Source organism: Modestobacter sp. SYSU DS0904, from assembly GCF_054051115.1.
The window spans coordinates 1-56011 of record NZ_JBJHAQ010000021.1 but is presented as its reverse complement, the minus strand read 5'-3'; the positions used below and the strand labels follow the sequence as shown (position 1 = coordinate 56011).

General features: G+C 73.8%; 58 protein-coding genes, 1 pseudogene and 1 riboswitch (1 of these 60 cut by a window edge). Of the genes and pseudogenes, 37 read left to right on the top strand and 22 right to left on the bottom strand.

What is annotated here, in order from left to right; translation table 11 throughout:
• The 5 genes from ACI79U_RS14245 to ACI79U_RS14225 all read left to right on the top strand — a co-directional run.
• Positions 1-668 carry the 3' portion of an isocitrate lyase/PEP mutase family protein gene (locus ACI79U_RS14245; RefSeq protein ID WP_457069849.1) on the top strand. It extends 277 nt beyond the left edge of the window, so only the last 668 of its 945 coding nucleotides appear in the window; the start codon falls outside the window, past its left edge; the stop codon is at positions 666-668.
• Positions 669-725: 57 nt separating this feature from the next.
• Complete coding sequence (locus ACI79U_RS14240) at positions 726-1415, top strand: GntR family transcriptional regulator (protein ID WP_457069851.1); 690 nt, start codon at positions 726-728, stop codon at positions 1413-1415.
• A gap of 138 nt (positions 1416-1553) precedes the next feature.
• On the top strand, positions 1554-2540 hold the full coding sequence (locus ACI79U_RS14235; protein ID WP_457069853.1) for an NAD(P)-dependent oxidoreductase: 987 nt from the start codon (positions 1554-1556) through the stop codon (positions 2538-2540).
• Between the two features lie 107 nt (positions 2541-2647).
• Positions 2648-4111, top strand: coding sequence for an aldehyde dehydrogenase family protein (locus tag ACI79U_RS14230; RefSeq protein ID WP_457069855.1), 1464 nt, complete (start codon positions 2648-2650; stop codon positions 4109-4111).
• 28 nt (positions 4112-4139) lie between these two features.
• On the top strand, positions 4140-5243 hold the full coding sequence (locus ACI79U_RS14225; RefSeq protein WP_457069857.1) for an NAD(P)-dependent alcohol dehydrogenase: 1104 nt from the start codon (positions 4140-4142) through the stop codon (positions 5241-5243).
• A 101-nt stretch (positions 5244-5344) separates the two neighbouring features.
• Here ACI79U_RS14225 and ACI79U_RS14220 read toward each other — a convergent pair whose 3' ends face one another.
• From ACI79U_RS14220 to ACI79U_RS14210, 3 genes are read right to left on the bottom strand one after another with little or no spacing between them, the layout of a single operon-like run.
• On the bottom strand, positions 5345-6445 hold the full coding sequence (locus tag ACI79U_RS14220; RefSeq protein WP_457069859.1) for a glycosyltransferase: 1101 nt from the start codon (positions 6443-6445) through the stop codon (positions 5345-5347).
• A 10-nt stretch (positions 6446-6455) separates the two neighbouring features.
• Entirely contained in the window at positions 6456-6953 is a 498-nt protein-coding gene (locus tag ACI79U_RS14215) for a phosphodiester glycosidase family protein (RefSeq protein ID WP_457069861.1), read from the bottom strand.
• Positions 6950-7927, bottom strand: coding sequence for a hypothetical protein (locus ACI79U_RS14210; RefSeq protein ID WP_457069863.1), 978 nt, complete (start codon positions 7925-7927; stop codon positions 6950-6952). Before ACI79U_RS14210 ends, ACI79U_RS14215 begins: the two co-directional genes overlap by 4 nt.
• Positions 7928-8110: 183 nt before the next feature.
• Here ACI79U_RS14210 and ACI79U_RS14205 point away from each other — a divergent pair, with 183 nt between their 5' ends.
• The 3 genes from ACI79U_RS14205 to ACI79U_RS14195 are packed head-to-tail and all read left to right on the top strand — an operon-like array spanning position 8111 to position 11309.
• Positions 8111-8749 (top strand): DUF4956 domain-containing protein, encoded by a 639-nt coding sequence (locus ACI79U_RS14205; protein ID WP_457069866.1) that lies wholly within the window; start codon positions 8111-8113, stop codon positions 8747-8749.
• A complete protein-coding gene (locus ACI79U_RS14200; protein WP_457069868.1) occupies positions 8746-9546 on the top strand; it encodes a polyphosphate polymerase domain-containing protein in 801 nt (266 codons plus the stop codon). Before ACI79U_RS14205 ends, ACI79U_RS14200 begins: the two co-directional genes overlap by 4 nt.
• Entirely contained in the window at positions 9543-11309 is a 1767-nt protein-coding gene (locus tag ACI79U_RS14195; protein ID WP_457069870.1) for a carbohydrate-binding domain-containing protein, read from the top strand. The genes ACI79U_RS14200 and ACI79U_RS14195 overlap by 4 nt, the downstream gene beginning before the upstream one ends.
• A gap of 297 nt (positions 11310-11606) precedes the next feature.
• Here ACI79U_RS14195 and ACI79U_RS14190 read toward each other — a convergent pair whose 3' ends face one another.
• Entirely contained in the window at positions 11607-12665 is a 1059-nt protein-coding gene (locus tag ACI79U_RS14190) for a flavin-containing monooxygenase (protein ID WP_457069872.1), read from the bottom strand.
• 68 nt (positions 12666-12733) lie between these two features.
• On the opposite strand from ACI79U_RS14190, the gene ACI79U_RS14185 reads away from it, so the two are divergent.
• Entirely contained in the window at positions 12734-13336 is a 603-nt protein-coding gene (locus ACI79U_RS14185; RefSeq protein ID WP_457069874.1) for a TetR/AcrR family transcriptional regulator, read from the top strand.
• A gap of 105 nt (positions 13337-13441) precedes the next feature.
• Here the strand turns inward: ACI79U_RS14185 and ACI79U_RS14180 are convergent, their stop codons facing one another.
• Together ACI79U_RS14180 and ACI79U_RS14175 are read right to left on the bottom strand one after the other, a co-directional pair.
• Positions 13442-13726 carry a DUF1905 domain-containing protein gene (locus ACI79U_RS14180; RefSeq protein ID WP_457069876.1) on the bottom strand — a complete coding sequence of 95 codons (285 nt, stop codon included), beginning with the start codon at positions 13724-13726 and terminating at the stop codon, positions 13442-13444.
• A gap of 41 nt (positions 13727-13767) precedes the next feature.
• On the bottom strand, positions 13768-14151 hold the full coding sequence (locus ACI79U_RS14175) for a VOC family protein (RefSeq protein ID WP_457069879.1): 384 nt from the start codon (positions 14149-14151) through the stop codon (positions 13768-13770).
• Positions 14152-14447: 296 nt separating this feature from the next.
• Between ACI79U_RS14175 and ACI79U_RS14170 the strand changes: the two genes are divergently transcribed.
• Together ACI79U_RS14170 and ACI79U_RS14165 are read left to right on the top strand one after the other, a co-directional pair.
• Positions 14448-14750: an ArsR/SmtB family transcription factor gene (locus ACI79U_RS14170; RefSeq protein ID WP_457069882.1), complete on the top strand. Its 303-nt coding sequence runs from the start codon at positions 14448-14450 to the stop codon at positions 14748-14750.
• Entirely contained in the window at positions 14747-15256 is a 510-nt protein-coding gene (locus tag ACI79U_RS14165) for an SRPBCC domain-containing protein (RefSeq protein WP_457069884.1), read from the top strand. The genes ACI79U_RS14170 and ACI79U_RS14165 overlap by 4 nt, the downstream gene beginning before the upstream one ends.
• Before the next feature lie 403 nt (positions 15257-15659).
• Here ACI79U_RS14165 and ACI79U_RS14160 read toward each other — a convergent pair whose 3' ends face one another.
• The 3 genes from ACI79U_RS14160 to ACI79U_RS14150 all read right to left on the bottom strand — a co-directional run bounded on the left by ACI79U_RS14160 (position 15660) and on the right by ACI79U_RS14150 (position 19811).
• Positions 15660-17264, bottom strand: coding sequence for an alpha-amylase family glycosyl hydrolase (locus tag ACI79U_RS14160; RefSeq protein ID WP_457069886.1), 1605 nt, complete (start codon positions 17262-17264; stop codon positions 15660-15662).
• The gene (locus tag ACI79U_RS14155; protein ID WP_457069888.1) at positions 17261-18925 is read right to left on the bottom strand and encodes an alpha-amylase family protein; all 1665 of its coding nucleotides are present in this window, start codon (positions 18923-18925) and stop codon (positions 17261-17263) included. The genes ACI79U_RS14160 and ACI79U_RS14155 overlap by 4 nt, the downstream gene beginning before the upstream one ends.
• Positions 18926-19049: 124 nt before the next feature.
• Complete coding sequence (locus ACI79U_RS14150) at positions 19050-19811, bottom strand: LysM peptidoglycan-binding domain-containing protein (protein ID WP_457069890.1); 762 nt, start codon at positions 19809-19811, stop codon at positions 19050-19052.
• A gap of 1 nt (position 19812) precedes the next feature.
• A riboswitch (cyclic di-AMP (ydaO/yuaA leader) is annotated at positions 19813-19986 on the bottom strand.
• A gap of 290 nt (positions 19987-20276) precedes the next feature.
• Between ACI79U_RS14150 and ACI79U_RS14145 the strand changes: the two genes are divergently transcribed.
• Positions 20277-21497: an acyl-CoA dehydrogenase family protein gene (locus ACI79U_RS14145; RefSeq protein ID WP_457069893.1), complete on the top strand. Its 1221-nt coding sequence runs from the start codon at positions 20277-20279 to the stop codon at positions 21495-21497.
• A 327-nt stretch (positions 21498-21824) separates the two neighbouring features.
• Here the strand turns inward: ACI79U_RS14145 and ACI79U_RS14140 are convergent, their stop codons facing one another.
• On the bottom strand, positions 21825-23510 hold the full coding sequence (locus ACI79U_RS14140) for a ribonuclease J (RefSeq protein WP_457069895.1): 1686 nt from the start codon (positions 23508-23510) through the stop codon (positions 21825-21827).
• Between the two features lie 169 nt (positions 23511-23679).
• Between ACI79U_RS14140 and ACI79U_RS14135 the strand changes: the two genes are divergently transcribed.
• From ACI79U_RS14135 to ACI79U_RS14100, 8 genes are all read left to right on the top strand, one after another.
• Positions 23680-24345 carry a CDP-alcohol phosphatidyltransferase family protein gene (locus ACI79U_RS14135; protein ID WP_457069897.1) on the top strand — a complete coding sequence of 222 codons (666 nt, stop codon included), beginning with the start codon at positions 23680-23682 and terminating at the stop codon, positions 24343-24345.
• The gene (locus ACI79U_RS14130) at positions 24342-25274 is read left to right on the top strand and encodes a DUF881 domain-containing protein (RefSeq protein WP_457069899.1); all 933 of its coding nucleotides are present in this window, start codon (positions 24342-24344) and stop codon (positions 25272-25274) included. Before ACI79U_RS14135 ends, ACI79U_RS14130 begins: the two co-directional genes overlap by 4 nt.
• A 3-nt stretch (positions 25275-25277) precedes the next feature.
• Positions 25278-25610 carry a small basic family protein gene (locus tag ACI79U_RS14125; RefSeq protein ID WP_457069902.1) on the top strand — a complete coding sequence of 111 codons (333 nt, stop codon included), beginning with the start codon at positions 25278-25280 and terminating at the stop codon, positions 25608-25610.
• A 197-nt stretch (positions 25611-25807) separates the two neighbouring features.
• Positions 25808-26458, top strand: coding sequence for a DUF881 domain-containing protein (locus tag ACI79U_RS14120; RefSeq protein ID WP_457069905.1), 651 nt, complete (start codon positions 25808-25810; stop codon positions 26456-26458).
• Positions 26459-26699: 241 nt separating this feature from the next.
• Positions 26700-27314, top strand: coding sequence for an oxoglutarate dehydrogenase inhibitor Odhl (gene odhI, locus ACI79U_RS14115; RefSeq protein WP_279526830.1), 615 nt, complete (start codon positions 26700-26702; stop codon positions 27312-27314).
• Positions 27315-27359: 45 nt separating this feature from the next.
• Positions 27360-28073 (top strand): transcriptional regulator FtsR, encoded by a 714-nt coding sequence (ftsR, locus tag ACI79U_RS14110; protein WP_457069907.1) that lies wholly within the window; start codon positions 27360-27362, stop codon positions 28071-28073.
• A 115-nt stretch (positions 28074-28188) separates the two neighbouring features.
• Positions 28189-28680 carry a bifunctional nuclease family protein gene (locus tag ACI79U_RS14105; protein WP_457069909.1) on the top strand — a complete coding sequence of 164 codons (492 nt, stop codon included), beginning with the start codon at positions 28189-28191 and terminating at the stop codon, positions 28678-28680.
• 221 nt (positions 28681-28901) lie between these two features.
• Positions 28902-29501 carry a MerR family transcriptional regulator gene (locus tag ACI79U_RS14100; protein ID WP_457069911.1) on the top strand — a complete coding sequence of 200 codons (600 nt, stop codon included), beginning with the start codon at positions 28902-28904 and terminating at the stop codon, positions 29499-29501.
• 60 nt (positions 29502-29561) lie between these two features.
• Here ACI79U_RS14100 and coaA read toward each other — a convergent pair whose 3' ends face one another.
• Complete coding sequence (gene coaA, locus ACI79U_RS14095) at positions 29562-30527, bottom strand: type I pantothenate kinase (RefSeq protein WP_457069913.1); 966 nt, start codon at positions 30525-30527, stop codon at positions 29562-29564.
• Positions 30528-30618: 91 nt separating this feature from the next.
• Between coaA and ACI79U_RS14090 the strand changes: the two genes are divergently transcribed.
• Positions 30619-31458: a GNAT family N-acetyltransferase gene (locus ACI79U_RS14090; RefSeq protein ID WP_457069915.1), complete on the top strand. Its 840-nt coding sequence runs from the start codon at positions 30619-30621 to the stop codon at positions 31456-31458.
• A gap of 31 nt (positions 31459-31489) precedes the next feature.
• On the opposite strand, the gene ACI79U_RS14085 is transcribed toward ACI79U_RS14090, so the two are convergent.
• A complete protein-coding gene (locus ACI79U_RS14085) occupies positions 31490-32035 on the bottom strand; it encodes a YbhB/YbcL family Raf kinase inhibitor-like protein (RefSeq protein ID WP_457069917.1) in 546 nt (181 codons plus the stop codon).
• A gap of 230 nt (positions 32036-32265) precedes the next feature.
• Here ACI79U_RS14085 and ACI79U_RS14080 point away from each other — a divergent pair, with 230 nt between their 5' ends.
• From ACI79U_RS14080 to ACI79U_RS14070, 3 genes are all read left to right on the top strand, one after another.
• Positions 32266-32463 (top strand): hypothetical protein, encoded by a 198-nt coding sequence (locus ACI79U_RS14080; RefSeq protein ID WP_457069920.1) that lies wholly within the window; start codon positions 32266-32268, stop codon positions 32461-32463.
• Positions 32464-32592: 129 nt separating this feature from the next.
• Positions 32593-33324: an HAD family hydrolase gene (locus ACI79U_RS14075; RefSeq protein ID WP_457069923.1), complete on the top strand. Its 732-nt coding sequence runs from the start codon at positions 32593-32595 to the stop codon at positions 33322-33324.
• Positions 33321-35693: a glycoside hydrolase family 65 protein gene (locus tag ACI79U_RS14070; protein WP_457069925.1), complete on the top strand. Its 2373-nt coding sequence runs from the start codon at positions 33321-33323 to the stop codon at positions 35691-35693. Before ACI79U_RS14075 ends, ACI79U_RS14070 begins: the two co-directional genes overlap by 4 nt.
• Before the next feature lie 72 nt (positions 35694-35765).
• Here the strand turns inward: ACI79U_RS14070 and ACI79U_RS14065 are convergent, their stop codons facing one another.
• Positions 35766-36482, bottom strand: coding sequence for a M50 family metallopeptidase (locus ACI79U_RS14065; RefSeq protein ID WP_457069927.1), 717 nt, complete (start codon positions 36480-36482; stop codon positions 35766-35768).
• Positions 36483-36576: 94 nt separating this feature from the next.
• On the opposite strand from ACI79U_RS14065, the gene ACI79U_RS14060 reads away from it, so the two are divergent.
• Positions 36577-37176, top strand: coding sequence for an antibiotic biosynthesis monooxygenase (locus tag ACI79U_RS14060; RefSeq protein ID WP_457069929.1), 600 nt, complete (start codon positions 36577-36579; stop codon positions 37174-37176).
• A 178-nt stretch (positions 37177-37354) separates the two neighbouring features.
• Here ACI79U_RS14060 and ACI79U_RS14055 read toward each other — a convergent pair whose 3' ends face one another.
• Both ACI79U_RS14055 and ACI79U_RS14050 read right to left on the bottom strand, forming a co-directional pair.
• Positions 37355-38023 carry a response regulator transcription factor gene (locus ACI79U_RS14055; RefSeq protein WP_457069931.1) on the bottom strand — a complete coding sequence of 223 codons (669 nt, stop codon included), beginning with the start codon at positions 38021-38023 and terminating at the stop codon, positions 37355-37357.
• Positions 38020-39348, bottom strand: a complete 1329-nt coding sequence (locus tag ACI79U_RS14050) for a sensor histidine kinase (RefSeq protein ID WP_457069934.1) — start codon at positions 39346-39348, stop codon at positions 38020-38022. Before ACI79U_RS14050 ends, ACI79U_RS14055 begins: the two co-directional genes overlap by 4 nt.
• A 138-nt stretch (positions 39349-39486) precedes the next feature.
• Between ACI79U_RS14050 and ACI79U_RS14045 the strand changes: the two genes are divergently transcribed.
• Both ACI79U_RS14045 and ACI79U_RS14040 read left to right on the top strand, forming a co-directional pair.
• Positions 39487-40398, top strand: a complete 912-nt coding sequence (locus ACI79U_RS14045) for an ABC transporter ATP-binding protein (protein WP_457069936.1) — start codon at positions 39487-39489, stop codon at positions 40396-40398.
• Positions 40395-41180 (top strand): hypothetical protein, encoded by a 786-nt coding sequence (locus ACI79U_RS14040; protein ID WP_457069937.1) that lies wholly within the window; start codon positions 40395-40397, stop codon positions 41178-41180. Before ACI79U_RS14045 ends, ACI79U_RS14040 begins: the two co-directional genes overlap by 4 nt.
• Positions 41181-41221: 41 nt before the next feature.
• On the opposite strand, the gene ACI79U_RS14035 is transcribed toward ACI79U_RS14040, so the two are convergent.
• The gene (locus ACI79U_RS14035; protein WP_457069939.1) at positions 41222-43012 is read right to left on the bottom strand and encodes a glycoside hydrolase family 15 protein; all 1791 of its coding nucleotides are present in this window, start codon (positions 43010-43012) and stop codon (positions 41222-41224) included.
• Between the two features lie 333 nt (positions 43013-43345).
• Between ACI79U_RS14035 and ACI79U_RS14030 the strand changes: the two are divergent.
• From ACI79U_RS14030 to ACI79U_RS14010, 5 genes and pseudogenes are all read left to right on the top strand, one after another.
• Positions 43346-43570 (top strand): annotated as a pseudogene (locus ACI79U_RS14030) (isochorismatase family protein); the annotation flags it as partial.
• A gap of 64 nt (positions 43571-43634) precedes the next feature.
• Entirely contained in the window at positions 43635-43901 is a 267-nt protein-coding gene (locus ACI79U_RS14025) for an isochorismatase family protein (protein WP_457069941.1), read from the top strand.
• 56 nt (positions 43902-43957) lie between these two features.
• A complete protein-coding gene (locus tag ACI79U_RS14020) occupies positions 43958-44809 on the top strand; it encodes an ArsR/SmtB family transcription factor (RefSeq protein ID WP_457072804.1) in 852 nt (283 codons plus the stop codon).
• A 9-nt stretch (positions 44810-44818) separates the two neighbouring features.
• Complete coding sequence (locus ACI79U_RS14015; RefSeq protein WP_457069945.1) at positions 44819-45421, top strand: TIGR03086 family metal-binding protein; 603 nt, start codon at positions 44819-44821, stop codon at positions 45419-45421.
• Between the two features lie 417 nt (positions 45422-45838).
• Positions 45839-46078, top strand: a complete 240-nt coding sequence (locus ACI79U_RS14010) for a hypothetical protein (protein WP_457069947.1) — start codon at positions 45839-45841, stop codon at positions 46076-46078.
• Positions 46079-46169: 91 nt separating this feature from the next.
• Here the strand turns inward: ACI79U_RS14010 and ACI79U_RS14005 are convergent, their stop codons facing one another.
• Positions 46170-46469, bottom strand: coding sequence for a hypothetical protein (locus ACI79U_RS14005; protein ID WP_457069949.1), 300 nt, complete (start codon positions 46467-46469; stop codon positions 46170-46172).
• A 212-nt stretch (positions 46470-46681) separates the two neighbouring features.
• Here ACI79U_RS14005 and ACI79U_RS14000 point away from each other — a divergent pair, with 212 nt between their 5' ends.
• The 5 genes from ACI79U_RS14000 (at position 46682) to ACI79U_RS13980 (ending at position 51057) form a co-directional block, all read left to right on the top strand.
• Positions 46682-47458: a glycerophosphodiester phosphodiesterase gene (locus ACI79U_RS14000; protein WP_457069951.1), complete on the top strand. Its 777-nt coding sequence runs from the start codon at positions 46682-46684 to the stop codon at positions 47456-47458.
• Positions 47455-48354 carry a lysophospholipid acyltransferase family protein gene (locus ACI79U_RS13995; RefSeq protein WP_457069953.1) on the top strand — a complete coding sequence of 300 codons (900 nt, stop codon included), beginning with the start codon at positions 47455-47457 and terminating at the stop codon, positions 48352-48354. The genes ACI79U_RS14000 and ACI79U_RS13995 overlap by 4 nt, the downstream gene beginning before the upstream one ends.
• Positions 48355-48406: 52 nt before the next feature.
• Entirely contained in the window at positions 48407-49783 is a 1377-nt protein-coding gene (locus tag ACI79U_RS13990) for an MFS transporter (protein ID WP_457069955.1), read from the top strand.
• Positions 49780-50517, top strand: coding sequence for a thymidine kinase (locus tag ACI79U_RS13985; RefSeq protein ID WP_457069957.1), 738 nt, complete (start codon positions 49780-49782; stop codon positions 50515-50517). Before ACI79U_RS13990 ends, ACI79U_RS13985 begins: the two co-directional genes overlap by 4 nt.
• Positions 50518-50712: 195 nt before the next feature.
• Positions 50713-51057: an RNA polymerase-binding protein RbpA gene (locus tag ACI79U_RS13980; protein ID WP_153361160.1), complete on the top strand. Its 345-nt coding sequence runs from the start codon at positions 50713-50715 to the stop codon at positions 51055-51057.
• A 129-nt stretch (positions 51058-51186) separates the two neighbouring features.
• Here ACI79U_RS13980 and ACI79U_RS13975 read toward each other — a convergent pair whose 3' ends face one another.
• From ACI79U_RS13975 to kamE, 5 genes are all read right to left on the bottom strand, one after another.
• Positions 51187-51783, bottom strand: a complete 597-nt coding sequence (locus ACI79U_RS13975) for an FxsA family protein (RefSeq protein WP_457069960.1) — start codon at positions 51781-51783, stop codon at positions 51187-51189.
• Positions 51784-51825: 42 nt separating this feature from the next.
• Positions 51826-52626 (bottom strand): polyprenol monophosphomannose synthase, encoded by an 801-nt coding sequence (locus ACI79U_RS13970; RefSeq protein WP_457069961.1) that lies wholly within the window; start codon positions 52624-52626, stop codon positions 51826-51828.
• On the bottom strand, positions 52623-54278 hold the full coding sequence (lnt, locus tag ACI79U_RS13965) for an apolipoprotein N-acyltransferase (protein ID WP_457072660.1): 1656 nt from the start codon (positions 54276-54278) through the stop codon (positions 52623-52625). The genes ACI79U_RS13970 and lnt overlap by 4 nt, the downstream gene beginning before the upstream one ends.
• Before the next feature lie 469 nt (positions 54279-54747).
• Entirely contained in the window at positions 54748-55143 is a 396-nt protein-coding gene (gene kal, locus ACI79U_RS13960) for a 3-aminobutyryl-CoA ammonia lyase (protein ID WP_457069964.1), read from the bottom strand.
• A complete protein-coding gene (kamE, locus tag ACI79U_RS13955; protein WP_457069966.1) occupies positions 55140-55898 on the bottom strand; it encodes a lysine 5,6-aminomutase subunit beta in 759 nt (252 codons plus the stop codon). Before kamE ends, kal begins: the two co-directional genes overlap by 4 nt.
• Between the last annotated feature and the right edge of the window lie 113 nt (positions 55899-56011).

Here is a 56011-nt window from a genome sequence, read left to right as displayed (position 1 = left end):
TCTACCGAAGCGTCCGCCGGATGGTCCAGGCCGGTGCCACCGCCCTCCAGCTCGAGGACGCGGGCAACATGGAGGAGTCGGTGGACCTGCTACCGCGCGAGGAGTACTACGCCAAGGTCCGCGCCGCGCTCGCTGCGATGGAGGGCTCCGACTGCATCCTCATCGCCCGTACGAACGCCGACCCCGCCACGCAGCTGGACGAGGGGGTCGAGCGCATGCGCATGGCGGTCGAGCTCGGTGCGCAGATGACCACCGTGGTCAAGCTGACCAACCTCAAGGACGCCGCGTACGTCGCCGAGCGGGTGCCCGGCTGGAAGATGTACCCCGACGTGGCCGGCGCCGACGGCGTCCCGGAGGTCACCGTCGACGAGATCTACCCGCTCGGGTTCAACTTCCTGACGATGCACTACACCCTCAAGGCAGCCATGGACGGCATGCTGGAGCACGGGCGCAAGAACTTCGAGCAGCAGGGCTCGCTCTACACCTGCGACAAGGACGACGCCACCGGCATCAAGGGGATGAGCGCCACCCCGCTGTTCGACCCGCAGAGCTACATGGAGCTGGAGAACCGGTTCTCCGGGGGCGACAAGGAGTACACGATCGTCGGCAAGTCCGTCGACGAGTTCCCGGAGGGGTTCGTTCGCACCTCGATCGAGGACCGTCTCTGACCCAGTGCGCCGCCTGGGCCGAACGGCTCCGGGTAAGCCGTTCCGGGAGGAGTCGCCATGAGCGCCCCTGACCTCCGCCAGCACGTCTACGCGGTGTTGCGCGACAAGTTGATCAACTGTGAGTACCGCCCCGGGGCGATGCTCAACGAGACCGACCTGTCCGTGGACCTGGGGGTCAGCCGGACCCCGGTTCGCGAGGCGCTGCACCGCGTCGAGCTGGAGGGACTCGTCCGGATCGTCCCGCGGCGGGGGGTCCAGGTCGCCCCGGTGCTGCTGGCCGACATCGAGCAGATCTTCCAGGTGCGGCTGGAGGTGGAGCCCATCGCGCTCCGTCTGGCGGCGGGGTCGCTCCCGGCGGAGGAGCTGCGCTGGTACCGCAGGCAGCTGGCGCGAACCGACCTGGACCCGAAGGCGGCCTTCGGCCTGGACATGTCGATGCACCTGTTCTTCATCGGCCACTGCGGCAACCGCCACATCATGGACATGATGCGGCGGGTGTTCGACGGCAACCGCCGGGCCGTGATCCACACCCGGCAGGACGAGCTGCGCATCCACGACGCGCGCGACGAGCACGTGCAGATCCTCGATCTGCTGCTGGCCCGGGACGTCGAGGGCGCCTGTCGGGCCCTGCGGCAGCACATCGTGTGCTGCCGCGACGCGGCCATGGAGTTCTACGTACGTCACTTGGACCGTGGCGAGACAGCAGCCGAATCCGCCCCGGCCGGATCCGCCGTCGGGCCGACCTGACGCCTCCCGTCCCGACCTGACGCCTCCCGTCCCGACCTGACGCCTCCCGTCCCGACCTCCGCCGTGGCGACGGTCGGGACGGGGGGCGCCCCGGTCGCCTCCGGACCACCCATCACCCCCACGGAAGTGGAGTCACCCGTGACACGCATCGTGTCCTTTTTCGGCGACCGGTCCCCGGTGTTCGCCGAGCTCAACGAACGGGCCCGGCAGTACGCCGCCGGCCTGGGCCTCGACTACGAGTGGGCCGTACAGGACCCGTACGACCGGGACCTGGTGGTCCAGGCGCTGCGCACCGCGGACGTGGGCATCATCGACGTCCAGCCGTTCGGCGAGGAGATGTTCTCCCAGGTCGGCGAACGCCTGCAGCTGCTGGTCCGCTTCGGCGTCGGCTACGACAACGTCGACCTGACGGCCGCCGGCCGGCACGGCGTCGCGGTGGCCCGCACCACCGGTGCCAACACCTGGGGCGTCGCCGAGATGGCGCTGACGCTGATCCTCGCCGGCCGCCGGCGCGTGCTCGAGCTCACCGCCGGTGTCGCGTCCGGCCAGTGGACCCGCCGGGTCGCGGGCGAGACCGTGCAGAGCACGGTCGGCATCGTGGGGTTCGGCTCCATCGGCCGGGCGCTCGCCACCCTGCTGACCGGCTTCGGTACGACCGTCCTCGTGCACGACCCCGTCGTCCCCGACGAGGCGGTCCGGGCCGCGGGAGCCGTGCCGGTGGCCCTCGACGACCTGCTCGCCAGCTCCGACGCGGTCAGCCTGCACGTCCCCTACGGGCCGGCGACCCACCACCTGATCGACGCGAAGCGCCTCGGGCTGATGAAGCCCGACGCCGTCCTGGTGAACACCTCCCGGGGCGGTGTGGTGGACGAGGACGCGCTCGCCGACGCCCTGGCCGGTGGCCGGCTCGGCGCCGCCGGGCTCGACGTCTTCGAGACCGAGCCCCTACCGCTGGACTCACCGCTGGTGGGCCTACCCAACGCGGTGCTCACCCCACATTCCTCCAGCCAGACCCTCCAGTCCCTGTGGCGGATCTACGCGATGGCGATCGAGATCGCCGCCGACGTGACCGGCGGCGCGGGTTCGCCGCACGTCCTCAACGCCGACGCGCTCGCGGGTCGCTGACCGGCCCCCACCCGCACCCGCACCCCCGCTCCAAGCACCACGTAGGCACCCCCGACCACGCCGTTCGAGCCCGGGCGCACCGCCGCCCCGGGAGATTGCGAGTCACCATGTCCGAGCCGATCACCCGACCCACCCCCGACCCCGGCCTGCTCTACATCGGAGGGGAGTGGGGCGAGGCCGCAGCTGGCGGCCGGCTGGACGTGGTCGACCCGTCCACGGGGCAGGTCGTGACGACCGTGGCCGACGCCACCGGGGCCGACGTCGACCGGGCCGTCGCGGCAGCCCGCACCGCGTTCGACACGGGGGAGTGGGCTCGCACCTCGCCCCGCGACCGCGCCCGCGTGCTCCACCGCGTCGCCGATCTCATCCGTGAGCACGCGGCAGAGCTGACCGCGCTGGAGAGCGTCGACGTCGGCAAGCCCGTGTCCCTCTGCGCCGCCGTCGACGTCAACACCGCGGCGGAGACCTACGAGTACTACTCGGCGCTGGCGCAAGGGCTGGACGGGGCGGTTCGCCCGCTGGGGCTCCCGTCGCACGCGTACACCCGGCGGGAAGCCGTCGGCGTGGTCGCCGTCGTCACCCCGTTCAACTTCCCGCTGATCCTGAGCAGCGCCAAGATCGCACCGGCGCTGGCCGCCGGCAACAGCGTGGTGCACAAGCCGGCGCCCGACACGCCGCTGTCGGCGCTGCTCATGGCGCGCATCCTCACCGAGGCGGGGGTGCCGGCGGGAACCGTGAACGTGCTCACCGGGGCGTCCCCCGAGATCGGGGAGGCGCTGGTCGCGCACCCGGGCGTGGACAAGGTCACCTTCACCGGGTCCACGGGCGTCGGGCGGTCGGTCGCCGAGGCCGCCGGCCGCTCGCTCACCCCCGTCACCCTGGAGCTCGGCGGCAACGCGGCCCAGATCGTCTTCGACGACGCCGACCTCGACAAGGCCGTCGGCGCGGTGATCAAGGGCTTCGTCTTCAACACCGGCCAGTTCTGCATGGGCGCCCCGCGCCTGCTCGTCGCCCGGCCGCTGCACGACACCCTGGTCGGCATCCTCACCGGCGCAGTGCCCGGCGTCCCCGTCGGGGACCCCTTCGACCCGGCGACGGTGATCGGGCCGATGGCCGCCGAGCGGCACCTGGAGAACGTCGAGCGGTACGTCGACATCGCGCAGCAGGACGGCGGGAAGATCGTCACCGGTGGCCGGCAACGGGAGGGGGCGGGCTGGTTCTACGAGCCGACGGTCATCACCGGCCTCCCGAACCACTCCCGGGCCGTGCAGGAGGAGATCTTCGGGCCGGTCGTCACCGTGCAGGCCTTCGACACCGAGGACGAGGCCGTCGAGCTCGCCAACAGCACCCCCTACGGCCTCGCCGCGGGGCTGCACACCACGGACCTCGCCCGGGCACACCGGGTCGCGGCCCGGCTCGAGGCCGGCATCGTCTGGGTCAACGAGTGGGCGCTGCTGGACCCGGCCATGCCGTTCGGCGGCGTGGGCGACTCCGGGTTCGGCCGCGAGAACGGCCCGGAGGGCCTCGAGCCCTACACCCGCACCAAGTCCGTGATCATCTCGCTGGCCTGACCGGCCGCGACCTCCAGAGGAGCACATCATGACCACCACCACTGCGGCCGTCATCGAAGCCGGTGGCGCCGAGTTCACCCTCTCCGACGTCGAGCTGTCCGACCCCCAGGCCGGTGAGGTCCGCGTCCGGGTCGTCGCCGCCGGGGTCTGCCACACCGACCTGACTGCCGCGTCGGGTGCCCTGCCCTTCCCGCTGCCCGGCGTCCTGGGGCACGAGGGGGCCGGCGTCGTGGAGGCCGTCGGCCCAGGCGTGGAGCGGGTCGCCGTGGGTGACCGGGTCCTGCTGTCCTTCACCTCCTGCGGACGGTGCGAGAACTGCCGGGACGGGCACCCCGCCTACTGCGTGGCCTGGCTGCCGATGAACCTGATCGGCGGCGCCCGGCTCGATGGCACCAGCCCGATCCGCCGGGACGGCGCCGACCTCGGCGGGCACTTCTTCGGCCAGTCCAGCTTCGCCCAGCAGGCGATCGTCGACGAGCGCAGCCTGGTCAAGGTCGCCGGGGACGCTCCGCTGGAGCTCCTCGCTCCGCTGGGCTGTGGCGTCCAGACCGGGGCCGGGGCGGTGTGGAACGTGCTGAACCCCCGCCCCGGTGCCCGGCTGCTCGTGACCGGGGCCGGAGCCGTCGGCCTGTCGGCCGTGATGGCCGCAGCCCTGACCCCTGCCCGGCAGATCATCGCCGTCGACCGGGTGTCCGGGCGGCTGGAGCTGGCCCTCGGCGTCGGTGCGACGCACACCATCGACACCTCGGGTGCCGATCTCGCGGAGGCGGTCGCCGAGCTCACCGGCGGGCACGGCGTGGACGGCGTCGTGGAGACGACCGGCAACGTGGAGGTGCTGGAGGCCGCAGTGCGCAGCCTGGCCGTCCGGGGGACGGCGGTCATGGTGGGAGCGCCGGCCTTCGGCAGCACCGCGGCCGTGGACGTCAACTTCATGCTCCCGGGTCGCAACGTCGTCGGCCTGACGCTCGGTGACAGCGAGACCGAGACCCTCATCCCCGTGCTCGCCGACCTCGTCGCCAGCGGACGGCTCCCGGTCGAGAAGCTGATCAAGCACTACGGGTTCGAGGACATCAACGCCGCCGTCGCGGACATGAAGTCCGGCGCGACCATCAAGCCCGTGCTGACCTTCTGACGGCCCGGGGTCGGCCCGGTGCCCGGGACGATTCGCGGGCACCGGGCCGGCCGACGGTGCGTGGGCCAGGTGCAGGTCCGGCAGCGGATCGGCGGCCGCGGTCACACCTCCGCCGGGAGGTCATGCACCGGGAGCGGCCCGGGCGTCCGGTCACGACCGGGCGGCGCCCCTTCGACGGGCCGCCCGGGACGGCGGAAGACGAGGAGGCGCTGGGCCAGGTAGCTCACGGCGAGCAGCAGCCCCTCGGTGAGCAGCTTCGCCGGCAGCAGGGCGAGCCCGCCCCCGGTGAGGGCGGAGAGCACGGCGTAGTTCGCGCCCAGCAGGAGCACGACGAGCGTGCCGTACCGGACGGCCGCCGCACCGGGAGCCCGCCGATCGGGTGCTGTACCGAAGACCAGGCGCCGGTTGACGAGGAAGTTGACGCCCGAGCTGACCGCTCGGGCGCCCACCACCGACAGCAGGAGCGTGCCGGTGAGCGCGTGCAGGGCCAGCAGCGCGATCGTGTCGACCAGGAAGGCGCTGAACGACGAGAGGAGGAACGTCAGCAGGGGCGCGTAGACCCGCAGCGAGTCGACGAGCGGGCGGAAGTGCGAGGAGGCGTTGCCCTCGAAGTAGATGGTGGCGATCTCGATCTCCTCGATCGGCAGCCCGCGGCGGGCCGCCTGCAGGAGGACGACGAGCTCGTACTCGAACCGGTCACCCGCCACCGACAGCAGCCACGGCAGCATCGTGGCCGGGTGTCCGCGGAGCCCGGTCTGGGTGTCCTGCAGCCGGCGGCCGGTGGCCAGCCGGAAGAGGACCCGGGGCGCTGCGTTGCCGACCCGGCTGCGCGCGGGGACGACGCCGGTGAACCGTCGGGCGCCGAGGACCACCGCGTCGCGGCTGCGCACCCGGTCGGCGACGCGGAGGACGTCGACGGCACGGTGCTGGCCGTCGGAGTCCGCGCACACCACGTCCTCACCCGGCCAGTTCCGGGCGACGAACGCGAAGCCGGTCCGCAGGGCAGCGCCCTTGCCCCGGTTGACCGCGTGCTCCAGCACCTGGCAGCCCATCGTGCGGACCACATCGAACTGGTGGGCGTGGCGGGGGCCGCTGCCGTCGTCCACGACGACGAGGCGGATCCCGGGGGCGGCGCTCAGCAGGGAGGCCACGACGTCCGGGAGCCGGCCATCGGATTGGTAGGCGGGGATGAGGACGATCACGGCGGGCGCCTCAGCCCGCGATGTAGAGGATGTCGGAGGTGCCGCGTTCCGTCCCCTTGCCGAGGGGGTCGTTGACCACCTCGCCGTCGAAGTACATCGTCGAGGAGCCGCCGCCGTCGATGTTGTAGGCGGTGGCGGCCCCCAGGTCCTGGAAGATCTCCGCCAGCTCGGTGAGCGTGACGCCCTCGCTGTAGCCGGGGCTGCGGCCGTCGACGACGACGAACACGAGGTGGTTGGCGTCGATGACGCCGACGGCGGTGCGGGGCTGGTTGCCCTGGATGGAGTGGTTGCCGATGTTGGTGTCGACCTCGACGTCCTCGATCCCGTCGACGACCTCGCCGTCCTCGAGGATGGCCGGGCCGAAGGACAGGGTGTTCCAGACGCCGTCGGCCACCAGCTCGTCGGCGGTGGTCTCCGTCTCGTCGTAGACCTGGACGGTGCCGTCGCGGAGGAAGGCCAGCCCCTGCCGGGCGCCCTCGTCGCGGTACACCACGCCGTTGCGGATCACGATGCCGGTGTCTCGGAAGCCGTAGTAGTCGCCGTTGACGGCGAAGACCGCGCCGTTGTCCTCGGCGATGTCCGAGGTCTCGTCGATGATGTTGGTCCCGAACTGGTTCTCCGCGAAGCGGACTGCAGCACCGTGGCGTCGGTGAGGGTCACCTCGGCCACGTAGTAGGTGACCGTGCTGTCGCCGCTGCCGGTGACCACGGTGGAGAGCTCGACCGTGGCGCCGTCGGAGGTGTAGGAGCTGCCGGTGACGGTGCCGCCGGTGGACAACGCGGAGGCGTCAGCCCCGCCGGACTGCGCTGCCTCGTAGGCGGCGACGTCGGAGATCTCGACGTGGTCGATGACGAACCGGTCCAGGGCCCAGGCCGAGCCACCGCCGGCGGCCACCGTCAGGGCGGTGGCGCCGGCGATGACGGCGCGGCGGATCCGGTGCTTGCGGGGTCGGGCGTTCTCCGGCATGCCGTCAGTTGTGACGGAGCTGGTGTGGCGGCCACGGGCCGGGGCTGTGCGGCCGCTGAGGACCGGACGGTGCCCCAAGACGGTGCCGCCGGAGTCCAGGAGTTGCCGCACCACCACGCCCGCCGCCACGGCACCGACGGCGTTGAGGACGGCGTCGAGCGGGGACACCACGCGGCCCAGCGGCAACGCCCACTGCAGCAGCTCGATCGCCGTACCTGCGCCGAGGGACATCCCGGCCAGGCGGTCCAGCCGCCGGGTCGCGGGCCGCCGCGCGACGACGAGCGCGGCCGGCACCACGAGCAGGCCGAGGTTGCCCGCCAGTTGGACGACCGTGGCCTCGGAGTCCAGGCCGGAGGCGTACCACCGCAGCTCCTGGAGCGGTGATCCCCAGGCCCACCCCGTCCCGGCCGGCGTCAGCGTCAGCACGGCCACGGAGACGAGGGCGACGCCGAGCAGGAGGTGGAGGACCGCGCGGGTCCCTCCGCGGGCGCACAGCCCGTGCCGGTCGTCGTGCATGCGCCCACCGTCGACGCCACGGCTGTGCACGAGCGGAGCGTCCGCTGAGGCGGAGCGGGGGAGCGGTGGTCGGCCCGGACCGCGGGCAGCGGTTCACAGGAACCGCTGAGTCGACGCCTGGGAACAGCGCAGTTCCGCGCCGCAATGTGGCGTTCGCTCCGTCGTCGAACTCTGGAAAGTCGGATGTCCTCTTCTGTTTACCTGTACGCGGCCGATCTGCTCGCCATCGGGCTGCTCACCTTCGGGGTGTACTTCCCCCGTCACCGGCGCCGTGACCTGGTCATCGCCTACATCGGCGTCAACGTCGGGGTGCTGGCGGTCTCGGTCGCCCTGGCCGGCAGCGGCGTGGGCGCCGGGCTGGGGCTGGGCCTCTTCGGGGTGCTCTCGATCATCCGGTTGCGCTCCACCGAGCTCGACCAGCACGAGGTGGCCTACTACTTCTCGGCCCTGGCGCTGGGGCTGCTGGGTGGGCTCGGCGCGGCGGACGTCCCGCTGACCCTCGCCCTGATGGCCATGGTCGTCGTCGCCATGTACGCCGCCGGGCACCCGCGGCTGCTGCGGCGGTACCGGCAGCAGGTGATGGTCCTCGACTCCGCCTTCACCGACGAACAGGGGTTGACCGCGCACCTGGAGGGCCTGCTCGGCGCCCGCGTGCACCAGGTGACCGTCCAGCGCGTGGACCTGGTCGACGACACCACGTGGGTCGACGTCCGGTTCGAGGTCGCGCGTGAGCCCCGGTCGGCGGTGCGCCCCGCCGCATCGGCCCCTGCCGCTCCCGTCGCGCAGCACGCCGGCCGCCCGTCCGCCCCGGTGCAGCGGTGAGCGGGGGCGTCCCGGCGCTGCGGTCGGTCGCGCGCCTGCCGACCGTGGGACTCGAGGAGCTCGTCGCCCGCGCGGCGCTGCAGACCCGGATCGACCGCAAGTACGTCCTCCCGCTGGCCGGGGCCGACCAGTTCCTGGCCGACCTGGCGCGCACCGAGGAGGTGCGGGTGCTGGAGATGGCAGGGCTGCGCGCGTTCGGCTACGAGTCCCTCTACCTCGACACCCCGGAGCTGACCGGTTACCACCTCGCCGCCCGGGGGCGGAGGCGGCGGTTCAAGGTGCGCCGGCGCACGTACCTGGACACCGGGACCGCGTTCCTGGAGGTCAAGACCCGCGGGCCGCGCGGTACGACGGTGAAGGAGCGCATCCCGGCCACCGGCGACCGGCAGAGCGCGTCCGCCTTCGTCGACGACGTCCTGCAGCGGGCCGGGCTGGGCACGGTGCGCAGCGACGAGCTCCGGCCCGTGCTCCGCACCGCGTACCGGCGCACCACGCTGCACCTCCCGGCCACCGACGGCCGGGTCACCGTCGACACCGACCTGATGTGGTCCCTGCCCGGCGGCCCGGTCGCCGAGCTCGTGGGCGTCGCGCTCGTCGAGACGAAGTCCGGCTCCGCCCCGTCGGCGGCCGACCGCCGCCTGTGGCGATCGGGGCAGCGACCGAGCCGGATCTCCAAGTACGGCACCGGCCTCGCCGCGCTGCGCGGCGACCTCCCCGACAACAAGTGGTGCCCGGTCCTGCGCCGGCACTTCTCCCTCCTGACCCCCTGCTCCTCCGACGATCGGAACCTCCCGTGATCCGACTCGAGAAGACGCGCGCCGCGATGGCCGGCGCGCTCGTCGCCGCCGTCCTCGCCGGCTGCACCGCCGAGGCCGCGACGACCAGCTCCTCCGACAGCACCGCCTCCACCGTCTCCGCCGAGGAGGTGACGGCCAGCGCGGGGATCTCCGTCGAGGACGCCGTCGCCGCCAACCTGAGCACTCACGACGACGACGCCGACCACGCCTACCAGGAGGCCGAGGTGGTCGAGATCGCGCTCACCGGCGACTCGGCCGAGGCCGACTCGGACGCGGTCACCGTGTCCGACGACACCGTGACCATCACGGCGGCCGGCACGTACCGGCTCAGCGGCAGCCTGGCCGGCCAGGTCGTCGTCGACACCGAGGACGACGGGGTCGTCCGCATCGTCCTGGACGACGCGGAGATCGCCTCGTCCACGACGTCGGCCCTCGCCTTCGTGGACGCCGACATCGCGATGGTGGTGCTGGCCGAGGGGTCCACGAACACCCTCGCCGACGGGTCCGACTACGTCGTCGACGGCGCGGAGCCCAACGCGGCGCTGTACAGCGCCGCGGACCTGACCCTCACCGGGGCCGGCGCGCTCACCGTCACCGGCAACGCCAACGACGGCATCGCCAGCCAGGACGGCCTGGTGCTGGACTCGGGCACGGTCACCGTGGAGGCGGTCGACGACGGCATCCGCGGCAAGGACCACCTCGTGGTCCAGGACGCCGACGTCACGGTCGTCTCCGGCGGGGACGGCCTGAAGTCCGACAACGCCGAGGACGCCGCGGCCGGCTACGTGTACGTCGCCGGCGGATCGGTCTCCGTGACGTCCGGCGGCGACGGGCTCACGGCGGAGACCGACGTCATCGTCGGCGCCGGCACGGTGCAGGTCCGCGCGGGCGGCGGCAGCGCGGAGGCCGTGGCCGAGGACACCTCCGCCAAGGGCCTCAAGGGCACGGTGAGCGTCGTCGTCGGTGGCGGCACCGTCGACGTCGACTCCGCCGACGACGCCGTCCACTCCGACGGTGTCGTCAGCATCCAGGACGGCACCCTCACGCTCGCCACGGCCGACGACGGCGTGCACGCGGACGGCGATGTCACGATCGCCGGTGGCTCCCTGAGCGTGACGGGGTCCTACGAGGCGGTGGAGAGCGCCGTCATCACGATCGTCGGCGGGCAGCTGGACCTGACCGCGAGCGATGACGGCATCAACGTGGGCGGCGGCGACGACGGTTCGGGCCAGCAGGGTCCCGGCGGTGGCGGCGACTCCTTCGCCAGCTCGAGCGAGTACCAGCTCACCATCGCCGGGGGCACCATCGTCGTGGATTCGGGAGGTGACGGCCTGGACTCCAACGGGAGCGGCACCATGACCGGCGGCACGGTCACGGTCAGCGGGCCCACCGAGGGGGGCAATGGTGCCCTCGACGTGCAGAACGGCCTGGTCGTGAGCGGCGGCGACCTGCTGGTGACCGGCAGTTCGGGGATGGCGCAGGCGCCGGTGACGTCGTCGGAGCAGGCGTGGGTGGCCGCCACCTTCGACTCGCAGGACGCCGGCTCGACGGTGCAGATCGTGTCCGCCGACGGCACCGTGCTCGGCAGCTGGGTGGCGGGCAAGGCCTTCGCCCTGGTGACGTTCTCCTCCGCCGACGTGGAGAGCGGCGCGGAGTACACCGTCGTGGTCGACGGCGCGGAGGTGGCGACCACGACGGCCGGTGAGTTCACGGGCACCGGCATGGGCGGCGGCGCGCCCCGGGGCGGGGGTCCGCGCGGCTGATCCGCCCTCGTCCGCCCGGAACGGCGCCGCCCCTGGTCGAGCGGTGCCGTTCCCGGCGTGCTTGCCTCGGGTCGTCCGGCCGTGGGGCTGCGTCTGGGTGCGCGGTGTGCAGATCGCCGATGTGAACCGCGCTGTCACGTCCACCAGCATCTTCCCGGCTGTCACACGGGCCGCTCGCCGCACATCCACGTCGAGGGTTACCCGGGCCACACGTCGAGGGTTACCCGGGCCAGGCCAGCATCATTGCGCGAGCACGCTGACTGGCTGGGGAGACGGCCTTGGTGGCGTCCAGCGCGACTAGATGCCTCGTGCAAGCAGGTGCTCGGTGACGTGGCGGGCATCGGCGCCGACACCCCCGAGCAGGTGGGAGGTGATGGAGCGCTGGTAGGGCAGCCCGACGGCGTAGAGGCAGGGACAGTCATCGACCACCCCGCCGCGGTGACGCAGCCGACCGTCCGTGTGGAGGACGTCGAGGTGCAGCCAGCTGTAGTCGGGGCGGAAGCCGGTGGCCCAGACGACGGCGGTGACGGCGAGGGTGCGCCCGTCGGCGAGCAGTGGCATCCCGTCACAGCTGCCGGTGACCCGAGGGTGGCGCTGCACGCCCGCGGTGGCCAGCTGCCCGGGCCGGATCCGACCGAGGGGGTCGCCGTGCCCACCCAGTCCGCGTCGGGCGAGGACGGCGCCGAGACGGCCGAGGCGTTGCAGGACCTGAAACGTCCACGGCCCCAGGTGAGGGATGTGCCCGACGTCGCGGCCGGCCAGGTGCACGGTCCGGTGCTCAGCCGGATCGGTCGCCACGTCGAGGGCGATCTCCGCCCCGGAGTTGCCCGCTCCGACCACGAGTACCGCTCCGGCAGGCAACTGAGCGGGGCGACGGTAGTGCGCCGCGTGCACCTGGACCAAGCCCGGGTCGAGGTGCGTGGCGAAGGCTGGCACGAACGGTCTGTGGTGTGCGCCGGTGGCGATGACGACGTTGTCGGCTCGCCAGCGCCCACGATCGGTGCAGACCACGAACTCCCCGCCTTCGCGGTGCACGGCCTGCACTCGGGTGCCGAGCCGCACCGGTAGCTCGAAGTGCTCGGCGTAGCGGGCCAGGTAGTCGGCCACGGCGCCCTTGGTCGGATGGTCTCTGCGTCGGCCGGGAAAGGACAGGCCTGGCAGCGAGTCGAAGCCGACCGGGGTGAACAGGCGCAGTGAGTCCCACCGCTCCCGCCAACTGTCGCCCAGCGCGTCGGCGGCGTCGAGGAGGGCGACGTCGTGGCCACGACGGGTCAGGTGGTACCCCACGGCCAGCCCGGCCTGACCCGCGCCGACGACCACCGTCTGCACGACACGGTCGTCCGCCGTCGTGCCCATGTCTGCTCACCCCCCTCAAGCCAGTTGTTGACACGAGGGTATACATGCTCACGTTTACAGTGGCGGGCGTGAACGTCGTGGCAGGTACGCCTCCGGGGCGACGACTCCCGCGCGCCGAGCGGCGGGAGCAGATCCTCGCGGCGGCCACGAGCGCGTTCAGTGCCGCCGGTTTCGAGGACACCGGCCTCGACGACGTGGCCGCCGCGGCAGGGATCAGCCGGGCCATCCTCTACCGGCACTTCGAGTCGAAGGCCGACCTCTACCGGGCGGTGCTCGAGCGCGCGCGGGCACGGCTGCAGGCGGCCGTGGGCGACCCGCCCTACACCGAGCGGATCATCGACGACCTGCTCACCGCCGCGGCCGGCGATCCCGACGGGTTCCGGCTGCTGTTCCACCACGCGGCGCGGGAGCCGGCCTTTCGCGCCGAGGTCGACGTGTTCACCGCCGAGATGACCGCCACGGCGCACGACCACCTCGCGCCCTTCATCCCCGATCCGGCGTGGGCCCGGTGGGCTGCACGGCTGGCCCCGGCGGTCACGGTCGCCGCCGTGCTGACCTGGCTCGAAGCCGGCCAACCCGAGCCGGCCGGGGCCGCCGCTCGACTGCGCCAGGCAGTCCAGGGCATCAGCCTCGCCGCGGGCGCCGAGCCAGTCCGCACTCCCCGTCGCTAGCGGGCGCCCCTCAGGAGCTTCGGAGGCCCGCGGGAGGATCTCCCGGCTTCCGCGCGGTGCTGAGCGGGCGGCCGATGACGCCGGGACATCCAGGACCTGCTGGGGTCAGTTGAGCCGCTCGGTCAGGTGGATCTCGACGTCGTCTCCGTCGCCCTTGCCGATGGCCGTGCGGATCGGAGCAGCCACCGGGAGCTTGTGGGTGCCGTCTCCCAGGGCCATGAACGCGCCGGTGAACGGGTGCCCGTCGACGGTCCCGGCGACCTTGACCAGGCCGCGAGTCCCGAAGATCTGGGCTGACTCCGGCAGCTGCACGCAGGTCCAGGTGTCTGCCGGTCGGACCTTGCCCAGCCGGGCGGTGAACGTGATGTCCAGAGGACGGGGATCGGCCACGATCGTGCTCCTTCGCGCTGCTGGGCGGGGGGCTGCCGGGCTCACCGGAGCTCGCTCGGGTCGGAGTCCTCCAGGTAGACCAGACCGTTGCCGTCGGGGTCGGTGAAGGAGAACATCGCCGGGACCCCTTCCATTCGGACCAGCTCCTCGTTGTGCACGGTCACGCCGGCCTCGCGGACCCTGTCGTGGGCCTGTTGAGCATCGGAGGTGCCCAATCGGATGGCGATCGGGATCTGGCTGTCCGGGGGGAGGAGCGCCAGGGCGACACTCGAGCCGGGCGGGACGACCTCGATCATCCGCGCGCCCGGCCACACCTCCACGTCGGTGCGGAGCTCGCAGCCCAGTACTTCCGTGTAGAACCTCAGCGCAGCGTCCTGGTCAGCCACCGGAACGGAGACACTCAACACTCTCGTCGTGATCGTCATGCCGTCTCAGACTCCATCGTGCCCGGAAACTCATCGTCCGCGCCCGGTCGTCCCCCCAGGGAACCCGCTACCCCGGTAGTCGATCCCGTCGCGGGGTGGAGCTGGTCGACGAGAGGGTCGAGCAGCCCTGGGGCGGTGCACGGCGTTCGAGGTCTCGCGGCGGTGGATCAACGGTCGCCGTGTTCCCGCGGAGGCGCAGCGGGTCACCCGAGCGGGCCGGCTGCGGACCTCGCTTGCTTCTGCCCACATCCGACAGATGCCTTGACGGTCATATGACCGATTGGCAATATCAGCCTGTGAGCGCCTACACCGCCCTTGCGGAGCCTCGCCGCAGGCAGATCCTCGATCTGCTGCGGACCGGTGAGCGGCCCGTCGCCGACCTGGTGGCACACCTCGGGATCAGCCAGCCCGGGGTGTCGAAGCACCTGAGGGTGCTCCGCGAGGCCGGACTCGTCGTGGCGCGCACAGCAGGCAAGCAGCGCATGTACTCGCTGCGACCCGAGCCCCTGGTCGAGGTCGTGCAGTGGCTGGAGCCCTACCGGATGCTCTGGTCCAGCCGCCTCGACGCCCTCGAACGACACCTGGAGGAGAACTCGTGAGCGACGGAACCCTGGAGACGATCGACGGACGCCCCGCGCTGCGCTTCGAGCGCGTGCTCGCCCACCCGGTCGAGCGCGTCTGGCGCGCCGTCAGCGTGCCGGCGGAACTCGAGCGGTGGTTCCCAGCGGCAGCTGACTGGACACCGGCGACCGGTGAGGTCTTCGAGGCCGGCGGCATGACCGGTGAGGTCACCGAGGTCGAGCCGCCTCACCGGCTGGCGTGGACCTTCGCCGGAGACCACTACGCCTTCGACCTGACCGAGCACGACGACGGCTGCCTGCTCGTCTTCACCCACGTCTTCGACGACCGCACGACCGCCGCGCAGACCGCCACCGGCTGGGACGCCTACCTCTCCCGGCTGGAGCCCCACCTCGCCGGCGAACAGCTCTCGGAGGAGGAAGCCCACGCGTCGTGGGGAGACGTCCACGAGCGCTACGCCGAACGCTTCGGCCTCGATCCCGAGCCGGGACGGCGCTTCCTGGCGCAGCTGCGCGCCGGTCACTGATCCCGGGGGTGGCGCTGGCCGTGCCGCAGTCGCCGCGTCGTCATCGCGACGGACTCCTCGGGGCCGTGAGGTGTTGATCGCGGGATCAGGGGGCGGTGGCCTTCCACGACGGCCCAACTGATCCGGTCGGAGCTGATGGTCTCCGCCACGGCAGCTGCGTGTTCCTCGAGGACGGTCTCGGCGCTGCCGTACGGGATCACCGGCAGCCGGGTCCCCGGCGGCGGCGGGGTGACCAGCCCGCGCAACGGCCACGGCTGGCGTGCACGAGGTGCAGGGGGGGCATGGCGCAACCGGGCCTCCGCGGCGGCGAACCGGGCGCCGTCCCGGGCGCCTGCCGAACCGTCGATGCCGGCGATGACCGGCCGGGGCCCTCGGGTGGGCCGGACGCTCCCTCCGGGATCGGTCACGCCGGGGGAGGGGTCCGGGTCGGCGCGGGGACGAGGACGACCGCCTCCGACGGCGACAGGGCCCCGGACCAGGCTGCGCCCTCACCCCGCCCCGTCGAGGCGACCTCCACCGTCGTCGACTCGTCCAGGGCCAGCTCGGCGGGCGCGTCCCGGAAGTTGATCGCGACGATCCGGCGGTCGTCGTCCGCGCGCCGCTCGTAGGCGAGGACGCCGTCCGGCGCGGGCACCGCCGTCCAGGAGCCCCGGTGCAGCGCCGGTGAGCCGCGGCGGGCGGACAGCAGCCGCCGGTAGAGGTGCAGCACCGACGTCCCGTCCGCCCGCTGGGTGGCAGCGCTGCGGGCCTCGGCGTCCGGGGGGAAGGGCAGCCACGGCTCCACCGGCCAGCCGTGGCCGGGCTCCGGGGTCCACGGGATCGGTGCCCGGCAACCGTCGCGTCCGCCCGGGTCCACCCGCTGCTCCGGGGTGATGACGGCGTCCTCGAGACCGAGTTCCTCGCCCGCGTACAGGAACGGGGTCCCCGGGAGGGTGAGCAGCAGGACCGCGGCGGCGCGCGCCCGGGCCTCGGATCCGCCGTACCGGGTGCGGTGCCGGGGGTTGTCGTGGTTGGACAGCACCCAGGTCGGCCACGCGCCGACAGCGGTCAGCGCCGCCAGGGTCTCCTCGATGGTGGACCGCCAGAAGTCGGCGTCCCAGGGTCCGAGCATGGGCGCGAAGTTGAACGCGAGGTGCAGCTCGTCACCGGCCCCGTGGTACGGGGCGACCAGGGCCGGGGAGCGCAGGTTGACCTCGCCGACCATCGCCCGCTCCCCGGGGAACTCGTCGAGCACCGAGCGGATGCCGCGGAGCAGGTCGTGGGTGATCGGCAGGTCGTGGCTGTGCACGATGTTCGTCCCGACCAGCTCCGGCGGGTGGTCGGGCAGGTCGGGGTCCTTGCCGATGAGGTGGACGACGTCGGCGCGGAACCCGTCGACCCCCCGGCGCAACCAGAACCGCAGCACGTCGTGCATCGCGTCCCTGGCGGCCGGCTCGCTCCAGTCGAGGTCGGGCTGCTCGGGCAGGAACAGGTGCAGGTACCACTGGCCGGTCCGCTCGTCCCAGGTCCAGGCCGGACCACCGGTGAACTGGGCCAGCCAGTTGTTCGGCGGCGCGTCCGGCGTGCCGTCGCGCCACAGGTACCAGCCCCGGCGGGGGGAATCCCGGGAGCTGCGGGAGTCGAGGAACCACGGGTGCTGGTCGCTGGTGTGGTTCGGCACCCAGTCCAGCATCAGCCGCATCCCCCGCCCGTGGACCTCGGCGAGCAGTCGGTCGAACGTCTCGAGGTCGCCGAACACGGGATCGACGTCGCAGTGGTCGGCGATGTCGTAGCCGGCATCGGCCATGGGGGAGGGGTAGATCGGTGACAGCCACAGCGTGTCGACACCGAGCCAGCTGAGGTGGTCGAGGTGCGCCCGGATCCCCGCCAGGTCGCCGAGCCCGTCCCCGGACGCGTCGGCGAAGGACCGCGGGTACAGCTGGTAGACCACGCCGGTGCGCCACCACGGCTGTGTGTCGCCGGCGCCCGACCCGGCCGGGCCGGCTCCGCCGGGGGGCGGGGCGCTCACAGCCCCACCTCGCTGCCCGCGATGCGGCCGCGCAGCCACCGGTAGCCGAACGGCGAGAGGGTGAAAGCCGGGGTCTCCAGCTCGAGCGGGTCGAAGCGGTCGTTGCCGAACACGTCGGCGATCTGCTCGAACTGCCGCAGGTCCCCGGGGTCCAGCCGGACCTCGACGTCGTCGCCGGACAGGTTGTGCACGGCCAGCACCGCGCCCTCGAGCCAGTCGCACCGGTGGGCGAGCACCCGGCGGTCGCCGGCGTCGAGGACCGACCAGGACCCCCACCCGAACTCGGGTGACTCCTTGCGCACGCGGATGGCCCGCTCCACGCGGTTGAGCAGGGAGTCCTCGTGCCGGCGCTGTTCGGCGACGTTGACCTCCCGGTGCCCGAAGGGGCCGTCGTCGACCAGCGGCGCGACGAGGCTCCCGGAGGCCGTGGAGAACCCGCCGTTGGGCCCGTCGGTCCACTGCATGACCGTGCGGACGCTGCCGCGGCCCGGGGCGGTGAGGTCGTCGCCCATCCCGATCTCCTCGCCGTAGAGCAGCACCGGTGTGCCGGGCAGCGTCATGAGCAGGCTGATCGCCAGTTCCACCCGTCGGCGGTCACCGTCGACCATCGGTGGCAGCCGGCGCCGGATGCCCCGGCCGTAGATGCGCATGTCCTCGTCCGGCGCGAAGGCCGCCATGACGTCGGCCTTCTGGTCCTCCGGCAGGCGCGACAGGTTGAGTTCGTCGTGGTTGCGCAGGAAGTTCAGCCACTGCGACGTCCGCGGCGGCCGCGGCGTGCGGCGCAGCTGGTCACCCAGCGGGCCGGCCTCGCGACGGGCCAGTGCGGTGAAGATCGTGCCGGACATGATGAAGTCGAACAGGCAGGTCAGCTGGTCGCCCCCGTCGCCGAAGAACGTCTCCCGTTCGCCCGGGTCGAGGTTGACCTCGCCCAGCAGGATCGCGTCCCCCCGGCGGCGGGAGAGGAACCCGCGCATGTCCTCCAGGATGACGTGCGGGTCCTGCGGTATCTCGTCCTCGATGCCGGTGGCGCCGATGAGGTAGGGCGCCGCGTCGATCCGGAAGCCGGAGACGCCCAGCTCCAGCCAGAAGCCCATGATCCGGTGGATCTCGTCCCGGACGTCGGGGTTGGAGATGTCGAGGTCGGGCTCGGACGAGTAGAAGCGGTGCAGGTAGAACTGACCGGCTTCCTCGTCCCACGCCCAGTTGCTGTCCTCCTCGTCGGGGAAGATGATCTTCCGCTCCTCCGCCGGCCGCTCGTCGGACCAGACGTACCAGTCGCGGTACTTGGCGTCGCGGCTGCGGCGGGCCTCGCGGAACCACGGGTGCTCGCTGGAGGTGTGGTTGACGACCAGGTCGGTCACGACCCGGATGCCGAGGTCGCGGGCGGTGCGCACGAACTCGACGAACTCCCCGAGGCTGCCCAGGCGGGGATCGACCGAGTAGTAGTCGGCCACGTCGTAGCCGTTGTCCCGCCGGGGCGAGGGGTAGAACGGCAGGAGCCACAGGCAGGTGATGCCCATCCCGCTGAGGTACGGCAGGCGCTGGGTCAGGCCGCGGAAGTCGCCCACGCCGTCCCCGTCGGAGTCCATGAAGCGCTCGACGTCCACGCAGTAGACGACGGCGTTCTTCCACCACTGGTCGCTGACGGCCGGATCGAACATGACGCGTCGCTACCCCGGTCGGCCGCGTCCGACCCGGGGAGACGGCCGGTGTCCCCTGCCCCTCGGGAGGGGCAGGGGACACCGTCGGTGCGGGTCCGGCTCCGGACGACCGGGGCCGGGCGGGTCAGCGCGCCTGGTAGCTCACGTGCGGGTGGTCGAAGTGGTTCGCCGTGACGCTGCCGCGGTCGCCCATGGGGCTCCAGGAGCCCGTCGGCGAGGTGAGCATGCGCTGCTGCCAGATGATGTACTTCACGCCCAGCTCGTCCCAGTTCGCGACGTGGTACTGGACGACCGCGTCCCCGAGGGCGGCGTCGGACATGACCATGAAGTCCAGTGCCAGCCCCGCGGGGTGGCCGTTCATGTCGGCGGCGCCGGGCCGGGTCCCGCCGATGGTGACACCACCGGCGCCCGGCACGTTGCTGACGACGGCGTCCGCCGCGGACGCCACGTGCGGCTGCACCGGGCCCGCGGTGTTGGTGATCCGGGCGACCGCGGACTGCGGCGCGGCGATCAGCGCCTGGACCGGTGCCGGTGCCGGTACCGGTGCGGGAGCAGCCGCCCCGACGCCGGAGAGGAACAGCACCTGCCCCGGGGTGATGGCGTTCGGGTTCCCGCCGATGACCCCGGCGTTGCGCTGGAAGAGCCCCCGCCAGGACTGGCCGTGGGCCGCGGCGATCGCGGCGATCGTGTCGCCCGGCTTGACGGTGTACTGGTCCCCCTGCGCAGCTGCGGGTGCAGCGACGACCGCGGGGGGCGGGCTGGTGGGGTGGGCCTGGGCCGGGGAGCTCAGGACGCCGAGCGTGACGACGGAGGCGCCCGCCACGACGGGGAGGCCCACGAGGACCTCACGGGTACGGACGAAACGCGGTGCGCGGTGCTTAGACATGGTGATCTCCGATCACCGCCGCCGGGGTTAGCTGTCGGGTTCGGGCGATCGGTGCCCGGCCGGCGATGCCGGCTTCACCCCGAGGCGCGCTGGCTGGTGGTGTCAGCGCGCCGTGTGCGGTGGGTCCCCCACCCCTGCCCTGAATGCTCAGGATGACGACCGGCAGGCAGGGTTTGGCGGACCGGCGCCACGCCCACGAGGCGGGCGTGACCGGAACGTTATGTTCTGGAACCGCCCGGTGTCGCTGTGGTGCCGATCACGTCAGCGGCGCGTCGTGGACGGCACGCCGACGGCGCCCGGAAAGACGCCCGACACGGTCGTCGATGCCTGCCGTCCGGGCACCGCGGCCCGTCCGGGGTGGTGGACCCCGGTACCGCCGCTGGTGCGCGGTCGTGGAAAGTGGCACGGGTCGAGCCTGACGGGCAGGCGCGGCAGCGAAGGGCAGCTATGGGTGACGACGCAGGCATGACCGAGCACGCCGGCCGGGAGAGCGCTGCCGTGGCGCCGGGGGAGCGGCTCTACGCCGGCTGCGACCCGCTCGGCTACGAGCAGTTGCTGACCGAGGAGGAGCGCGGCCAGCTGTGGCGGCTGCGCCGGTTCCTGGACGGCGAGGCGCGACCGCTGCTGGCGGAGTACTGGGAGCGCGCGGAGTTCCCGGCGCAGCTCGTGGCCCCGCTGGCCGCGCTGGACCTCATCGCCCCGCCGTCGCTGACCGCCGGCGGAGCGGCGACCCGGTCGCTGTTCACCGGGTTCCGGAACTTCGAGCTGGCCCGCACCGACGCCTCCCTGGCCACCTTCTTCAACGGCCAGTCGGGGCTGTTCCGCACCACCATCGAGCGCGGCGGCAGCGCCGAGCAGGTCCGCCGGTGGCTGCCCCGGGTCGACTCCTTCGCCGCGGTGGGCGCCTTCGCCCTCACCGAGCCCGACCACGGGTCCGACGTCGCCGGCGGGCTGGAGACCACCGCCCGGAGGGAGGGCGACACGTGGGTGCTCGACGGCCGGAAGCGCTGGATCGGCAGCGCCGTCCTCGCCGACGTGCTTGCCGTCGTCGCCCGCGACGTCGCCGACGGCCAGGTCAAGGCCTTCCTCGTGCCGCGGGACGCGCCCGGGGTCGAGCTGGCCACCATCACCGGCAAGACGGCGCTGCGGATGGTGCAGAACTCCGACATCACCCTGCGTGCGGTGCGGGTGCCCGAGGAGGACCGGCTGGCCCGGATCACCTCCTTCCGCGACGTGGCCGACCTGCTGCGGTCCATGCGCTCGGGCGTCGCCTGGTTCACCGCCGGGGTGCAGGCCGGGGCCTACGAGGCCGCGCTGGGGTACGCCGGCTCCCGGGTGCAGTTCGGCCGGCCGATCGCCGGCTTCCAGCTCGTGCAGGAGAAGCTGGCCACGATGCTGGGCAACCTGGTGGCCTCGCTGGGCATGGCGGTGCGCGTGGCCCAGCAGCAGGACGCCGGCGTCTACCGGGACCAGGACTCGGCGATGGCGAAGTCCTGGACGTCGGTCCGCATGCGCGAGACGGTCGCGCTGGCGCGGGAGGTCGTCGGCGGCAACGGCGTGCTGCTGGACCACGACGTCGCCCGGTTCTTCGCCGACGCCGAGGCCATCTACACCTACGAGGGCACCTACGACGTGAACGCCCTCGTCGTCGGCCGGGCCATCACCGGCATCAGCGCCTTCACCTGACCGCGGCACCCGCCGCCGGGCGACGGCCACCGGGAGAGCCCGGCGCGGGGGAGTCGGGTGCAGGGGAGTCGGGGCTGCATGACGTTGCGGGTGTGCAGCGCGGAGAGCTCGGTGGCCTCGTCGTCGGGGAACCCGAGCTGGTGCAGCCGCTGCCGGCGCCCCCGTCGTCCATGCTGGCGTGCAGCGGCTGCACCGCCCGGTGCCCGCCCGCAGCCGGCCGCGCGGGGATGACCAGCGCGGCCGGCTCGTTCTCCACCAGGTGGGTCATCACCTGCACGACCGCCGCCTCGACCTCGTCGGTGAGCGGCTCGGCGCCGGCGCGCCAGGTCAGGCGTCGATGACCACCGGGATGATCATCGGGGTGCGGCGGTGGGCCCGGTTCGCCCAGTTGCCGACGGCCTTGGCGATCAGCGACTCCAGCTGGGCGGCATCCGTGACGCCGTCCGCCGCCGCGCGGGCCAGCTCCTTCTCGATCAGCGGCACGGCCGCGTCGAAGGAGGCGGCCTCGTGGACGAAGCCGCGCGCCAGGAAGTCGGGGGCCTCGACGAGCTGACCGGTGTTGGCGTCGATGATCGCCACGACGGTGATCACGCCCTCCTCCGCGAGGGTGCGCCGGTCCTTGAGCGAGGCCTCGGTCGCCCCGCCGACGGTCGAGCCGTCGACGTAGACGTTGCCCGCGGACACCTTGCCGGTGATCGACGCCCGGCCGTCGACCAGGTCGATCACGACGCCGTCCTCGGCGATCACCACCCGGCTCGGGTCGACCCCGGTGCGGATCGCCAGGTCGGCGTTGGCCCGCAGGTGGCGCCACTCACCGTGCACCGGCATGACGTGGCGCGGCTTGACGATGTTGTAGCAGTACACGAGCTCGCCGGCGCTGGCGTGCCCGGAGACGTGCACCTTGGCGTTGCCCTTGTGCACGACGTTGGCGCCGATCTTGGTGAACTCGTTGATGATCCGGTAGATGGCGTTCTCATTGCCCGGGATCAGCGAGCTGGCCAGCAGCACGGTGTCGCCCTCGGCGATCCGGATGACGTGGTCCCGGTTGGCCATCCGGGACAGCGCCGCCATCGGCTCGCCCTGCGAGCCGGTGCAGATCAGGCAGACCTTGTCGGCGGGCAGCTTCTCCAGCACCTTCATGTCGACCACCAGGCCCTTGGGCACCCGCAGGTAGCCCAGGTCGCGGGCGATCCCCATGTTGCGGACCATCGACCGGCCGACGAAGGCCACCTTGCGGCCGTGCTCGTGGGCGGCGTCGAGCACCTGCTGGATCCGGTGCACGTGGCTGGCGAAGCTGGAGACGATGACCCGCTTGGGCGCGGTCCGGAAGACAGTGTCGATCGCCGGGGTGAGCTCGCCCTCCGAGGTGGTGAAGCCGGGGACGTCGGCGTTGGTGGAGTCGGTGAGGAAGAGGTCGACGCCCTCCTCGCCGAGCCGGGCGAACCCGCGCAGGTCGGTGATCCGCTGGTCCAGGGGGAACTGGTCCATCTTGAAGTCGCCGGTGTGCAGCACCAGCCCGGCCGCGGTGCGGATCGCGACGGCGAGCGCGTCGGGGATGGAGTGGTTGACCGCCAGGAACTCCAGGTCGAAGGGCCCCAGCCGGAGCTCGTCGCCCTCGGCCACCTGCTCGGTGACCGGCGTGATCTTGTGCTCCTTGAGCTTGGCCTCGATGAAGGCCAGCGTCAGCTTGGACCCGACGAGCGGGATGTCCCGCCGCTCCCGCAGCAGGTAGGGGACACCCCCGATGTGGTCCTCGTGCCCGTGGGTGAGCACGACCGCCACGATGTCGTCCAGCCGGTCCCGGATGGAGGTGAAGTCCGGGAGGATCACATCGACCCCGGGCTGGTGCTCCTCGGGGAAGAGCACGCCGCAGTCGACGATCAGCAACTTGCCGGCGTGCTCGAAGACGGTCATGTTGCGGCCGATCTCGCCGAGTCCGCCCAGGGCGACGACCCGGAGACCGGAGGCTGGCAGCGGCGGAGGCTGTCGGTGGTCACCACGCGCACGACTCATGACCTCGACGCTACGGGAGGGACCCGGGCGCCGGTCCCGGCACCGGTCCGCGGGGGAGTCCGGTGCCGCGCCGCCGGCCCGGGCGGGCCGTCGTCCGCATCCGGGCCGGTCGCGACCGGGAGGGGCGGTGCCGGGCACTAACCTGATCCCCGAGGTGGAGGGAGCGGGGATGACGACGGCGGACGACCAGGCGGCCGGGGTCCCGGCGGGGCCGACGGCGGTGGCCGGTCCGGCTGGCCGGTGGGACCGCGACCAGCTCGGCGACCGGGTGTTCACGCTGCCCAACGCGCTGTCGGTGCTGCGGCTGCTCGGCGTCCCGGTCTTCCTCTGGCTGCTGCTGGGCCCCGAGGCCGACGGCTGGGCCGTCGTCGTGCTGATGGTCGCCGGGTTCACCGACTGGGCCGACGGGAAGCTGGCGCGGGGGCTCGGGCAGGCCAGCCGGCTCGGGGCGCTGCTCGACCCGGCCGCCGACCGGCTCTACATCGTCGCCACCCTGGTGGCCTTCGCGGTGCGGGACGTCGTCCCGCTGTGGGCCGTCCTCGTCCTGCTCGGCCGGGAGGCCGTGCTCGCGGTGACCCTGCTGGCGCTGCGCCGGGGCGGGTGGCCGCCGCTGCAGGTGCACTACCTCGGCAAGGCCGCGACCTTCCTGCTGCTGTACGCCTTCCCCCTGCTGCTGCTGGCCGACGGCGAGGGCGCGGCGGCCACGGTGGCCCGCCCGATCGCCTATGCGCTCACCATCTGGGGCGGCGTGCTCTACGTGCTGGCCGGGGTCCTGTACGTCGTGCAGGCCGTGCGGCTGCTGCGCGGCGACCGGCGCGCCGGGGCCCCGGGATGAGCGCGCCACCGCGAGGCCCGCGGTCGCTGGGGTCATCGCTGCTGGACCAGGTGCTCGCCGAGACGCTCGACCCCTCCTACGCGGAGGCGGCCGCCACGCGCGCGGCCCGGGAGGCGTCCCGGCCCCGTCCCGGTGGCTCCCGGCTGCGCCGACGGCGGGGGCAGCTGCTCGTGGCCGCCACCCTGGCGGTGGCCGGCTTCCTCGCTGCGATCACCTACCGCGAGGCCGCGTCCGGGGCGCAGGGGCGCGAGGTCGTGCGCGAGGCGCTGCGGGAGGACATCCTGCAGGCGTCCGACACCACCGACGAGCTGGCCGCCGAGCTGGAGCGGCTCACCGCGGAGGTCACCGCCGCCCGCGAGAGCGCGCTGGCGGCCAGCGTGGTCGGCCAGCGCGCGCTGGACCGGCTCGCGGTGGCCGAGCAGCAGGCGGGGACGGTGGCGGTCGAGGGCCCCGGTGTCGTGGTGACCCTGGGCAACGCGCCACCGCCGTCGGACAGCGACCCGGTGGGCGGGTCCGGGGAGGTGCAGCTCGGCGGCATCGTCCAGGACCGCGACCTGCAGCGGCTGGTCAACGCGCTGTGGGCGGTCGGCGCGGAGGCGGTGAGCGTCGACGGGCAGCGGCTCGGCCCGACCTCGGCGATCCGGCAGGCAGGTGACGCCATCCTGGTCGACTTCCGCCCGGTGGCCAGCCCCTACGAGGTCGCGGCGATCGGCGACCCGGAGACGTTGACCCGCGACCTGCTCAACACCCCGGAGGCGTCGGCCCTGGGACAGCTGACCGTTGACTACGGTGTGGTCTTCGAGTACGTGCGAGAGGACTCCCTCGAGCTGCCGGCCGGCACCGGCGCCGAGCTGCGGCACGCCACGGTGCTCGACCCCACCACCGGCTCGGGTGCGTCCGCGCCACCGACCGCCACCGACGGAGGCTGACGCGTGATCCCGATCATCGGACTGGCGATCGGTGTGGTGCTGGGGCTGGTGCTGGACCCGAGCGTCCCGCTCTGGCTGCAGCCCTACCTGCCGATCGCCGTCGTGGCCGCGCTGGACGCGGTCTTCGGTGGGGTGCGTGCCCGCTTCGACGGCATCTTCGACGCCAAGGTCTTCGTCGTCTCCTTCGTCTCCAACGTCGTCGTCGCCGCGCTGATCGTCTTCCTCGGTGACCAGCTCGGCGTCGGCGCGCAGCTGTCCACCGCGGTGGTCGTCGTCCTGGGCATCCGGATCTTCGGCAACGCGGCGGCGATCCGCCGGCACCTGTTCCGGGCATGACGGGCGAGGAACCGGCCGGGGAGCCCCCGCCCGGGCGTGCTCCGGCCGGGGACGGAGCGCCGGCCCCGACCCCATCCCCGGCGCCCGAGCAGACTCCGGCGCCGGACCAGCCGCCGGCTCCCACGCCGCTGCCGGCGCCGTGGCGGGGGAAGGTCGTCCGCGGGCGCCGGGGCCTGGTCGCCGCTGCACTGATCAGCGTGCTCACCCTGCTCCTGGGCTTCGCGTTCGCGGTGCAGGTCCGCAGCGCCGACACCGCGGCGGCGCTCGCCGGGCAGCGGGAGGAGGACCTGGTCCGGATCCTCGACGACCTCACCGCCCGCGAGGCGCGGCTGCGCCAGCAGATCGCCGACCAGCGGGCCGCCCAGGAGCAGCTGGGGAGCGCCGACAGCGCCTCGGCGGCCGCGCTGGCCGAGGCCCGCGAGCGGTCCCGGACCCTGGCGCTGCTCAACGGCACGGTCGCCGCCCAGGGGCCGGGTCTGGAGATGGCCGTCTCCGACCCCGGCGGGCGGCTCGCGTCCGCCGAGCTGGTCAACGTGATCCACGAACTGCGCGGCGCCGGCGCGGAGACCATGCAGATCGACGACGTCCGGATCGGGGCGGACAGCGAGGTCACCGGTGACCCGGGGGAGCTGTCCGTCGACGGCACGCCGGTGAGCTCGCCGTACACCGTGCTGGTGATCGGTCCCGCGCAGTACATGGAGACCGCGATGAACATCCCCAACGGCGTGGTCGACCGGATGACGCGGCGCCTGGCCACCGTGCAGATCCGGCAGTCGGACCGGGTGGTGATCGACGCGCTGCGGCCGGTCTCCGCGCCGCAGTACGCCGAGCCCGTCGAGTCGGACTGAGCCCGCACCGCCGGCCGGCCCGCGCCACCGCGGAGTGCTCGCAGCCGCCCCACGAGCCGGACGGAAGGGGGCCGATCGCCACCCCGGCCCCTCCCGTCCCGCCGCCGTCGGACGCGATCACTATCATCACCGCAGAGGTCGGACGCTCCACCACGAGCGGTCGCACTCTCACCCTGTACGTGCGGTTGACCCCCGGGTCGGCCGCTGGTTCCATGACCCCCGGCCCGACCGCGACCCCGCGGTGGCCGACCAGCGACGGGCCGTCCGGCTCGTCGTCCGCCGGCCGACCGCGGCCCTCCAGGCCGCGGCGGTGCCGCCTGCACCGGAGGAGACCGACGTGCTCTGCACTCGATGTGGCCACCAGAACCCCGAGGGCAGCCGCTTCTGCGCCCAGTGCGGGGCGGCGCTGAGCCAGGAGCGTGTCGGCGAGTCCACCAGCATCATCCCGAAGGTGGGCGGGGAGGACTCCGGCGAGCAGGCCGAGGCGGTCGACACCACCGCCGACGCCCACGCCGGCGCCGTCGAGTCGCTGCCGGCCGGGTCGGCCCTGCTGGTGGTCAAGCGCGGGCCGAACGCGGGCAGCCGGTTCCTCCTGGACCAGGAGGTCACCACCGCCGGTCGGCACCCGGACTCCGACATCTTCCTCGACGACGTGACGGTCAGCCGGCGCCACGTGGAGTTCCACCGCGAGGGCGGCGGCTTCACCGTGCACGACGTCGGCAGCCTGAACGGCACCTACGTCAACCGCGAGCCGGTCGACGTCGCCTCGCTCGCCGGGGGCGACGAGGTGCAGATCGGCAAGTTCCGGCTGGTCTACCTGACCGGTCCGCGCACCGGCGAGACCGCCGGCGCCTGACCTGGCCGTCGCCGCGAACGAGGGAACGAGGGGCGGGTCGGGACGATGAGCGCGGTGCCCCGGCGGGACACCGGGGGCAACGGTGCCCTGCTGACGATCGGGGAGGTGCTCGCCGCCCTGCGCGGTGACTTCCCGGACGTCACGATCAGCAAGATCCGGTACCTGGAGTCCGAGCAGCTGGTGCACCCGCAGCGCACCCCGTCGGGCTACCGGAAGTTCTCCGCGGCCGACGTCGCCCGGCTGCGCTACGTGCTCGCCGCCCAGCGCGACCAGTACCTGCCGCTGCGGGTGATCAAGGAGCACCTGGAGGCCTTGGACCGGGGCGAGCCGCTGCCCGGGCGGGCCGACGCCGGTACCGGCCCCGCCTCCGACGAGGCCCTCGCCGCCGCCGGGCCGATGCCGGCAGCGGAGTTCGCCGAGGCGGCCGGCGTGGACGAGCAGCAGCTCGCCGACTTCGTGCAGTTCGGGCTGGTCAGCACCGACCGGCGCGGCCGGCTGCCGGCCGCGGACCTGCCGGTCGCCCGCGCCGCCGCGGCGCTGGCCCGGCACGGCCTGGAGGCCCGGCACCTGCGCGCCTGGCGGACCGGGGCCGACCGCGAGGCGGCGCTGCTGGAGCAGCTGGTCGCCCCGGTGCTGCGCGCGCGGTCCGACGAGGCCCGTAGCCGGGCCGCCGAGCAGGTGCAGGAGCTCGCCGGGCTGTCCGCGCAGCTGCACACCGCCCTGCTGGAGGCCCGCCTGCGCGAGGTCCTCGGCGGCTGAGGGAACGGGAGCCCTGGCGTACCGTTGTCCGCAGCGGAACGCCGCGGACACCGGCCCGGGCGGGCCGTCGTTACGGCGGTCCGGCGAGGTCAGCGATGCGGGAGGGGAGCCAGCCGTGCAGGAGCTCAGAGTCGTCGGCGTCCGGGTCGAACTGCCCGGCAACCAGCCGATCCTGCTGCTGAAGGAGACCCAGGGGGAGCGCTACCTCCCGATCTGGATCGGTGCGGTGGAGGCTGCCGCGATCGCCTACGAGCAGCAGGGGGTGCGCCCGGCCCGGCCGATGACGCACGACCTGCTCAAGGACGTCGTCGCCGCGCTGGGGGCCGCCGTCGAGGCGGTGCACATCACCGAGATGCGGGACGGCATCTACATCGCCGAGCTGCAGCTGGGGGAGGGGCGGACCGTCAGCGCCCGGCCGTCCGACGCCGTCGCGCTCGCCGTCCGCACCGGGGCGCCGATCTTCGGCGCCGAGACGCTGCTCGACGAGGTGGGCATCGAGATCCCCGACGAGCAGGAGGACGAGGTGGAGAAGTTCCGCGAGTTCCTCGACAACATCAGCCCGGAGGACTTCGGCGCCGGTTCGGGCTCCGGGGGCGGCCCCGCCTGACGGGGGTCCCGTTCGCGGTGCCGACTGCCGAGGACCACGGGCGCCACCCCTCCGGGTGAGCGGCACGACACGCGGCCCGTCGCGGTTGACCGGTGTCCTGCCCCGGCCTACCGTCAGTCGAAATCACCCAGCTGTGACTCCACGGTCGCGCCCGGGTGGCCGTCCCGGCATGAGCGGGCGACGGCCCTCGTGCTGGGTGCTGATCTCGAGGAGGCGCTGACGTGAGCGACCTGGACAACGGTTCCGGCCGCCGGCCGTTCAGCGAGGGCCAGCAGGGGCAGCTGTTCAGCGACTCCGCGGTCGGCGCCCCCGCCTACGACGAGGTCGACACCGACGAGGTCGGCTACCGCGGCCCGACCGCCTGCGCCGCCGCCGGCATCACCTACCGCCAGCTCGACTACTGGGCCCGCACCGGCCTGGTCGCCCCCTCGGTGCGCACCGCGACCGGTTCGGGCACCCAGCGGCTGTACTCCTTCCGCGACATCCTGGTGCTCAAGGTGGTCAAGCGGCTGCTGGACACCGGCGTCTCGCTGCAGAACATCCGCAAGGCCGTCGACCACCTGCGCACCCGCGGGGTCAAGGACCTCGCCAACATCACCCTGCTCTCCGACGGGGCGACCGTGTACGAGTGCACCTCGGCCGAGGAGGTCGTCGACCTGCTCGCCGGCGGTCAGGGCGTCTTCGGCATCGCCGTCTCCGGTGCGCTGCGTGAGCTCTCCGGTGAGCTGGCCGAGCTGCCCGCCGAGCGGCTCGACGGCAACGGCCACGCCGTGGACGACGAGCTGTCCGCCCGCCGCCGTCGCCGCGCCGCCTCCGCCTGACGGCCCGGGCGGGCGCACCGCCGCCGTCCGACCGCGCCGGCGGTCTCCGCCGCCGGGGGGTCAGATCTTCCGCAGCAGGACCCGGCGCACCGAGTGGTCGGCCGCCTTCTGCAGCACCAACCGCGCCCGGGATCGGGTCGGGGCGATGTTCAGCCGCAGGTTGGGCTCGTTGACCGCCGACCAGATGTCGCGCGCGGTCGTCCGGGCCTGGTCGTCGGTGAGATCGGCGAAGCGGTGGAAGTACGCGGCGCTGTCGGCGAAGGCCGTGCGCCGCAGCGCGAGGAACCGCTCGACGTACCACTGCCGGATGTCGGCCTCGGTGGCGTCGACGTAGACCGAGAAGTCGAAGAAGTCCGAGAGGAAGACCTCCGGCACCCGCCCGTCGCCGCGGCCACCGCCGGCCTGCAGCACGTTGAGGCCCTCCAGCACCAGGACGTCGGGCCGGTCGACCACCTGCCGGGTGCCGGGGAGCACGTCGTAGGCGTGGTGGGAGTACGTCGGTGCGCTCACCTCCCGCTTGCCCGACTTCACGTCGGCCAGGAACCGCAGCAGCGCCCGGCGGTCGTAGCTCTCCGGGAAGCCCTTGCGGCCCAGCAGACCGCGCGCCTCGAGCTCGGCGTTGGGCAGCAGGAACCCGTCGGTGGTCACCAGGTCGACCCGCGGGGTGTCCGGCGCGGCGGCGAGCAGCGCCTGCAGCAACCGGGCCGTGGTGCTCTTGCCGACGGCGACGCTGCCGGCCACCGCGATCACGAACGGCACCTTCTCGGTGGGCGTGCCGAGGAACTCCGTCTGCGCGGCCCACAGCCGGCGGCTGGCGGTCACATGCAGGTGCAGCAGCCGGGCCAGCGGCAGGTAGACCGTGGCCACCTCGTCCCGGTCGATGCGGTCGCCGAGGGTCGCCAGGGCGCGCACGTCGGCGTCGTCCAGCGGCAGCTCACCACCGGCCGTCAGCGCCCGCCAGGAGTCGCGGTCGAAGGCGGTGAAGGGCGAGACCTGGGCTCGCGTTCCGGCCGTCACGCCGCCCATGGTGCCGTTCGTCCCGGCCCCGCCCCTCGACGGGGTGGTCGGGAACGGCCGCACGCCCACCCGGGACGCCCGGGCGTCTAGGGTCCAGGGCGTGTCGTCCACCGGGCTCCTCGACCGGATCGAGCGCTACTTCTCCCTCGCGCCGGAGGCCGACGGCCTGACCCGGATCGAGTCCGTCGGCGGGCTCGTCGTGCCGGTCGGCCCCCCGGAGTGGCCCTACCCGGCGCGCCCGCGCCCGGGGCAGGAGGACGCCGTCGCGGTCGAGGACGTGCGCGCGGCCGTGGCGCTGCAGGAGGCGGCGGGGCTGCCGGCGTCGGTCGAGTGGCTGGGGGATCGCTGCCGCGGCCTGGCCGGGGTGGCCCGGGCCGCCGGCCTGCAGGTCGAGGAGCTGCCGCTGCTGGTCGTCGACGACCCGGTCGAGATCCTGCTGCCGGACGAGGTGCGGCTCTACCTCGTCGGCGCCGACGACCCGCGGCTGGGGCTCTACCAGCGGCTGGCCGCGCTCGCCTTCGCGACGCCGGCGACCCGGCCGGACCTCGGGGAGCACCCGCCGGGCGTGCCCGAGGTGGCCGCGGCCGACCCCGGCCCGGCGGAGGTGCCGCCGACGGAGCTGCTGCGCGAGCGGGTCGCCTCCGGCCGCACGGTGATGATGGTCGCCGTCGACGGTGGGGAGCCGGTGGCGATCGGCTCCCACCAGCCGGTCGACGTCGACGGCACGGAGGTCAGCGAGGTGGTCGGGGTGGCGACCCTGCCGCGCTTCCGCGGCCGCGGGCTGGGCGCCGGGCTCACCTCGGCGCTGGTCGACCACGCCCGCCAGAGCGCGGACCTGGTCTTCCTCTCCGCCGGCGACGACGACGTGGCGCGGGTGTACGAGCGGGCCGGCTTCGCCCGGGTCGGCACGACCTGCGTGGCGGAGCACCCACCTCGCTGAGGGCGCCGGTGGCCTCAGCGGGACGGCCGGGTCACTCCACGTCGTAGGTGGCGACGATCTCGCCGCGGGCGAGGGTGTGGCTGAAGAGGGTGAAGCCGAGGAACGCCGGGGTCGCCTCGGCCGGGACGCCCAGGTCGTCGGTGTCCACCGCGTGCACCACCACGTGGTAGTGGTGCGTGCCGTGTCCGGCCGGCGGGGCGGCGCCGACGAACCGGGCGAGGCCCGCGTCGTTGCGCAGCTGCACCGCGCCCTCGGGCAGGCCGGAGCCGGCGTCGTCACCGGCGCCGCGGGGCAGCTCGGTGACCGAGGCGGGGATGCCGACGACCGCCCAGTGCCAGAAGCCGCTGCCGGTCGGGGCGTCGGGGTCGAGCACGGTGACCGCGAAACCACGGGTCCCGGCGGGGAAGCCCGACCAGGACAGCTGAGGGGAGACGTCCTCACCGCCGGCGCCCATCAGCCCGCTGACGTGCGGCCGGGCCAGCCGCTCGCCGTGGCTGATGTCGGTGCTGGTGACGGTGAAGGAGGGGACCGGGGGCAGGAAGTCGTAGGGGTTGGGCGGGGACGGGCGGTCGGCCATGCGGGATCTCCAGGGCTGGGAACTGCCCGGCCGGTGCCGGGGGAGCAGCGGGTGCCGCACCGGCCCCGACCCTAGGCAGCCCGCGGACCCGCTGCCCGGTGACGGCGTTCCAGCGGCTGACTCGACCGTTATCCCCAACAAGGCGCCACCGATCGACGGTGGTCCGGTGGGGGAGCGCCCTCCGGGCGGAGGCAGTGACACCGGCGGTGTCGCGTGGGCAGGGCCGCGCGGTGAGCCGTTCCGAGCCGGTTCCCGACCCCGGCTTCGTCCAGGCGCAGGAGGCGCTGGCCGAGATCGAGCGCACCGTCGCGGACCGGCTCTCCCTGACGCCGCAGGCCCGGGAACTGATGACGACCCTCTTCCCGCGGTCAACGAGGAGGAGGCCTTCGGGGTCGGCTGGCTGGACGATGCGGAGTCGACCGCCCTGACCGGCGCCCTCCGGAAGGTCGTCGCCCGGGTCCGGGGGACGCGGCCCGCCGTCGAGATCCCCGGGGCCGACCCCAGCTGAGCGCACGCCCGGGAGGTCACCGGGGCGATCTCCCCGTAGCGTGATCACCGTGCTGGGACTCCCCGACGACATCCAGGCCTGCCTCTTCGACCTCGACGGTGTGCTGACCCGGACCGCCACGGTGCACCAGGCCGCGTGGAAGCGCACCTTCGACGAGTTCCTGCGCCGCCGTGACCCGGTGGCGGTGGAGTTCAGCCTCGACGACTACAACCGCTACGTCGACGGCAAACCGCGCGAGGACGGCGTGCGCGACTTCCTGGCCAGCCGCGACATCACCCTGCCGCAGGGGACCGTCGACGACCCGGTCGACGCCGCCACCGTCGTCGCGATCGCCAGCCGGAAGAACGAGCTGCTGATGCGTGAGCTCGAGGAGCACGGCGTGGAGGTCTACGAGGGCTCGATGCGCTACCTGCGGGCGGTCAAGGACGCCGGCCTGGCGACCGCGGTGGTCACCGCGTCGACCAACGGGGAGCACGTCGTCGCCGCCGGCGGGTTCGCCGAGCTCATCGACGCGCGGGTGGACGGCGTGGTGGCCAAGCGCGAGGGGCTGCGCGGGAAGCCGGCGCCGGACACCTTCCTCGCCGGGGCCCGGCTCCTGGGCGTCCCGCCGGCGCGGGCGGTCGTCTTCGAGGACGCCCAGTCCGGGGTGGCCGCGGGGCGGGCGGGGGAGTTCGGGTACGTCGTCGGGGTCGACCGGGTCGGTCAGACCGAGGAGCTCCGTGCCCGCGGCGCGGACGTCGTCGTCACCGACCTGGCGCAGCTGCTGGCGGAGCAGCCGTGACGGAGGGGCGCGCACACTTCCCGGTCGAGCCCTGGTCGCTGACCGAGGTCGGCGTGGACATGGCCTCCCTCGCGGTCAACGAGTCGGTCTTCGCCCTGGCCAACGGGCACATCGGCATGCGCGGCACGTTCGACGAGGGCGAACCGATCGTGGTGCCGGGCACCTACCTCAACGGCTTCTTCGAGGAGCGGCCGCAGCCCTACGCCGAGGCCGGTTACGGCTTCCCCGAGATGGGCCAGACCGTGGTCAACGTGACCGACGGCAAGCTCATCCGGCTGCTGGTCGGGGACTCCCCGCTGGACCTGCAGTACGGCGACGTCATCGCGCACCGGCGCACCATGGACCTGCGGGCCGGGGTGCTGCGCCGGGTCACCGACTGGCGTTCCCCGGCCGGCCGGGAGGTGCGGGTCACCAGCACCCGGCTCGTCTCGCTGGTCCGCCGGTCGATCGCGGCGATCGAGTTCCAGGTCGAGTGCACCGACGACCAGGGCGACCTCTACATCGCCCTGCAGTCGGACCTGCTGGCCAACGAGGACGTCCTCCCCGGCCCGTCCGGCGACCCGCGCGCCGGGTCGGCGCTGGCCAGGCCGCTGCAGTCCGAGCTGCACGTCGGGCGCGGCCGGCACGCGGTGCTGGTGCACCAGACGTCCCTCAGCCGGCTCCGGATGGCCGCCGGGATGGACCACGACGTCGAGGTCCCCTCCGCGGCCACCGAGGAGCTGGAGGTCTCCCCGGACCTGGCCCGGTACACCCTCGCCGCCCGGCTGAGCAACGGCTCCCCGGTGCGGCTGCGCAAGTACCTGGCCTACGGCTGGTCCAGCCGGCGGTCGGCGGCGGCGGTCCGCGACCAGGTGGAGGGCGCGCTGGCGACGGCGAAGCTGGCCGGCTGGGACCGGCTGGTCAGTGAGCAGCGGGAGCTGCTGGACCGGCACTGGGACGAGGCCGACGTCGAGATCGACGGCGACGACGAGCTCCAGCAGGCCGTCCGGGTGGGCATGTTCCACGTCCTGCAGGCGGGCCTGCGCGCCGAGCGGCAGCCGATCCCGGCCAAGGGCCTGACCGGCGACGGCTACGACGGGCACACGTTCTGGGACACCGAGACCTACGTGCTGCCGGTGCTCACCTACACCGCGCCCGGCGCGGTGCGCGACGCGCTGCTGTGGCGCCACTCGATCCTGGACATGGCCCGGGAGCGGGCCCGGATCCTCGGCCACGACGGCGCGGCGTTCGCCTGGCGCACCATCCGGGGCGAGGAGACCTCCGGGTACTGGCCCGCCGGCACGGCGGCCTTCCACATCAACGCGGACATCGCCGACGCGGTGGCCCGGTACTGGTGGGCCACCCTGGACGAGGACTTCGACCGCGACTACGGCACCGAACTGCTGGTCGAGACCGCCCGGCTGTGGGCGTCGCTGGGGCACATCAACGGCGACGGCGAGTTCCGCATCGACGGGGTGACCGGGCCCGACGAGTACACCGCGGTGGTCGACAACAACGTCTACACCAACCTGATGGCGCAGCGGAACCTGCGCGAGGCGACGGCCGCGGTGGCGCGTCGACCGGAGACCGCCGGCCGGCTGCAGGTGGACCCGGAGGAGGTCCGCCTGTGGACCCGGGCGGCCGACAGCATGCGGGTGCCGTTCAACGACAAGCTGGGCGTGCACGAGCAGAGCGAGGGCTTCACCCACCACGAGGAGTGGGACTTCGAGGCCACCACACCCGACCAGTACCCGCTGCTGCTCAACTTCCCCTACTTCGACATCTACCGGAAGCAGGTCATCAAGCAGGCCGACCTGGTGATGGCGCTGCACCTGCGCGGGGACGCCTTCACCCTCGAGGAGAAGATCGCCGACTTCGCCTACTACGAGGCGCGCACGGTCCGGGACTCCTCCCTGTCCGCGGCCCAGCAGGCGGTGGTGGCCGCGGAGACCGGGCACCTGCAGCTGGCCCACGACTACTGGGGCGAGGCGGCGCTGACCGACCTGCAGAACCTGCACGGCAACAGCGGCCACGGGCTGCACATCGCCTCCCTCGCCGGGGGCTGGACGGTGGCGGTGGCCGGGTTCGGCGGCATGCGCGACCACGACGGGATGCTCACCTTCGCGCCGCGGCTGCCCCCGCGGCTGCGCCGGCTGGCCTTCCGGGTCGTCTTCCAGGGCCGGTGCCTGGCGGTCTCGTTCACCGACCGGCAGGCCACCTACCGGCTGGTGTACGGCGACGAGCCACTGCTGATCGCCCACCACGGCGAGCCGTTCAGCGTCACCGCCGAACCGGTCACCCGGGACGTGCCCCCGCCACCGGACGTCGAGCCGGTGCACCAGCCGCCGCACGCCTCGCCGCGGCGCCGGCACCGCCCCACCAGCGACTGAAGAAGGACCCGGCGTCGCCCGGGTGCACCGGGTTTCGCCAAAGTGGCCACTTCGGCGAGACCCTGGGTCAGCTCACAGTGCGGCGGAGCGCACCAACCACCAGGTGCCCAGGAGGAGCGCACCGACGTCGACCAGCAGGAAGACCCCGACCCACACCAGCCCGGGCAGCCGGGTGAGCCGGGCGAGCTGGTCGGCGTCGGAGTCCCGCGCCGTTCCCCGGCGCCGCTTCGCCTGCAGCTCCACCACCGTCACCGGCGCGGCCAGCAGCAGGAACCAGGTGACGCCGTGGGCGAAGGCGGACTGCCACTGCGCCGGCAGCCACCAGGTCGCGGCGAACACCAGCGCGCCGGTGACCAGGACCGACCAGAGCCCGTACCAGTTGCGGATCTGCACCAGCAGCAGCGCCAGCAGCCCCAGCAGCGCCCAGAGCAGGCCGACGGCGTACCCGGCGGCCAGCAGCGCGGCGGCACCGAGGCCGAACAGCCCGGGCCCGGTGTAGCCGGCCGCGGCGGTGAGCACCATGCCGGCCCCGGTGGGCCGGCCGGCGGAGACGGTGACCCCCGAGGTGTCCGAGTGCAGGCGGATCCCGGCCAGCCGGCGGCCGGTGGTCAGCGCCGCCAGCCCGTGCGCGCCCTCGTGCGCGATCGTCACCGCGTGCCGGGCGTGCCGCCAGAGGCCGGGGACCCGGACCAGCAGCAGCGCCGCGGCCGCGCTCAACGCCAGCAGGCCGGCCGTCAGCGGGGGAGAGGTGGCGCTGACCTGACGCCAGAACTCCTCGACGACGGTCACGCGGGGCATCATCACCGCTGCGCCTGTGCGGGAGCCGTGCGCCGCGCGGGACCCGCGTCACCTGGGCGTCACAGTCGGCGGTGATCCTGGGCCCATGACGAGCACGCAGCAGGCGGTGACCGCGGACGATCTCCCGGTCACCGTCTCCTTCACCCGGCGCGCCGACCCGGCGCACGCGGTGCAGATGAGCGCCTGGATCCGGGCCGGACTCACCCTGGCCGAGGGCTTCCCCGGCTTCCTCGGCGGGGGCTGGGTCCAGCCCCGCGACGGCGCGGACGAGTGGCACATGCTGTGCCGGTTCGCCTCGCCTGCCACCTTGGCCGCCTGGGAGGCGAGCCCGGAACGACGCTGGTGGCTCGGGTCGGCGCAGGGGCTGGCCGAGATGACCCGCACCGAACGGCGCACCGGGATCGAGGGCTGGTTCGACGCCCCGGTCGCGGCCGCCACGGAGGTGACCCCGCCGTCGGCACCGCCCCGCTGGAAGCAGGCGACGACGATCTGGCTGGTCTTCTTCCCGCTCAACCTGCTCGCCACGGTGACGCTGGGGGCGCTGCTGGCCGAGGTGCACGTGGTCGCCCGGGTCGCGGCGATGACGCTGGTGCTCACCCCGCTGATGACCTACCTGCTGCTCCCGTGGGTCACCCGCACGCTCTCCTGGTGGCTGGCCGGCCGCCGCTGGCGCGACCGCCGGTGAACCACCCCGGTCCGGTGACGGCGCTGCTCAGTCGTCGCCGGACCGGCGTCGCCACCGGGTCGCGATGACAGCGGCCAGCACGCCCAGGCCGACGGCGATCACGGTCGCCCACACCGGGTCCGGCACCAGCAGGCCGAACACGCGGAGATCCCGCTCCCACCGCCGGCGGCGGTGGGCGTCACACCAGGTCCGCGTCGTGGGTGAGCAGCGCGATCTGCACCCGGTTGGTCAGCTCCAGCTTGACCAGCAGCCGGGACACGTGCGCCTTCACCGTCGCCACGCTCAGGTACAGCTGCGCGCCGATCTCGGCGTTGGACAGGCCCCGACCGACGGCCAGGGCGACGTCCCGCTCCCGTTCGCTGAGCACCGCCAGCTGGGCGCGGGCACGGTCCCGGCGGTCGTCGGCCGCCGGGACCGGGGCGGCGGCGACGTGCGTCATCAGCCGCCGGGTGACGGTGGGGGAGAGCATCGGCTCGCCCGCGGCCACCCGGCGCACGGCGTCCACGATCGTCGCCGGCGGGGTGTCCTTGAGCAGGAAGCCGCTGGCGCCCACCCGCAGGGCCCGCAGCACCTGGTCGTCGGCGTCGAAGGTGGTCAGCACGATCACCTCGGGGGCGTCCCGCTGCTGCTGCAACCGCTCGGTGGCGGTGAGCCCGTCGACGCCGGGCATCCGGATGTCCATCAGGACGACGTCGGGGGAGGTGCGCGCCACCGCGGCCGGCACCTCGGCGCCGTCGGCCGCCTCCCCGACGAGCGCCAGACCGTCGGCGCCGCCGAGCACCATCGCCAGGGCGGCGCGCACCAACGGGTCGTCGTCCACGACGAGCACCCGGACCGGCGCGGTCACGCCGGCTGCACCGCCGGCCGATCGGCCGGCCAGGGCAGCTCGGCGCGCAGCCGGAACTCCCCGTCGGGCGTCCAGCCGTGCTCCAGGTGGCCACCGCTCAGGCTGACCCGCTCCAGCAGGCCCACCAGGCCGGTGCCGCCCCCGGGCAGCGCGGCCACCATGTCGCCACCGGCCGGAGCAGGGTTGCGCAGCTCCACCACCAGCCCGGTACCCAAGCCGCCCTCGAGCAGGACGGTGGCGACCGTGCCGGGCGCGTGCTTGCGCACGTTGGTCAGCCCCTCCTGCACCACGCGGTAGGCACTCCGGCCCACCCCCGAGGGTGCGGTGGCCAGCTCGGGTACCCGGTACTGGACCCGCACCCGCACCCCGGCACGGCGGCACTCCTCGACCAGCGCCGGCACGTCGGCGAGCGTGGGCTGCGGCCGGGTGCCCGGGTCGCCCGCGTCGCCGTCGCCGCCGTGGCGCAGCACCCCGATCACCTCCCGCAGGTCCTCGAGCGCCTGCCGGGCGCTCGCCCGGACGACACCGGCGGCCTGCGCGACCTCGGTGGACGGGGCATCGGGGCGGAACTCCAGGGCGCCGGCGTGCATGCTCAGCAGCGACAGCCGGTGAGCCAGCACGTCGTGCATCTCGCGGGCGATCCGGGTGCGCTCGGTGTGCCGGGCCTGCTCGACGCGCAACTGCTGCTCGGTCTCCGCGCGCACCGCCCGGTCGTGCAGCGACAGGACGAGCTGCCGGCGGGCCCGCTCGAACATCCCCCAGGCCACGGTGGCGGCGGTGAGCACGGTGCCGAGCAACCCGAACACCCAGGCCGGCAGCTCCGGGTCGGGCCGGACGGTGACGTACACGGCGAAGGAGGCGAGGCTGACCACGGTGACTGCCGCGACGGTCGGCCACCGGCGGTGGACGGCCACGGTGAAGAGGGCGAACAGGCAGGCGGCCGCGGACATGTCGGAGAACGACGCGAGCAGAGCCAGGAAGATCGCGACGCCGACCGGCCAGCGCCGCCGCAGCCACAGCGCGGCGCAGCCCACCGAGCCCAGCACCAGGTCGGCGAGCAGCAGGTCGTCCGGCGGCGGGACGGGCCGGCTGAGCGCGCTGCCCAGGAGCACCAGCCCGGCCAGCACCGAGACGACGAAGACGGTGAGGTCGACGACCCAGTCCCGGACCGAGCGGCGTACCCGGCGGTGCCGGCCGGTGCCGGAGGAGGTGTCCGGGCTCCGGTCGGGCGCGGCGCCCGGCGCGGCCAGCAGCTGGGCCGGCACCAGCGAGGGGTGCTCGAGGCCCTCGTTCGCCGCCGACCCCGGGTGGATGGACACGGTCACTCCCGGAGGCTACGGGCCGCGGGGTGCTGCTGGAACCGACCAAGGTCCACCTCCCGGTCGCCGTCGGGAGGGCCTCGTGGGTGATCGGCTACTTCCGGCCGATGCGCACGGCCGGTCGGCCGGAGCAGGGTCTGGATCATGATCACGATCGAGAACCTGACGAAGAGGTACGGCGCGCAGGTCGCCGTCTCCGACGTGTCCTTCACCTGCAGGCCGGGCACGGTCACCGGCTTCCTCGGGCCCAACGGCGCCGGCAAGTCGACCACCATGCGGGCCCTGGTCGGCCTGGCCACCCCGACCAGCGGCACGGCGACGTTCAACGGCAAGCACTACCGCGAGCTGCCCAACGCCGGCCGTGAGGTGGGGGTGCTGCTCGACGCGGGCGCGCAGCACGCCGGCCGCACGGGACGGGAGGTGCTGACCCTGTCGGCGATGGTCCTCGGCGTCGGCCAGGATCGGGTCGACGAGGTGCTCGGCCGGGTGGGGCTGGCCGGCCGACCGGCGGGGAAGCGGCTGGGCAACTACTCGCTCGGGATGCGCCAGCGGCTGGGCCTGGCGACGGCGCTGCTCGGTGACCCGCAGGTGCTGGTGCTCGACGAGCCGGCCAACGGGCTGGACCCCGAGGGCATCTTCTGGATGCGCGGCCTGCTGCGCGGCTTCGCCGACCGCGGCGGCACGGTGCTGCTCTCCTCCCACCTGCTGCACGAGGTCGAGGCGGTCGCCGACGAGTTCGTCGTCATCACCGGCGGACGGGTCGTGGCGCAGGGGAGCAAGGCCGAGCTGCTCGCCGGCACCGGCGGCACGCTGGTCCGCAGCCCCGACCGGGCCCTGTTGGCCAAGGCGCTGGAGTCCGCCGGCATCGGCGTCTCACCCGGCCCGGACGACGCCCTGGTGGCCGACGCCGAGGCGCTCGCCGTCGGTCAGGCGGTGGCGGCGGCGGGCGTCGTCGTCACCGAGCTGGGGCCGGCCGGGGGAGCGGGGCTGGAGGACCTCTTCCGGTCGCTCACCGGCTCCGGCAACGGCCAGCAGGTCCAGGAGGTGCTGGCATGAGCACCGCGACCCTGGACACCGAGCGCCCCCGGACCGGGGCGGCGCCCAGCGCACCGTCCCTGGCCACGCTGGTCCGGGTGGAGCTGCGCAAGTCCTACGACACCCGCGCCGGACGCTGGCTGCTGATCGTCATCGGCCTGGCCGTGCTCGCCGTCGTCGCGCTCTCCCTGTTCGTCCCGGACATCCCGAAGACGTTCCCCGACCACTTCGGCTTCACCCAGTTGCCGATCAGCATCCTGCTGCCGGTCCTGGGCATCCTGCTGGTCACCAGCGAGTGGTCGCAGCGCACCGCGATGACGACGTTCACCCTGGTGCCGCGACGATCCCGGGTGCTCGTCGCGAAGGTGCTCGCCGCCGCACTGCTCGCCGTGCTCGGCGTGGTCGTCGCGGCCCTGGCCTCCGCGTTGGCCACGGTGCTGACCCCGGTGTTCACCGAAACGGAGATGGACTGGGGCATCAGCGCCGCGCTGGTGGGTCAGGTGCTCGTCGCGCAGGTGGTGACGGTGCTGGCCGGTGTCGCGTTCGGCATGCTGCTGCTCAGCTCGCCACTGGCGATCGTGCTGTTCTTCGTGCTGCCGACGGTGTTCAGCATCCTGGTCGGCCTGGTGCCCGCGCTGAACTGGGTGAGCGACTGGCTGGACCTGTCGACGACGTCGATGCCGCTGTTCGAGGAGGGGCTGGACGGGCAGGGCTGGGCGCAGTTCGGCACCTCGGCGGCGCTGTGGGTCGCGCTGCCGATGGTCCTGGGCTGGCTCCAGATCCAGCGGAGCGAGATCGCCTGACCCCGGGCCGGCGGCGGGATGAACTCCCGCCGCCGGCCGGCTCAGGCGTGCTCGCCGGGCATCCGCACCTGCCCGCTGAGGTGCCGGGCGGTGTTCACCAGGCCGACGTGGCTGAACGCCTGCGGGGTGTTCCCCAGGTGCCGGCCGGTGCGCGGGTCGTACTCCTCGCTCATCAGGCCGAGGTCGTTGCCCAGGCCGAGGAGCCGCTCGAACAGCTCCCGCGCCTCGGTGGTGCGGCCGATGCCGTTGAGCGCGTCGGCCAGCCAGAAGCTGCACAGCAGGAACGGCGCCTCGTCACCCGGCAGTCCGTCGACCCGGCCGTCGGCATGGGTGTGGTACCGGAGCAGGAAGCCGTCGGAGGTGAGCTCGCGCTGGACCGCCTCCACGGTGCCCACCACCCGCTCGTCGTCCCAGGGCAGGAAGCCCACCTGCGGGATCAGCAGCAGCGCGGCGTCCAGCCCTTCGGAGCCGTAGAACTGGGTGAACGTCCGCCGCTCGGGGTCGTAGCCGCGGGCGCAGACATCGTCGTGGATCCGCTGGCGTAGCTCCCGCCAGCGGTCGACTGGCCCGTCCAGGCCGTGCCGCTCCACCGCCTCGATCGCACCGTTGACCCCGGCCCAGGCGAGCACCTTGGAGTGCACGAAGTGCCGGGGCTCACCGCGGACCTCCCACAGGCTGCTGTCGGGGGTGTCCCACACGCCCTCCAGGAAGGCCAGCAGCTCCTTCTGCACCGCCCAGGCGTCAGCAGTGGGGGAGAGGCCGGACTCACGGGCCAGGTGCAGGCCGTCCAGCAGCTCACCCCAGACGTCGAGCTGGAACTGCCCGGCGGCCGCGTTGCCCACCCGCACCGGGGCCGAGCCCTCGTAGCCGGGCAGCCACGGCAGCTCGTACTCCGGGATCCGCCGGGACCCGTCCAGCGCGTACATGATGCGGAGGTCGGCGGGGTCGCCGGCGACGGCGCGCAGCAGCCACTCCCGCCAGGCGCGCGCCTCCTCGAGGTAGCCGGTGCCGAGCAGTGCCTGCAGGGTGAACGCCGCGTCGCGCAGCCAGCAGTACCGGTAGTCCCAGTTGCGGCTGCCGCCGAGCTCCTCGGGCAGCGAGGTGGTCGCGGCGGCCACGATCCCCCCGGTGGGGCGGTAGGTCAGCGCCTTCAGGGTGATCAGCGAACGGCGGACCGCCGGGCCCCACTCGCCGTCGTAGGTGCACTGGCCGATCCACTCGGCCCAGAACTCCTCCGTGCTGGTGAGCGCCTCCTCGGCGTCGACCGGCTCCGGCGGCGGCAGGTGCGACGCGTGGTGGGTGAGCACGAACGGGACCCGCTCCCCGGCGGCGACCTCGAACTCGGCCGAGGTGGTGTGGTCCTGCCCGTGCAGCGCGACGGGCGTGGTCAGGGAGACCGCGTCCGGTCCGGCGACGGCGACCAGGCAGCCGGCCACCGAACGCACCCAGGGCACCAGGTGGCCGTAGTCGAACCGGAGCACCAGGTCCAGCCGCATCGGGACCCGGCCGGACACCCCCTCGACGATCCGGACGACGTCCGGGCTCTCGCCCCGCGGCGGCATGAAGTCGACCACCCGCACCGTGCCGGTCGGGGTCTCCCACTCGGTCTCCAGCACCAGCGAGTCGCCCCGGTACCGTCGCCGGGTGCAGGTACCGCCGGAGGCCGGGGCGAGCTGCCACCGCCCGTTGCGCTCGTCGCCCAACAACGCGGCGAAGCAGGCCGCGGAGTCGAACGAGGGCAGGCAGAGCCAGTCGATCGAGCCGTCCTTGCCGACCAGTGCGGCGGTCTGCAGGTCGCCGATCAGGCCGTAGTCCTCGATCCGGCTGGGCATGGTCGTCCTCCTGGGGGTGGGTGGCCGGGGCTGGGCCGCACCGGTGGCGCACGGACGACGCCTTGACGCACCTACCGACCTGACCTGCCCGGCAAACCCGCGTCCTTCGGAGGTACGACCGTTATCCCCAACAACCCAACGAATATTGACAAATGGCAACAACCAGCCCTTGGGGGAGGGGAGGCCCCCAGCGCGCCGGCGCGCGTGTCGTCGGAACCCCTCGCGGGCCCTCGAGGCGGGTCGTCGGCCGGGCGCTGGAGGGGCGGATCCGTCGGTGGCCCGGTCTAGCGTCAGCGACGTCGCACGAGCCGCTGACCAGCAGGGGAGACCGCCATGACCACGCTGCCCGACCGCTCCACCACCGCCCTCGTCGTCATCGACGTGCAGAACGGCGTGGTCGAGGGTGCGCACCGGCGCGACGAGGTGGTCGCTGCCATCGGTGGCCTCGTCGACAAGGCCCGTGACGAGGGTGTGCCGGTCGTCTGGGTGCAGCACTCGGACGAGGAGCTGGCGCGGGAGAGCGACGCCTGGCAGTACGTCCCCGAACTGTCCCGCCGGGAGTCCGAACCCCTGGTGCACAAGTCCTACGGCGACTCCTTCGAGGGCACCGACCTCGAAGGACGTGCTGGCCGACCTCGCCGTGGGCCGCCTGGTCGTGGCCGGTGCGGAGTCCGACGCCTGCATCCGGTCGACGATCCACGGTGCCTTCACCCGCGGCTACGACGTCACGCTGGTGGGCGACGCGCACACCGCCGGCGACGAGAGCGCCTGGGGTGCCCCGCCGGTCGAGCAGGTCATCGCGCACACCAACCTCTACTGGCAGTTCCAAGCAGCGCCCGGCCGCACCGCGGGGGTGGTGGAGACGCGGGACGTGTCCTTCCGCGGCTGAGCTGTGGCGGCTACCGGACGGTTCGTTGACACATGCAGGCGAATACCTGCATGATGATGCCCGTGGATGCGGGGACGAGCGGGATGGACCCGGTCTTCAAGGCGCTCGCCGACCCGACCCGGCGGCGGCTGCTCGACCAGCTGCGGGAGCGGGACGGGCAGACCCTCGGTGAGCTCTGCGCGCACCTGGACATGGCCCGGCAGTCGGCGACCCAGCACCTCGACGTCCTGCACCGCGCCAACCTCGTCACCGTCGTCCGGCGGGGGCGGGAACGGCTGCACCACCTCAACCCGGTGCCGATCCACCAGATCCAGGAGCGCTGGATCTCGGCCTTCGACCGGCCCCGGCTTTCCGCCATCAGCGCGATCACGCAACAGGCAGAGGAGCAGGCCATGGCCACGAGCACCGGCACCGCACGGGTCCCCGACTACGTGTACGTCACCTACATCCGCGCGAGCGCCGAGCAGGTGTGGCACGCGCTGACCGACGCCGACCTGACCGCCCGCTACTGGGGGCACGCCAACGTCTCCGACTGGCAGACCGGGTCGACCTGGGAGCACCGGCGCACCGACGGCTCGGGCAAGGTGGACGTCGCCGGGCGCGTGCTGGAGTCGACGCCGCCGACCCGCCTGGTGGTCACGTTCCAGGAGTCGGCGGCCGACCCGGACGCCGAGCCGGCGGGGGAGCCCTCGATCGTGACCTTCCTGGTCGAGCCGCACGAGGGGATCGTCCGGCTCACCGTCACCCACGAGCGCTTCGCCGATCAGGCCGGCCGCGATGGCGTCTCGCACGGCTGGCCGGCGGTGCTGGCGAACCTCAAGTCGCTCCTGGAGACCGGTCAGGTGCTCCCGGTGGAGCCCTGGGGGATGGCGCCGGTGACCGGCGGTCGCGCCCACGCGGACGCCTGAGCCACCGACGTGACCGAGTCCGGCCGGGATGTGCTCCCGGCTGCCGTCGCGCTGTCCGCACGAGCCGGTCGGTACGCCCTGGGGGAGCTCGGGGCCCTCCGCACCGGCGACCTCGACCGGCCGACGCCGTGCACCGGCTGGGACGTGTCCGCCGTGGTCGCGCACCTGGCCGACGTCGCCGCTGCCCTCGCCGGCCTGCTCGCGACCGGCCGGCTGGACCTGCCCGGGTCGCCGGGGTCGTCCGACGGGGACCCGGTCGCCCGCACCTGCGAGCGGGTCCGGGACCTGCTCGACCAGCTCCAGGCGGCCGGCCGGCGGGGGAGCCACGACCAGCCGGCGGAGCGGGTCGTCGCCGCGGCGCGGGCTTCCGCCATCGAGTTCACCGTCCACGGCTGGGACGTCGCCGCGGCACGAGGCCGGGCGGGCCAGCTGCCGCCGGACCTGGCCGAGGACGTGCTGAGCCTGGCTAGTGGGCTGCTCGACGACGGCTCCCGCGGGACGTCGTTCGCCGCCCGGGTCGAGCCCTGGCCGGAGGCGTCGTCCGTCGACCGTCTGGTGGCCTTCGTGGGACGGGATCCGGTCCGGTGGAGTCGGTCGATCTCCAGTACTTGACATAATGTCGATTATCGGCGCACGCGTGAGCTGCCCGAGAGGGGTCGGGTCGGTTCTGGTGGGCTCTCGCTCGCCGGTCTGTCGGCTCGCCTCGTGCACCGGTGTTCGTTCTCGCCACGACGCGACGGCGTCGTCGACGTCCGACCCCCACGCTCGTGACTCCCGCGCTGTCGGGTTCGTGGCGGCTGGCGAACTCCCGACGGTCTACCGCCGGGCCGGCCGTTCCTAGATGATCTTGTCCTCCTGGGCACCTCGGCGTCGTGTGGATCATGACCCGAGCTGCTCGGAGGGTCGGTGGACCGTCGGGGTCGCCCTCCCCTGGTCCACCTGCCCACCCGGTGTTGCGTCACGATGACGAAATGACGGGTGGACAGGTCTCGACGGGCGGCCCGCGCCATGCGTCCTTATGGTCGGGTCATGAGGATCCGACGCCCGGTGGCCGCTCTGTTCGTCGCACTGACCCTGGCCGGTGGCCCGACGGTGCTGACCGCCTGCAGCGCCGCCGGCGGCGGTGTCGAGCGCAACGACGGCACGACCGACGACGAGAGCACCAACACCTCGGGCAACGAGCCCGGCGACCCGTCGCAGGGTGGCCTCCCCGACACCAGCGACGGCGAGGGCATCGGGGAGCGCAACGAGGACAGCGGCGACAACTGACGGAGAGTTGCCGCTCCCCCGGGGCTGTCGGGACATTCGGTGACTTGCGTCACTGTGACGATTCGTCATCGGGGCACCTGGCTGGGCTCGGTCAGCCGGCGCTGCGCCCGTTGAGCCAGAGCCGGTCCAGCCGGCCGGTCGAACGCACCAGTTCCTCGAGCGAGCGTGCCAGCTCGGCCTTGGTCGGCTTCTCCGTCAGCGTCGTCTGCACGTCCTCGATCGCGCAGCGGAGCTGGTAGAGCCGGTCCTGCAGGGCGTCGAGCTCGGCGCGGGTCACCAGCACGACGTCGTCGGACAGACCGGCCTTGGCGCTGGCGGAGCGCTGCTCGTAGGCGCGTTGCCGGCACGCCTGGCCGCAGTACAACCGGGGCCGCCCCACGGACTCCTGCACCGGGAGCAGGGTGCGGCACCACCCGCAGCGGCGTTCGTCGCCGTCGCGCTGCTGCCGGTGTACCGGACGGGATCCGGTGTGCTGCTCGACCCCCACGAGCGAGACGGTAGACGGCCGGTCCGACAGCTCCCGGGGGACACGCCCGTGGTCGCCCATCGCGCACGCCCGGCACCCTGCGCGGGGCCGCCGGGGGACGCCGCTAGCGTGATGCCGTGTCCGGCCCGCGTTACGCCTTCCTCGACGGGCCCACTCCCCTGGCGATGGCCCACCGGGGTGGCGCCATCGACCATCTGGAGAACACCCCGAGCGCCTTCGAGGCCTGTGTGGCGCTGGGCTACCGGTACCTGGAGACCGACGTCCGTGTCACCTCCGACGGCGTCCCGATCGCCTTCCACGACGCCACCCTGGACCGGGTGACCGACCGCACCGGGCGGGTGGAGAGCCTCCGCTGGAGCGAGGTCCAGCCCGCGCTGATCGGCGGCCGCGAGCCGATCCTGGCGCTGGAGGACCTGATGGGTGCCTGGCCGGACGTCCGCTTCAACCTCGACATCAAGGCCGCCGGGGTGCTCGCCCCGCTGGTGCGCACCGTGCGTCGGCTGAACATGGAGGACCGGATCTGCCTGGGTTCGTTCTCCGACGCCCGGGTCGCCGCCGCCCGCCGGATGTTCGGCCCCGACGTCTGTACCTCGCTGGGGCCCAAGGGCGTCGCCGCCCTGCGGCTGTCCTCCTACTCGCCCCGGGCCGCGGGGCTGGTCCGCATCCAGGCCGGCTGCGCCCAGGTGCCGCTCGCTCTCGGCGGTCGTCCGCTGGTCGACGAGCGGTTCATCGAGGCCGCACACGCCCGCAGCCTGCAGGTACACGTGTGGACCGTCGACGACGAGGCCGATGCCAAGCAGCTGCTGGACCTGGGCGTCGACGGGGTGATGACCGACCGTCCGGCGATGCTCCGGGACGTACTGGTCGCCCGCGGGCAGTGGACCGGCGCGTGACCGGCCGGCTGGCCGCCCGCGTCCGGTCCTGGCGACCTGCGGCTCCGCCGCTGCCCCCGGAGCTGGCTGAGCTGGTCGGCCCCGAGGACCCCGACTGGTTCGCCCGGGAGCTGGCCATCGCGGCCGCGCCGCCGTGGTGGCTCTGGCGTGCCCTGCTGCGCAGCCTGCACCGGGTGCCCGGCGTCATCGGTCGCCTGGAGGTCACCGGCGGCATCCCCGAGGAGTGGCTGGACGGCCCGTTGCTGCTGGCGGCCAACCACATCGGCGACTTCGACACCGTCGTCGTCGCCGCGGCGCTGCACCGGGCCGGCGTCACGCCCCGGTTCATGGCGACCCGCGGCATCATGACCGCCCCGGTGGCCGGCGCGCTGCTGGAGCGGGCCGGCGGGATCCGGGTCGACCGGGGCACCGACGTCGCCGCGCACGCGCTGCGCGTCACCCGGGTGGCGCTGGCCGCCGGCGGCCACGTGGTCGCCTACCCCGAGGGGCGGGTCGGGCTGACCGCCGACGGGTGGCCGGAGCGCGGGCGCACGGGGCTGGCCCGGATGGCGCTGGCCGCCGACGTCCCGGTCATCCCGGTCAGCCAGTGGGGCGCCCACGAGGTGCTGCAGTACGCCAACGACTGGGGGAAGCTGCGCACGCTGCTGCGGGCACTGTGGCGGCAGCCCGCGCTGCGGGTGCACATCGGCGCCCCGGTGTTCTTCGAGGACCTGGACCCGGGCCGGGTCGGTGACGCCAACCGGGCCCGGGTGCGGATCGCCGCGGCGCTGACCCGCGGCCTGGCTCCGCTGCGGGCCGGGCAGCCGACCGACCGGATCGCGTTCGTCGACCCCACCCGGCCCACCAGCGCGGTGGCCGCCTTCCCCGGTGGTGTGGTGCCCGAGGACATCCCGTGAGGCACGGCCTCCGGTGCTGGACCCGCTCCCACGCGGCTGACACCCTGCGCCCGTGACCGACGCACCGACCGCGCCCGCCGGGTCCGCCGTCCCCCGCGCCGACCGGGCGCTGCGCCGGGAACGCGCCGGCTGGTACTCCTACGACTGGGCGATGTCGGTCTTCAACACCTCGGTGACGACGGTCTTCCTGGCCCCGTACCTCACCTCGATCGCCGAGGCGGCCGCCGACGCCGAGGGCCGGATCCACCCGCTGGGGATCAGCATGCCGTCGGGCAGCTACTTCGGGTACGTGCTGTCGCTGTCGGTGGTGCTCCAGGTGCTCGTGCTGCCGATCACCGGGGCGATCGCCGACCGCAGCGGTCGCAAGCGCCAGCTGCTGGCGGGTTTCGCCACCGTCGGCTCGCTGGCCACCACGGCGATGTTCTTCGTCGCCGGGGAGCGCTACCTGCTGGGTGCGGTGCTGTTCGTCGCCGCCAACCTCTGCTTCGGCGCCGCCACCGTCGTCTACTACTCCTGGCTGCCCGACCTGGCCGGCCCCGACGAGCGGGACGCCGTCTCCAGCCGCGGGTGGGCCTTCGGCTACCTCGGCGGTGCGCTGCTGCTCGCGGCGAACCTGGCGCTGTTCACCCAGTACGAGGCCCTCGGGCTGACCGAGGGCGAGGCGGTGCGGATCTGCCTGGCCTCGGCGGGCATCTGGTGGGCCGGGTTCACCGTGGTCAGCGTCTCGCTGCTGCGCAACCGCCGGCCGCGGGAGTCCGCCGTCGTCCCGGCCGGCGGCGGCGCGCTGTCGGGTGGCTTCCGGCAGCTGGCCGCCACCCTGCGGGACATGCGCCGCTACCGGCTGACCCTGTGGTTCCTCGGCGCCTACCTGCTGTTCAACGACGGCGTGCAGACGATCATCGGCGTCTCGGCCCAGTACGGCGCCGAGGAGCTCGAGCTCTCCCAGACGACCCTGGTCTCGACCATCCTGCTGGTGCAGGTGGTCGCCTTCTTCGGCGCGATCGGGATGGGCCGGATCGCCGCGGTGATCGGCGCCAAGCGCACCGTGCTCGGCGGCCTGGTGGTGTGGACCGGTGTGCTGGTGGCCGCCTACTTCGTGCAGGCCGGGGCGGCGATGCAGTTCTACCTGCTCGCCGTGGTCATCGGGTTCGTGCTCGGCGGCACCCAGGCACTGTCCCGGTCGCTGTTCAGCCAGCTGATCCCGCCGGGCAAGGAGGCCGAGTACTTCGGCTTCTACGAGCTCAGCGACCGCGGCACCAGCTGGCTGGGCCCCTTCCTGTTCGCGCTGACCTACCAGCTGACCGACTCCTACCGGTACGCGATCTTCAGCCTGGTCTTCTTCTTCGTCCTCGGCGGCTTCCTGCTGGCCCGGCTGGACATGCGCCGGGCGATCGTCGAAGCCGGCAACACCCCTCCGGAGCGTTTGTGACACCCGCCCCCCTGGACGATCCGATCGACCCGATCGAGGTGGTACCCGTCGCCGGCGACCGGCGTCGGCACCCGGCTCCGGCGCACCTGACCTTCTTCCACGGCCCGATGGACTGCGGCAAGTCGACCCTGGCGCTGCAGGTGGACCACAACCAGAGCCGGCAGGGCCGCCACGGGCTGCTGCTCACGCAGGGCGACCGCTCCGGTGCTGCGCAGATCAGCTCCCGGGTGGGCCTGTGCCGGACCGCGGTGGAGGTCGGCACCGGCACCGACGTGCGGCTGCTGGTCCGCGACCGGTGGGCGGCCGGCCAACGGGTCGACTACCTGATCGTGGACGAGGCGCAGTTCCTCACCGGCGCGCAGGTCGAGCAGCTGGCCGAGCTGGTCGACGAGTCCCACGTCGACGTCTTCGCCTTCGGGCTGACCACCGACTTCCGGGCCCGGCTCTTCCCCGGCACCCAGCGGTTGTTCGAGCTCGCCGACGACGTCCAGCGCGTGCAGGTCGTGGTGCTGTGCTGGTGCGGGCTGCCGGGCCTGCTCAACGCGCGGGTGGTCGACGGGGCGATGGTCCGCGAGGGCGCCACCGTCGTCGTCGCCGACACCGAGCCCGCCGCCGCGCCGGACGGCGCCACCGGGGAGCCGGCCGTGCGCTACCAGGTGCTCTGCCGCCGCCACCACGCGCGCGGACAGCTGGGCCCCACCCCCACCGGACCGGGGCAGCTGGCCCTCCGCTGAGCTGCCTCCCCTCCCCCGCCGGGGTGGTTGAACGTTGGTTCATCACTCCATGCGATGATGAGCAGTCGAACGACACGGAATCTCCTTCCGTCATCTGTCGTTGACCTCTGCGACACCCCGAGCCGGATGCGTGAGCAGTCGGCCGTCCGGGCAGTCCCAGACCAGACCGAGATCAGCACGAGAGGACGGTGTGCCATGGGCGAGCGATCCCTGCGCGGAAGCCGACTGGGCAGCGTGAGCTATGAGACCGAGCGCAACACCGCGCCCATCGAGCGGCAGTACGCCGAGTACAAGTGTGCTCAGGGCCACCTCGTGACGGTGCCCTTCGCCGACGACGCGGAGCTCCCCGACACCTGGGAGTGCAAGTACGACGGGTCGGCGGCCAAGCTGGTCGGTGGATCCGAGCCCGCCCCCAAGAAGGTCAAGCCCCCGCGCACGCACTGGGACATGCTCCTGGAGCGCCGTTCGGTGGACGACCTCGAGGAGGTGCTCGCCGAGCGCCTCGAGGTGCTCCGCGGGCGGCGCACCCGCGCCAGCTGAAGAAGGGCCCGCCTCCTCCCCACCGCCCGCGAGCTCGCGGCGGGCCCCTGGAGGCGGGCCGTTCCAGCATCTTGCGTACGGCCCCGGTGGGAGATCTCCCACCGGGGCCGTTCCGCGTCCGGGGCCGGGTCAGCGACCGGCGGGCCCGTCCTCGACCTCACCCTCGACGACCCGGCCCTCGATCACCCGGTGCGCCGGGCCCGCGCGGTACACGTCGGCCCGGTGCTGGTCGGCCCGGTGTTCGTCGGCCGGGGTGTCGGCGACCGTCCCGTCGACGGTCCGGGTGGCCCGTACCCGCACCGGCCCCAGCCAGCGGTCGGGCAGCCGCCGCGCGACCCCCCGGGCGATCAGCGCCCGCGGCAGCGCCCGGGTGCCCGGCAGCAGGCACATCAGCCCGAGCAGGTCGCCGATGAAGCCGGGCAGCACCATCAGCAGCCCGCCGAGGGCGACCAGGCCGGCGTCGCCCAGAGCGCGACCCGGCGCACGGTGCTCCTCGGCCCGCAGCCGCAGCTCGGTGAGCGCACGGGTGCCCTGACGCGCCAGCAGCAGGCCGCCCAGGGCGCTGGTCGCCAGCGCCAGCAGCAGCGTCCACCCGACGCCGATCCAGGCGGCGACGAGCACGAAGACGACGACCTCGGCCAGCGCGCCGAGCCCCACCGCCGTCCGCCAGCGTGAGGACGGTCGCCGCCGCGGGGTGCTCCCGCCGATCGCGGAGCCCATGGCCATGTCTCTCTCCTCTCCTGCCGCGGAGGCGGGCGGCCGGCGCTCCTACTGGAGCGCCCGTGTCCGCCCGTCGCGGCTGTGCGCGGGCACCGGACGGGGCACCCGTCCGGGCAGCCGGTCGGCCAGCCGGTCGAGCACGCCCCACCAGGTGACCCGCGCCAACGCCTCCCCAACGATCGAGCCGCTCATCTTGCTCCGGCCCACCGTGCGTTCGGTGAAGGTGATCGGCACCTCCGCCACCCGGGCGCCGGCGCGTACCGCCCGCCAGGCCCAGTCGACCTGGAAGCAGTAGCCCTGGCTGGCCACCTGGTCGAACGGCAGCCGGGCCAGCAGGTCGGCACGGGCCGCCCGGAAACCGCCGGTCGCGTCGGCCAGCGGCAGCCGCAGCGCCCAGCGGGTGTAGAGGTTGCCGATGCGGGAGATGGCCTGGCGACGACGCGGCCAGTCCTGCACCCGCCCGCCCGGCACCCAGCGCGACCCGAGCACCAGGTCGGCGTCGGCGAGTGCGGCCAGCAGGGCGGGCAGCCGCTCCGGGGGGTGCGACCCGTCGGCGTCCATCTCGACCACCACGGCGTAGCCGTGCTCGGCGGCCCAGCGGAAGCCGGCGACGTAGGCCGGGCCGAGCCCCTGCTTGCCGGCCCGGTGCAGCACGTGCACCCGGTCGTCGGCGGCGGCCCGGGCGTCGGCCAGCTCGCCGGTGCCGTCCGGTGAGGCGTCGTCGACGACCAGCACGTGGGCCGCCGGGACGGCGGCGTGCAGCCGGTCCAGCACCGTGCCGAGGCTGCCCACCTCCTCGTAGGTGGGGATCACCACGAGCACCGGTCCGGGCGCTGCCGCTGCCGTCACCGGGCGCTCCGCCGGCGGGCCAGGCCCGTGCCGACGGCGGTCAGCACGGCGCCCACGCCGACCGCGGTGAGCACCCACTCCGGTGCGGCGCCGAGCCGCTGGGCGACGGTGCGCTGGTCGCGTTGGGCGATCGGCTCGACGAAGGAGTCGGCGGTGAACAGCTCCGAGCGGTGCGCGAGCGAGCCGTCCGGGGCGATGATGGCGCTGACCCCGCTCGTCGCGGCCACCACCACGGTCCGGCCGAACTCGACCGCGCGGAGCCGGCCCATCGCCAGCTGCTGCTCGGTCTCGTCGGTGTAGCCGAAGGTGGCGTTGTTGGTCTGCACCACGATCATCCCCGCCCCGTCGTCCACGACGTCGGCGACCAGCCCGTCGTAGGCCACCTCGAAGCAGATGACGTCGCCGACCCGGGCTCCGCCGATGTCCAGCGTGCCCACCTCGGTGCCGTGCACGAAGTCGGTGACCCGGTCGACCAGGGGGCTGAAGAAGCGGAAGAACGGACGGGCCGGCACGTACTCCGCGAGCGGGACGGGGTGCCGCTTGACGTAGGTCTCCCCCGGGCCGGTGACCGGGTCCCAGACGATGCCGGTGTTGGAGATGAACCGCCCCGGGCCCTGGACCACGGCGCCGACCAGGATCGGCGCGTCGATGGCCGCCGCGGCGCGGCTGATCACCCGCGCGGCGTCGGCGTTGGTGTACGGGTCGATGTCGGAGCTGTTCTCCGGCCAGATGACCAGGTCCGGCTGGGCGGTCACGCCTGCGGCGACGGCGTCGGCCAGCCGGACCGTCTCGGCCGCGTGGTTGTCCAGCACCGCCCGGCGCTGGGCGTTGAAGTCCAGGCCGGCGCGCGGCACGTTCCCCTGGATCACGGCCACGGTTCGGGTCGGGCCGCCCTCGGTGAGCGAGGACCCGGCCAGTGGCAGCCAGGCGAGTGCACCGACGGCGGGCACGGCGAGGGCGGCCACGGCCAGGACGGCGGCGGAACGCAGCGCCGTCCGGCGGCTCCTCCCCTCTCCCGCGCGCCTCGCCGACCCCGCGCCCAGCGCCCGGATGGCGGCGGCGGCCAGCAGCGTCCCGGTGAGGGCCACGGCGAAGCTGACCAGCGGCACCCCGCCGTAGGCGGCCAGCGCGGTGAACGGTCCCTCCGCCTGGCTGAAGCCGAGCCGGCCCCAGGGGAAGCCGCCCAGCGGCCAGCGACCGCGCAGTGCCTCCTGGGCGACCCACAGCGCCGCGGCCCACACCGGCCACCCGGGCAGCCGGGAGGTGAGCGCCGTCGCGCCGCCGAGCAGTGCGAAGTAGGCGGCCTCGGTGACCGCGAGCGCCAGCCACGGGAAGGAGCCGACGTAGATCCCGCTCCAGGACAGCAGCGGCACCATCGTGACCAGCCCGAGGACCAGGCCCAGCCACAGGCCGCCGCGGACCCGCTGGCCGTGGACGGCGAGCGCCAGTGCGGCCGGGCCGAGCACGGCGAGGGCGGACAGGTCGTGCGCGGGGAACGCCAGGTAGACGGCCAGCCCACCGAGCGCGGCGACCGCGGTGCGCCAGGGCAGCCGTGCGGGCCACCGCCGGGTGCGCGCGGGCGCCGGCCGTCCGGCCGGGACCTCGGCCGGGTCCGCCGTCACCGTGCCGCTCACCGCCACTGTCGGCGCCACCGCCCTCCGCGCTGACCCGGACGACGGTCCGGGAGATGGGTCGGCCGCGTGGGAACGGGGCCGGGGGTCGCCGCACCGGGTGCGGCGACCTCCCTCCAGCATCCCATCCCGGGACGCCGTCCCGGCCGGTCCTGCCGGTCGGCCCTGTTGGCCGGCCCTGGGGCCCCGCGCCTTCGGGCCGGTGCAGCGGCGGCTGGGTGCGACCGCTGCGCCGTTGTCTGGTGACGCGGGGCCCCGGAGGGCGGGACCGGACTGCGGTCCGGTCTGCCCGGGGCGACCGCGCCGACACTAGGGACCGGCGACGCGTGAGGGAACCACCGGGGGCCCGCCGGTGACGAACGGGTCGGACCGTTACCCCATCGTTACCTGGCGACGGCGTGCCAGGTCGACAAGGCGACTCGCTCCCGTGTCGCCGTGTCGCCAAGTCGACACGGCGGGTCCGGTCGCCGGGTGCTCAGGTGGTGGGGGCTCAGGTGGTGGGGGCCGGGACCACCAGCGTCGCGACCGCCTCGACCACCCGCAGCGGCGGGTCGAGCACCCGGGCCGCGGACGCGCCGCGGGAGGGCTCCGCGCGCGCGACGACCTCCGCCCAGCAGCGCAGCTCCCGGCTCCGCCGGCCCACCCGCACGATCTCGCAGGAGGCCTCCAGCACGTCGCCGGCCTGCACCGGGGCGAGGAACCGGACGTCCGAATAGCCGGCCAGCAGCCCCTCGTCCCCGTCGGCGCGGATCGCGACCTCGGTGGCGACGTCGCCGAACAGGCCCAGCGTGTAGGCCCCGTCGACGAGGTCGCCGCCGTAGTGGGCGTGCGCGTGCGCGACGTAGCGGCGGTGGGTGACGGTCAGTCCGACCCGGGCGTCGGTCACGGGGCTGCCTCCTCGGGGACCAGGGCGTGCACGAGATAGCTGGCGACCTCGCCGGGCGTCGTCCCCCGGCCGAAGACCTTGTCCACGCCGAGCTCGGCGGCCATCGCCGGGTCGAACCGGGGGCCGCCGACCACCAGCAGCGGCCGGGACTCCCCCATCGCCTCGCGGAACGCGCCGGCGAGCTCGCGGGTGTTGCGCAGGTGGGCGTCCCGCTGGGTGACCACCTGGGAGACCAGCACGGCGTCGGCCCGCCGGGACCGGGCCGCACGGACCAGCTCGGCCACGCCGACCTGCGCACCGAGGTTGGCCACCTGCAGCTCGCGGTAGTACTCCAGGCCCTTCTCCCCCGCGAAGCCCTTGAGGTTGAGGATCGCGTCGATCCCCACGGTGTGCGCGTCGGTGCCGATGCAGGCGCCGAGGACGACGAGGCTGCGGCGCAGCCGGGTCTTGATCGCGGCGTTCACCTCGCTCGGCGACAGCAGCGGGTAGGGGCGCTCCTCGACCTGGACGGCGTCGAGGTCGACCAGGTGCCGGACGCTGCCGTAGACGACGAAGAAGGTGTAGGCGGCGCCCTCGCCCGCCGGCCCGCCCGCACCACCGATGCCGGTGCTGTGCACCACCATCGCCGGTTCGATGCCCATCTTCTGCGCCAGCTGCAGCGCGGCCCCCTCGGCCCTGGGCCCAGGTGGCACCGGCAGGGTGAACGACGTCTGCACCATGCCGTCGCCGGTGGTGTCCCCGTACGGCCGGACCACGCTCCCGCCCCCGGTCTCGGGGGGGGGGGGGGGGGGGGGGGGGGGGGGGGGGGGGGGGGGGGGGGGGGGGGGGGGGGGGGGGGGGGGGGGGGGGGGGCGGGGGGGGGTGGGGG

Bases quoted from the DNA above. Each gene is read 5' to 3' on its own strand.
- ACI79U_RS14190 (WP_457069872.1), bottom strand. From the start codon at position 12,665: ATGGGCACGACGGCGGACGACCGTGTCGTGCAGACGGTGGTCGTCGGC.
- ACI79U_RS14040 (WP_457069937.1), top strand. From the start codon at position 40,395: ATGAGCACCGCGACCCTGGACACCGAGCGCCCCCGGACCGGGGCGGCG.
- ACI79U_RS14150 (WP_457069890.1), bottom strand. From the start codon at position 19,811: ATGTCTAAGCACCGCGCACCGCGTTTCGTCCGTACCCGTGAGGTCCTC.
- ACI79U_RS14145 (WP_457069893.1), top strand. From the start codon at position 20,277: ATGACCGAGCACGCCGGCCGGGAGAGCGCTGCCGTGGCGCCGGGGGAG.
- ACI79U_RS14135 (WP_457069897.1), top strand. From the start codon at position 23,680: ATGACGACGGCGGACGACCAGGCGGCCGGGGTCCCGGCGGGGCCGACG.
- ACI79U_RS14035 (WP_457069939.1), bottom strand. From the start codon at position 43,012: ATGCCCAGCCGGATCGAGGACTACGGCCTGATCGGCGACCTGCAGACC.
- ACI79U_RS14130 (WP_457069899.1), top strand. From the start codon at position 24,342: ATGAGCGCGCCACCGCGAGGCCCGCGGTCGCTGGGGTCATCGCTGCTG.
- ACI79U_RS14140 (WP_457069895.1), bottom strand. From the start codon at position 23,510: ATGAGTCGTGCGCGTGGTGACCACCGACAGCCTCCGCCGCTGCCAGCC.
- ACI79U_RS14230 (WP_457069855.1), top strand. From the start codon at position 2,648: ATGTCCGAGCCGATCACCCGACCCACCCCCGACCCCGGCCTGCTCTAC.
- ACI79U_RS14240 (WP_457069851.1), top strand. From the start codon at position 726: ATGAGCGCCCCTGACCTCCGCCAGCACGTCTACGCGGTGTTGCGCGAC.
- ACI79U_RS14175 (WP_457069879.1), bottom strand. From the start codon at position 14,151: ATGACGATCACGACGAGAGTGTTGAGTGTCTCCGTTCCGGTGGCTGAC.
- ACI79U_RS14155 (WP_457069888.1), bottom strand. From the start codon at position 18,925: ATGTTCGATCCGGCCGTCAGCGACCAGTGGTGGAAGAACGCCGTCGTC.
- ACI79U_RS14045 (WP_457069936.1), top strand. From the start codon at position 39,487: ATGATCACGATCGAGAACCTGACGAAGAGGTACGGCGCGCAGGTCGCC.
- ACI79U_RS14210 (WP_457069863.1), bottom strand. From the start codon at position 7,927: ATGCACGACGACCGGCACGGGCTGTGCGCCCGCGGAGGGACCCGCGCG.
- ACI79U_RS14225 (WP_457069857.1), top strand. From the start codon at position 4,140: ATGACCACCACCACTGCGGCCGTCATCGAAGCCGGTGGCGCCGAGTTC.
- ACI79U_RS13980 (WP_153361160.1), top strand. From the start codon at position 50,713: ATGGGCGAGCGATCCCTGCGCGGAAGCCGACTGGGCAGCGTGAGCTAT.
- ACI79U_RS14205 (WP_457069866.1), top strand. From the start codon at position 8,111: ATGTCCTCTTCTGTTTACCTGTACGCGGCCGATCTGCTCGCCATCGGG.
- ftsR (WP_457069907.1), top strand. From the start codon at position 27,360: ATGAGCGCGGTGCCCCGGCGGGACACCGGGGGCAACGGTGCCCTGCTG.
- ACI79U_RS13975 (WP_457069960.1), bottom strand. From the start codon at position 51,783: ATGGCCATGGGCTCCGCGATCGGCGGGAGCACCCCGCGGCGGCGACCG.
- ACI79U_RS14020 (WP_457072804.1), top strand. From the start codon at position 43,958: ATGCCCGTGGATGCGGGGACGAGCGGGATGGACCCGGTCTTCAAGGCG.
- ACI79U_RS14010 (WP_457069947.1), top strand. From the start codon at position 45,839: ATGAGGATCCGACGCCCGGTGGCCGCTCTGTTCGTCGCACTGACCCTG.
- ACI79U_RS14060 (WP_457069929.1), top strand. From the start codon at position 36,577: ATGACGAGCACGCAGCAGGCGGTGACCGCGGACGATCTCCCGGTCACC.
- ACI79U_RS14085 (WP_457069917.1), bottom strand. From the start codon at position 32,035: ATGGCCGACCGCCCGTCCCCGCCCAACCCCTACGACTTCCTGCCCCCG.
- coaA (WP_457069913.1), bottom strand. From the start codon at position 30,527: ATGGGCGGCGTGACGGCCGGAACGCGAGCCCAGGTCTCGCCCTTCACC.